General features: G+C 36.8%; 71 protein-coding genes and 1 riboswitch (1 of these 72 running past the window's edge). Of the genes, 51 read left to right on the forward strand and 20 right to left on the reverse strand.

The window, feature by feature from the left end; translation table 11 throughout:
• The 6 genes from ABH955_RS22255 to ABH955_RS22280 form a co-directional block, all read left to right on the forward strand.
• On the forward strand, nt 1–87 hold the final stretch of the coding sequence (locus ABH955_RS22255; protein WP_001206343.1) for an acetyl-CoA C-acetyltransferase. Its footprint begins 1,086 nt before the window's first position; only the last 87 of its 1,173 coding nucleotides appear in the window; its start codon lies off the left edge, out of view; it ends in the stop codon at nt 85–87.
• Between the two features lie 385 nt (nt 88–472).
• Entirely contained in the window at nt 473–2,257 is a 1,785-nt protein-coding gene (locus ABH955_RS22260) for an acyl-CoA dehydrogenase family protein (RefSeq protein WP_016102228.1), read from the forward strand.
• A 138-nt stretch (nt 2,258–2,395) separates the two neighbouring features.
• Entirely contained in the window at nt 2,396–3,118 is a 723-nt protein-coding gene (locus tag ABH955_RS22265; RefSeq protein ID WP_404454463.1) for an MBL fold metallo-hydrolase, read from the forward strand.
• Nucleotides 3,119–3,121: 3 nt separating this feature from the next.
• A complete protein-coding gene (locus ABH955_RS22270; protein ID WP_404441929.1) occupies nt 3,122–3,679 on the forward strand; it encodes a TetR/AcrR family transcriptional regulator in 558 nt (185 codons plus the stop codon).
• Between the two features lie 183 nt (nt 3,680–3,862).
• The gene (locus tag ABH955_RS22275) at nt 3,863–4,090 is read left to right on the forward strand and encodes a helix-turn-helix transcriptional regulator (protein ID WP_404442592.1); all 228 of its coding nucleotides are present in this window, start codon (nt 3,863–3,865) and stop codon (nt 4,088–4,090) included.
• Complete coding sequence (locus tag ABH955_RS22280) at nt 4,087–4,374, forward strand: DUF2178 domain-containing protein (protein WP_404454460.1); 288 nt, start codon at nt 4,087–4,089, stop codon at nt 4,372–4,374. Before ABH955_RS22275 ends, ABH955_RS22280 begins: the two co-directional genes overlap by 4 nt.
• Nucleotides 4,375–4,432: 58 nt before the next feature.
• Here the strand turns inward: ABH955_RS22280 and ABH955_RS22285 are convergent, their stop codons facing one another.
• Nucleotides 4,433–4,561: a hypothetical protein gene (locus ABH955_RS22285; protein ID WP_404454457.1), complete on the reverse strand. Its 129-nt coding sequence runs from the start codon at nt 4,559–4,561 to the stop codon at nt 4,433–4,435.
• 40 nt (nt 4,562–4,601) lie between these two features.
• Nucleotides 4,602–4,844 (reverse strand): hypothetical protein, encoded by a 243-nt coding sequence (locus tag ABH955_RS22290; protein WP_219301032.1) that lies wholly within the window; start codon nt 4,842–4,844, stop codon nt 4,602–4,604.
• A gap of 215 nt (nt 4,845–5,059) precedes the next feature.
• Between ABH955_RS22290 and ABH955_RS22295 the strand changes: the two genes are divergently transcribed.
• The 4 genes from ABH955_RS22295 to ABH955_RS22310 all read left to right on the forward strand — a co-directional run bounded on the left by ABH955_RS22295 (nt 5,060) and on the right by ABH955_RS22310 (nt 7,740).
• On the forward strand, nt 5,060–5,245 hold the full coding sequence (locus tag ABH955_RS22295) for a hypothetical protein (RefSeq protein WP_201034464.1): 186 nt from the start codon (nt 5,060–5,062) through the stop codon (nt 5,243–5,245).
• A 13-nt stretch (nt 5,246–5,258) separates the two neighbouring features.
• Nucleotides 5,259–5,507 (forward strand): spore coat protein, encoded by a 249-nt coding sequence (locus tag ABH955_RS22300; protein WP_002015950.1) that lies wholly within the window; start codon nt 5,259–5,261, stop codon nt 5,505–5,507.
• Between the two features lie 246 nt (nt 5,508–5,753).
• Nucleotides 5,754–6,704, forward strand: coding sequence for an L-lactate dehydrogenase (locus ABH955_RS22305; RefSeq protein WP_431182324.1), 951 nt, complete (start codon nt 5,754–5,756; stop codon nt 6,702–6,704).
• 22 nt (nt 6,705–6,726) lie between these two features.
• Complete coding sequence (locus ABH955_RS22310; RefSeq protein WP_404441922.1) at nt 6,727–7,740, forward strand: PTS sugar transporter subunit IIC; 1,014 nt, start codon at nt 6,727–6,729, stop codon at nt 7,738–7,740.
• 53 nt (nt 7,741–7,793) lie between these two features.
• Here the strand turns inward: ABH955_RS22310 and ABH955_RS22315 are convergent, their stop codons facing one another.
• On the reverse strand, nt 7,794–8,441 hold the full coding sequence (locus ABH955_RS22315) for a phosphatase PAP2 family protein (protein WP_002129758.1): 648 nt from the start codon (nt 8,439–8,441) through the stop codon (nt 7,794–7,796).
• 144 nt (nt 8,442–8,585) lie between these two features.
• Between ABH955_RS22315 and ABH955_RS22320 the strand changes: the two genes are divergently transcribed.
• The 18 genes from ABH955_RS22320 (at nt 8,586) to yunB (ending at nt 24,861) form a co-directional block, all read left to right on the forward strand.
• Nucleotides 8,586–9,113 carry a hypothetical protein gene (locus tag ABH955_RS22320; protein ID WP_404491680.1) on the forward strand — a complete coding sequence of 176 codons (528 nt, stop codon included), beginning with the start codon at nt 8,586–8,588 and terminating at the stop codon, nt 9,111–9,113.
• 632 nt (nt 9,114–9,745) lie between these two features.
• Entirely contained in the window at nt 9,746–10,111 is a 366-nt protein-coding gene (locus tag ABH955_RS22325; RefSeq protein WP_002129756.1) for an arsenate reductase family protein, read from the forward strand.
• Between the two features lie 41 nt (nt 10,112–10,152).
• The gene (gene gcvH / locus ABH955_RS22330) at nt 10,153–10,536 is read left to right on the forward strand and encodes a glycine cleavage system protein GcvH (RefSeq protein WP_000026895.1); all 384 of its coding nucleotides are present in this window, start codon (nt 10,153–10,155) and stop codon (nt 10,534–10,536) included.
• A 492-nt stretch (nt 10,537–11,028) separates the two neighbouring features.
• Nucleotides 11,029–11,373 carry a toprim domain-containing protein gene (locus ABH955_RS22335; protein ID WP_000640865.1) on the forward strand — a complete coding sequence of 115 codons (345 nt, stop codon included), beginning with the start codon at nt 11,029–11,031 and terminating at the stop codon, nt 11,371–11,373.
• 3 nt (nt 11,374–11,376) lie between these two features.
• A complete protein-coding gene (locus ABH955_RS22340) occupies nt 11,377–11,685 on the forward strand; it encodes a thioredoxin family protein (RefSeq protein WP_002015940.1) in 309 nt (102 codons plus the stop codon).
• Between the two features lie 152 nt (nt 11,686–11,837).
• Nucleotides 11,838–12,182, forward strand: coding sequence for a hypothetical protein (locus ABH955_RS22345; RefSeq protein WP_002015939.1), 345 nt, complete (start codon nt 11,838–11,840; stop codon nt 12,180–12,182).
• Nucleotides 12,183–12,307: 125 nt separating this feature from the next.
• Nucleotides 12,308–12,415, forward strand: a riboswitch (SAM riboswitch).
• Between the two features lie 308 nt (nt 12,416–12,723).
• A complete protein-coding gene (locus ABH955_RS22350) occupies nt 12,724–13,749 on the forward strand; it encodes a methionine ABC transporter ATP-binding protein (protein ID WP_002089382.1) in 1,026 nt (341 codons plus the stop codon).
• Nucleotides 13,742–14,407 carry a methionine ABC transporter permease gene (locus ABH955_RS22355; RefSeq protein ID WP_002129754.1) on the forward strand — a complete coding sequence of 222 codons (666 nt, stop codon included), beginning with the start codon at nt 13,742–13,744 and terminating at the stop codon, nt 14,405–14,407. Before ABH955_RS22350 ends, ABH955_RS22355 begins: the two co-directional genes overlap by 8 nt.
• A 22-nt stretch (nt 14,408–14,429) precedes the next feature.
• Nucleotides 14,430–15,242, forward strand: coding sequence for a methionine ABC transporter substrate-binding lipoprotein MetQ (metQ, locus tag ABH955_RS22360; RefSeq protein WP_002015935.1), 813 nt, complete (start codon nt 14,430–14,432; stop codon nt 15,240–15,242).
• Between the two features lie 71 nt (nt 15,243–15,313).
• Entirely contained in the window at nt 15,314–16,120 is an 807-nt protein-coding gene (gene metQ / locus ABH955_RS22365) for a methionine ABC transporter substrate-binding lipoprotein MetQ (RefSeq protein ID WP_113938385.1), read from the forward strand.
• 237 nt (nt 16,121–16,357) lie between these two features.
• Nucleotides 16,358–17,143 (forward strand): Fe-S cluster assembly ATPase SufC, encoded by a 786-nt coding sequence (gene sufC / locus ABH955_RS22370; RefSeq protein WP_002015933.1) that lies wholly within the window; start codon nt 16,358–16,360, stop codon nt 17,141–17,143.
• A gap of 15 nt (nt 17,144–17,158) precedes the next feature.
• Nucleotides 17,159–18,451: a Fe-S cluster assembly protein SufD gene (gene sufD, locus ABH955_RS22375; protein WP_002015931.1), complete on the forward strand. Its 1,293-nt coding sequence runs from the start codon at nt 17,159–17,161 to the stop codon at nt 18,449–18,451.
• The gene (gene sufS, locus ABH955_RS22380) at nt 18,451–19,671 is read left to right on the forward strand and encodes a cysteine desulfurase SufS (protein ID WP_002015930.1); all 1,221 of its coding nucleotides are present in this window, start codon (nt 18,451–18,453) and stop codon (nt 19,669–19,671) included. Before sufD ends, sufS begins: the two co-directional genes overlap by 1 nt.
• Nucleotides 19,661–20,092, forward strand: coding sequence for a Fe-S cluster assembly sulfur transfer protein SufU (gene sufU / locus ABH955_RS22385; RefSeq protein ID WP_002089369.1), 432 nt, complete (start codon nt 19,661–19,663; stop codon nt 20,090–20,092). Before sufS ends, sufU begins: the two co-directional genes overlap by 11 nt.
• Before the next feature lie 48 nt (nt 20,093–20,140).
• A complete protein-coding gene (gene sufB / locus ABH955_RS22390) occupies nt 20,141–21,538 on the forward strand; it encodes a Fe-S cluster assembly protein SufB (protein WP_002015928.1) in 1,398 nt (465 codons plus the stop codon).
• A 776-nt stretch (nt 21,539–22,314) separates the two neighbouring features.
• Nucleotides 22,315–23,706 carry a bifunctional metallophosphatase/5'-nucleotidase gene (locus ABH955_RS22395; RefSeq protein WP_404491700.1) on the forward strand — a complete coding sequence of 464 codons (1,392 nt, stop codon included), beginning with the start codon at nt 22,315–22,317 and terminating at the stop codon, nt 23,704–23,706.
• A 65-nt stretch (nt 23,707–23,771) separates the two neighbouring features.
• Nucleotides 23,772–24,074, forward strand: a complete 303-nt coding sequence (locus tag ABH955_RS22400; RefSeq protein WP_002015926.1) for a YunC family protein — start codon at nt 23,772–23,774, stop codon at nt 24,072–24,074.
• A gap of 55 nt (nt 24,075–24,129) precedes the next feature.
• Nucleotides 24,130–24,861, forward strand: coding sequence for a sporulation protein YunB (gene yunB / locus ABH955_RS22405; protein WP_219301041.1), 732 nt, complete (start codon nt 24,130–24,132; stop codon nt 24,859–24,861).
• Nucleotides 24,862–24,917: 56 nt separating this feature from the next.
• Here yunB and ABH955_RS22410 read toward each other — a convergent pair whose 3' ends face one another.
• Nucleotides 24,918–25,901, reverse strand: a complete 984-nt coding sequence (locus tag ABH955_RS22410; protein ID WP_002034579.1) for a M23 family metallopeptidase — start codon at nt 25,899–25,901, stop codon at nt 24,918–24,920.
• A gap of 189 nt (nt 25,902–26,090) precedes the next feature.
• Between ABH955_RS22410 and lipA the strand changes: the two genes are divergently transcribed.
• The gene (gene lipA, locus ABH955_RS22415; RefSeq protein WP_002015922.1) at nt 26,091–26,987 is read left to right on the forward strand and encodes a lipoyl synthase; all 897 of its coding nucleotides are present in this window, start codon (nt 26,091–26,093) and stop codon (nt 26,985–26,987) included.
• Nucleotides 26,988–27,007: 20 nt separating this feature from the next.
• Here lipA and ABH955_RS22420 read toward each other — a convergent pair whose 3' ends face one another.
• Together ABH955_RS22420 and ABH955_RS22425 are read right to left on the reverse strand one after the other, a co-directional pair.
• On the reverse strand, nt 27,008–27,487 hold the full coding sequence (locus ABH955_RS22420) for a YbaK/EbsC family protein (RefSeq protein WP_002034581.1): 480 nt from the start codon (nt 27,485–27,487) through the stop codon (nt 27,008–27,010).
• Nucleotides 27,488–27,561: 74 nt separating this feature from the next.
• A complete protein-coding gene (locus ABH955_RS22425) occupies nt 27,562–28,116 on the reverse strand; it encodes a histidine phosphatase family protein (RefSeq protein WP_404491681.1) in 555 nt (184 codons plus the stop codon).
• A 133-nt stretch (nt 28,117–28,249) separates the two neighbouring features.
• Here ABH955_RS22425 and ABH955_RS22430 point away from each other — a divergent pair, with 133 nt between their 5' ends.
• Nucleotides 28,250–28,693: a hypothetical protein gene (locus ABH955_RS22430; RefSeq protein WP_061690077.1), complete on the forward strand. Its 444-nt coding sequence runs from the start codon at nt 28,250–28,252 to the stop codon at nt 28,691–28,693.
• Between the two features lie 23 nt (nt 28,694–28,716).
• Here the strand turns inward: ABH955_RS22430 and ABH955_RS22435 are convergent, their stop codons facing one another.
• Nucleotides 28,717–29,532 (reverse strand): YhfC family intramembrane metalloprotease, encoded by an 816-nt coding sequence (locus ABH955_RS22435; protein ID WP_404491682.1) that lies wholly within the window; start codon nt 29,530–29,532, stop codon nt 28,717–28,719.
• A gap of 99 nt (nt 29,533–29,631) precedes the next feature.
• Here ABH955_RS22435 and ABH955_RS22440 point away from each other — a divergent pair, with 99 nt between their 5' ends.
• Nucleotides 29,632–30,363 (forward strand): MerR family transcriptional regulator, encoded by a 732-nt coding sequence (locus tag ABH955_RS22440; protein ID WP_404441906.1) that lies wholly within the window; start codon nt 29,632–29,634, stop codon nt 30,361–30,363.
• Nucleotides 30,364–30,391: 28 nt separating this feature from the next.
• Here ABH955_RS22440 and ABH955_RS22445 read toward each other — a convergent pair whose 3' ends face one another.
• Complete coding sequence (locus ABH955_RS22445; RefSeq protein ID WP_002015915.1) at nt 30,392–30,970, reverse strand: YhcN/YlaJ family sporulation lipoprotein; 579 nt, start codon at nt 30,968–30,970, stop codon at nt 30,392–30,394.
• 118 nt (nt 30,971–31,088) lie between these two features.
• On the opposite strand from ABH955_RS22445, the gene ABH955_RS22450 reads away from it, so the two are divergent.
• Nucleotides 31,089–31,391, forward strand: a complete 303-nt coding sequence (locus ABH955_RS22450; protein ID WP_002015914.1) for a YutD family protein — start codon at nt 31,089–31,091, stop codon at nt 31,389–31,391.
• 10 nt (nt 31,392–31,401) lie between these two features.
• Here the strand turns inward: ABH955_RS22450 and ABH955_RS22455 are convergent, their stop codons facing one another.
• The 4 genes from ABH955_RS22455 to glpX all read right to left on the reverse strand — a co-directional run bounded on the left by ABH955_RS22455 (nt 31,402) and on the right by glpX (nt 34,060).
• Nucleotides 31,402–31,923 (reverse strand): GNAT family N-acetyltransferase, encoded by a 522-nt coding sequence (locus ABH955_RS22455; protein ID WP_404441903.1) that lies wholly within the window; start codon nt 31,921–31,923, stop codon nt 31,402–31,404.
• Between the two features lie 11 nt (nt 31,924–31,934).
• On the reverse strand, nt 31,935–32,432 hold the full coding sequence (locus tag ABH955_RS22460; protein ID WP_404454445.1) for a S4 domain-containing protein: 498 nt from the start codon (nt 32,430–32,432) through the stop codon (nt 31,935–31,937).
• Between the two features lie 373 nt (nt 32,433–32,805).
• A complete protein-coding gene (locus ABH955_RS22465) occupies nt 32,806–33,072 on the reverse strand; it encodes a DUF3055 domain-containing protein (RefSeq protein ID WP_002034592.1) in 267 nt (88 codons plus the stop codon).
• Nucleotides 33,073–33,088: 16 nt separating this feature from the next.
• Nucleotides 33,089–34,060 carry a class II fructose-bisphosphatase gene (glpX, locus tag ABH955_RS22470; protein ID WP_002068074.1) on the reverse strand — a complete coding sequence of 324 codons (972 nt, stop codon included), beginning with the start codon at nt 34,058–34,060 and terminating at the stop codon, nt 33,089–33,091.
• 147 nt (nt 34,061–34,207) lie between these two features.
• Between glpX and ABH955_RS22475 the strand changes: the two genes are divergently transcribed.
• The 4 genes from ABH955_RS22475 to ABH955_RS22490 all read left to right on the forward strand — a co-directional run bounded on the left by ABH955_RS22475 (nt 34,208) and on the right by ABH955_RS22490 (nt 36,876).
• The gene (locus ABH955_RS22475; RefSeq protein ID WP_002015910.1) at nt 34,208–34,648 is read left to right on the forward strand and encodes a DUF86 domain-containing protein; all 441 of its coding nucleotides are present in this window, start codon (nt 34,208–34,210) and stop codon (nt 34,646–34,648) included.
• 78 nt (nt 34,649–34,726) lie between these two features.
• Nucleotides 34,727–35,359, forward strand: a complete 633-nt coding sequence (locus ABH955_RS22480; RefSeq protein WP_002139296.1) for a helix-turn-helix transcriptional regulator — start codon at nt 34,727–34,729, stop codon at nt 35,357–35,359.
• 107 nt (nt 35,360–35,466) lie between these two features.
• Nucleotides 35,467–36,231 carry a TIGR01457 family HAD-type hydrolase gene (locus ABH955_RS22485; protein WP_002034595.1) on the forward strand — a complete coding sequence of 255 codons (765 nt, stop codon included), beginning with the start codon at nt 35,467–35,469 and terminating at the stop codon, nt 36,229–36,231.
• Between the two features lie 114 nt (nt 36,232–36,345).
• On the forward strand, nt 36,346–36,876 hold the full coding sequence (locus ABH955_RS22490; protein ID WP_016102217.1) for a hypothetical protein: 531 nt from the start codon (nt 36,346–36,348) through the stop codon (nt 36,874–36,876).
• A 32-nt stretch (nt 36,877–36,908) separates the two neighbouring features.
• Here the strand turns inward: ABH955_RS22490 and ABH955_RS22495 are convergent, their stop codons facing one another.
• Nucleotides 36,909–37,490, reverse strand: coding sequence for an NAD(P)H-dependent oxidoreductase (locus tag ABH955_RS22495; protein ID WP_404454442.1), 582 nt, complete (start codon nt 37,488–37,490; stop codon nt 36,909–36,911).
• A 286-nt stretch (nt 37,491–37,776) separates the two neighbouring features.
• Between ABH955_RS22495 and ABH955_RS22500 the strand changes: the two genes are divergently transcribed.
• The 3 genes from ABH955_RS22500 to ABH955_RS22510 all read left to right on the forward strand — a co-directional run bounded on the left by ABH955_RS22500 (nt 37,777) and on the right by ABH955_RS22510 (nt 42,123).
• Nucleotides 37,777–38,565: an ABC transporter ATP-binding protein gene (locus ABH955_RS22500; protein WP_404454439.1), complete on the forward strand. Its 789-nt coding sequence runs from the start codon at nt 37,777–37,779 to the stop codon at nt 38,563–38,565.
• Nucleotides 38,549–41,122, forward strand: a complete 2,574-nt coding sequence (locus tag ABH955_RS22505) for an FtsX-like permease family protein (RefSeq protein WP_404491683.1) — start codon at nt 38,549–38,551, stop codon at nt 41,120–41,122. The genes ABH955_RS22500 and ABH955_RS22505 overlap by 17 nt, the downstream gene beginning before the upstream one ends.
• A 521-nt stretch (nt 41,123–41,643) precedes the next feature.
• On the forward strand, nt 41,644–42,123 hold the full coding sequence (locus ABH955_RS22510; protein ID WP_002015903.1) for a GNAT family N-acetyltransferase: 480 nt from the start codon (nt 41,644–41,646) through the stop codon (nt 42,121–42,123).
• Between the two features lie 19 nt (nt 42,124–42,142).
• Here the strand turns inward: ABH955_RS22510 and ABH955_RS22515 are convergent, their stop codons facing one another.
• Nucleotides 42,143–42,634: a phosphatidylglycerophosphatase A family protein gene (locus ABH955_RS22515; RefSeq protein ID WP_002015902.1), complete on the reverse strand. Its 492-nt coding sequence runs from the start codon at nt 42,632–42,634 to the stop codon at nt 42,143–42,145.
• Between the two features lie 120 nt (nt 42,635–42,754).
• On the opposite strand from ABH955_RS22515, the gene yutH reads away from it, so the two are divergent.
• Nucleotides 42,755–43,756 (forward strand): spore coat putative kinase YutH, encoded by a 1,002-nt coding sequence (gene yutH, locus ABH955_RS22520; protein ID WP_002089339.1) that lies wholly within the window; start codon nt 42,755–42,757, stop codon nt 43,754–43,756.
• Between the two features lie 59 nt (nt 43,757–43,815).
• On the opposite strand, the gene ABH955_RS22525 is transcribed toward yutH, so the two are convergent.
• On the reverse strand, nt 43,816–44,031 hold the full coding sequence (locus ABH955_RS22525; RefSeq protein WP_001137788.1) for a hypothetical protein: 216 nt from the start codon (nt 44,029–44,031) through the stop codon (nt 43,816–43,818).
• A gap of 435 nt (nt 44,032–44,466) precedes the next feature.
• Nucleotides 44,467–44,703 (reverse strand): NifU family protein, encoded by a 237-nt coding sequence (locus ABH955_RS22530; RefSeq protein ID WP_000431159.1) that lies wholly within the window; start codon nt 44,701–44,703, stop codon nt 44,467–44,469.
• A 206-nt stretch (nt 44,704–44,909) separates the two neighbouring features.
• Here ABH955_RS22530 and ABH955_RS22535 point away from each other — a divergent pair, with 206 nt between their 5' ends.
• Entirely contained in the window at nt 44,910–45,218 is a 309-nt protein-coding gene (locus tag ABH955_RS22535; protein ID WP_000248590.1) for a YuzD family protein, read from the forward strand.
• 52 nt (nt 45,219–45,270) lie between these two features.
• Complete coding sequence (locus ABH955_RS22540; protein ID WP_002015900.1) at nt 45,271–46,065, forward strand: nucleotidyltransferase domain-containing protein; 795 nt, start codon at nt 45,271–45,273, stop codon at nt 46,063–46,065.
• A 350-nt stretch (nt 46,066–46,415) separates the two neighbouring features.
• Here the strand turns inward: ABH955_RS22540 and ABH955_RS22545 are convergent, their stop codons facing one another.
• Entirely contained in the window at nt 46,416–46,892 is a 477-nt protein-coding gene (locus ABH955_RS22545) for an SMI1/KNR4 family protein (RefSeq protein ID WP_404454430.1), read from the reverse strand.
• Nucleotides 46,893–46,981: 89 nt separating this feature from the next.
• On the opposite strand from ABH955_RS22545, the gene ABH955_RS22550 reads away from it, so the two are divergent.
• The 4 genes from ABH955_RS22550 to phnA all read left to right on the forward strand — a co-directional run bounded on the left by ABH955_RS22550 (nt 46,982) and on the right by phnA (nt 49,397).
• A complete protein-coding gene (locus tag ABH955_RS22550) occupies nt 46,982–47,236 on the forward strand; it encodes a DUF7660 family protein (RefSeq protein WP_404491684.1) in 255 nt (84 codons plus the stop codon).
• A gap of 36 nt (nt 47,237–47,272) precedes the next feature.
• Entirely contained in the window at nt 47,273–47,647 is a 375-nt protein-coding gene (locus ABH955_RS22555) for a hypothetical protein (protein ID WP_002167451.1), read from the forward strand.
• Nucleotides 47,648–48,000: 353 nt separating this feature from the next.
• A complete protein-coding gene (locus ABH955_RS22560; RefSeq protein ID WP_404441881.1) occupies nt 48,001–48,774 on the forward strand; it encodes a DUF2628 domain-containing protein in 774 nt (257 codons plus the stop codon).
• 281 nt (nt 48,775–49,055) lie between these two features.
• Complete coding sequence (gene phnA, locus ABH955_RS22565) at nt 49,056–49,397, forward strand: alkylphosphonate utilization operon protein PhnA (RefSeq protein ID WP_404441879.1); 342 nt, start codon at nt 49,056–49,058, stop codon at nt 49,395–49,397.
• Nucleotides 49,398–49,447: 50 nt separating this feature from the next.
• On the opposite strand, the gene ABH955_RS22570 is transcribed toward phnA, so the two are convergent.
• The 3 genes from ABH955_RS22570 to ABH955_RS22580 all read right to left on the reverse strand — a co-directional run bounded on the left by ABH955_RS22570 (nt 49,448) and on the right by ABH955_RS22580 (nt 52,219).
• Nucleotides 49,448–50,242 carry an ABC transporter permease gene (locus ABH955_RS22570; RefSeq protein WP_002191065.1) on the reverse strand — a complete coding sequence of 265 codons (795 nt, stop codon included), beginning with the start codon at nt 50,240–50,242 and terminating at the stop codon, nt 49,448–49,450.
• Nucleotides 50,226–50,885, reverse strand: coding sequence for an ABC transporter ATP-binding protein (locus tag ABH955_RS22575; protein ID WP_404491685.1), 660 nt, complete (start codon nt 50,883–50,885; stop codon nt 50,226–50,228). The genes ABH955_RS22570 and ABH955_RS22575 overlap by 17 nt, the downstream gene beginning before the upstream one ends.
• A 263-nt stretch (nt 50,886–51,148) precedes the next feature.
• Complete coding sequence (locus ABH955_RS22580; RefSeq protein WP_002015890.1) at nt 51,149–52,219, reverse strand: NAD(P)/FAD-dependent oxidoreductase; 1,071 nt, start codon at nt 52,217–52,219, stop codon at nt 51,149–51,151.
• Between the two features lie 428 nt (nt 52,220–52,647).
• On the opposite strand from ABH955_RS22580, the gene ABH955_RS22585 reads away from it, so the two are divergent.
• From ABH955_RS22585 to ABH955_RS22605, 5 genes are all read left to right on the forward strand, one after another.
• The gene (locus ABH955_RS22585; RefSeq protein WP_002015892.1) at nt 52,648–52,887 is read left to right on the forward strand and encodes a YuzB family protein; all 240 of its coding nucleotides are present in this window, start codon (nt 52,648–52,650) and stop codon (nt 52,885–52,887) included.
• A 328-nt stretch (nt 52,888–53,215) separates the two neighbouring features.
• A complete protein-coding gene (gene dapF / locus ABH955_RS22590; protein ID WP_002015893.1) occupies nt 53,216–54,082 on the forward strand; it encodes a diaminopimelate epimerase in 867 nt (288 codons plus the stop codon).
• Between the two features lie 41 nt (nt 54,083–54,123).
• The gene (locus tag ABH955_RS22595; RefSeq protein ID WP_002034566.1) at nt 54,124–54,477 is read left to right on the forward strand and encodes a HesB/IscA family protein; all 354 of its coding nucleotides are present in this window, start codon (nt 54,124–54,126) and stop codon (nt 54,475–54,477) included.
• 164 nt (nt 54,478–54,641) lie between these two features.
• Complete coding sequence (locus ABH955_RS22600; protein WP_404442586.1) at nt 54,642–54,827, forward strand: hypothetical protein; 186 nt, start codon at nt 54,642–54,644, stop codon at nt 54,825–54,827.
• A 177-nt stretch (nt 54,828–55,004) separates the two neighbouring features.
• Nucleotides 55,005–55,358: a YxeA family protein gene (locus ABH955_RS22605; RefSeq protein ID WP_078203758.1), complete on the forward strand. Its 354-nt coding sequence runs from the start codon at nt 55,005–55,007 to the stop codon at nt 55,356–55,358.
• Nucleotides 55,359–55,378 lie beyond the last annotated feature (20 nt).

A 55,378-nucleotide genomic window follows, 5' to 3' on the forward strand; every position in this document is an offset into this window, starting at 1 on the left:
ATGAAACGTCGCAACCAACAATTCGGTATCGTAACAATGTGTATCGGTGGCGGAATGGGAGCAGCGGGAGTATTTGAATTACTATAAAAAAAGTGGAAGCGGCTCGCTCAGAATGTGAGGGGGATGGAGCTTCAGACGAAGAGGCGCTGTTTGCCTCGTAGGAAGAAGCGAAGCCACCGAACATTCTAGCCGCTGGAACTGGATTATAAAAAAAGTGCAGGTGGCTCGTTCAGAACAGGAGGGCGTTGGAAGCCCTGACGAAGAGGCGTTTTTTGCCTCACAGGAAGGGGTGAAACGACCGACTGTTTTAGCCACCGGAACTAGATTAAAAAAGTGGAAGCGGCTCGCTCAGAACAAGAGGGCGCTAAAGCAAAGAATGGAAGCAACAAAGGTTTATAAAAAATAAAAATGAGAGCCAGCTTCTTTCAAAATGAGAGAAGCGGCTTATGAAAATATGAAGGAGGAAATTTTCATGGAAAAAACAGTAGGAAATGCGGTTAAAGGCGGTAGCTTTTTAGTAGAGGAAATTACAATTGATCAAGTGTTTACGCCAGAAGATTTTTCATCTGAGCATAAAATGATTGCAAAAACGACAGAGGACTTTATCGTAAATGAAGTTCTTCCGGAGCTTGAATATTTAGAGCAACACGAATTTGATCGTTCTGTGCGTCTTTTAAAAGAAGCTGGTGAACTTGGTTTACTAGGCGCTGACGTACCAGAAGAGTACGGCGGAATTGGTCTTGATAAAGTAAGCTCAGCGTTAATCGCAGAGAAATTCTCGCGCGCTGGTGGTTTTGCAATCACTCACGGTGCTCACGTTGGTATCGGATCTTTACCAATCGTATTATTCGGTAACGAAGAGCAAAAGAAAAAGTATTTACCATTACTTGCAACTGGTGAAAAATTAGCGGCATACGCATTAACAGAGCCAGGTTCAGGGTCTGACGCATTAGGTGCAAAAACAACGGCACGTTTAAATGCAGAAGGTACGCATTACGTATTAAATGGTGAAAAACAATGGATTACAAACTCTGCATTTGCTGACGTATTTATCGTATACGCAAAAATAGACGGTGAGCACTTCTCAGCATTTATCGTAGAGAAAGAATATGCTGGTGTATCTACAAGCCCAGAAGAAAAGAAAATGGGTATTAAATGTTCTTCAACTCGTACGTTAATTTTAGAAGATGCATTAGTACCGAAAGAAAACTTACTTGGTGAAATCGGTAAAGGCCATATTATCGCGTTCAACATTTTAAATATCGGCCGTTATAAATTAGGTGTTGGTACAGTTGGATCTGCGAAACGTGCAGTAGAAATTTCAGCACAATATGCAAATCAACGTCAACAATTCAAACAACCAATCGCTCGCTTCCCATTAATTCAAGAGAAACTTGCGAATATGGCAGCGAAAACATATGCAGCTGAAAGCTCTGTATATCGTACAGTAGGTTTATTCGAAAGCCGCATGAGCACATTATCTGAAGAAGAAGTAAAAGACGGTAAAGCAGTAGCAGCTTCTATCGCTGAATATGCAATCGAGTGCTCTTTAAATAAAGTATTCGGTTCTGAAGTGCTAGATTATACAGTAGATGAAGGTGTTCAAATCCACGGTGGTTACGGATTTATGGCAGAGTACGAGATTGAAAGAATGTACCGCGATTCTCGTATTAACCGTATTTTCGAAGGAACGAACGAAATTAACCGCCTAATCGTACCAGGTACGTTCTTACGTAAAGCGATGAAAGGTGAATTACCACTTCTTCAAAAAGCACAAAAATTACAAGAAGAGTTAATGATGATGATGCCAGAAGAAGTAGGCGATGAGCCATTAGCGCTTCAAAAATATTTAGTAACTAACGCGAAGAAAATTGGCTTAATGGTAGCTGGATTAGCTGCTCAAAAATACGGTAAAGCATTAGATAAAGAGCAAGAAATTCTTGTGAATATCGCTGATATCGTAAGTAACCTTTACGCAATGGAGTCAGCTGTTCTTCGTACAGAAAAAGCAATTAAAACAACTGGTCTTGAAAAGAATAAACAAAAAGTGTTATACACTGAAGTATTCTGCCAAGAAGCATTCAACGAAATCGAAGCAGATGCGAAAGAAACACTTATCGCAGTTGAAAACGGCGACATGCTGCGCATGATGTTATCATCATTACGTAAATTAACTCGCCACACACCACTTAACGTAATTCCGAAGAAGCGTGAAATTGCTGCAAAAATTTTAGAAGATGAGCGTTATACAGTTTAATACCTTTAAATAACAGTAGTCGTTTATACGACTACTGTTATTTTTTTTGAAAAAATGAAATTTTTAGTGACATAAAACTAATGCCATTAGTATAATGAAACTAATAGCATTAGTTTTTTCGGAAAGGGAGCTGAAAATATGAGAATGATACATGAGAAAACGGTATATCAATTGTCATTTTTACCAAGAGTGTTTCCTGTGAATTGTTACTTTGTGGAGGAAGAAGATAGTTTAACTTTAATTGATGCCGCTTTGCCATATAGCGCAAAAGGTATTTTACAGGCGGCTGAGAACATAGGAAAACCCATTACTAAGATTGTATTAACACATGCGCATGATGATCATATCGGTGCACTAGACGCATTAAATGAAGTACTTCCTAATGTTCCAGTCTATATTTCTAAGCGGGACGCAAAGCTGTTAGAGGGAGATACGACGTTACAAGAGGATGAACCGAATATACCGATAAAAGGCGGTGTACCTAAAAAGGTAAAAACGGTACCTGATGTTTTATTGGAAGATGGCGACCGAGTTGGATCGCTTCTTGCGATTATGACACCGGGACATACGCCAGGATCCATGTCGTTTCTTGATGTACGAAATAAAGCTCTTATTGTCGGGGATGCATTCCAAACAAGAGGAGGTATGGCTGTTTCGGGTCAAATGAAATTTTGGTTTCCGTTCCCTGCGATGGCAACGTGGAGCAAAGAAATATCATTACAAAGTGCAGAGAAGTTAAGCGAATATGAGCCTTCCTTGCTTGCGGCAGGACATGGGAAAATGATAAAGGATCCAGGCACTGTCATAAAACTTGCTATTAAGGAAGCTAAGCGGAATATAGAAAGTATGAAAGAAGGTTAATTTATGTCACCGAGAATCGGACTTACATTACAGAAAATTGTAGAAACAGCGGCCGAAATTGCAGATACAAATGGAATACAAGAAGTAACGTTAGCTTCATTAGCACAAAGGTTAGGGATACGTTCTCCCTCGCTATACAATCATGTGAAAGGTTTACAAGATGTACGGAAAAATCTTGGTATTTACGGAATAAAACAGCTGCATAACAGACTGGAAGAAGCGGCTGAGGGTAAACGTATGGATGAAGCAGTTCATGCTTTAGGAGAAGCGTATGTAGCATTCGTACGCAAACATCCTGGATTGTATGAAGCAACTTTTTTACGAGATGAAGAAGTAAGAAAAGCAGGTGACGGAATTGTAAAGCTTTGTCTTCATGTTTTACAACAATACGGCTTAGAAGGAGAGAATGCACTTCATGCGACACGTGGATTCAGAAGTATTTGTCATGGGTTTGCGTCGATTGAACAGCAGGGTGGATTTGGTTTGCCGCTAGATTTAGATACAAGTTTACATGTGTTATTGGAAACGTTTATTAAAGGATTACATGTAATGAGAGATTGAATAGGAAGCGAGACACCCGGAAACCTTAGAATCGATTCTAAGGTTTTTTAATGCATATGATTTTAAAAGAACGGTAGGTGGGAGGATTAAAGTTTTACTTTACTAATGTTAAAAATAGTTTACATGATGTTAAAAATAAATTACAATAAAAATATAGAAAATAATGTAAAACGAGGAGAGGTTATGAAACAGAGTGGGAATTTACAAAATAATCTCATTGTACTTAGAGCAGAAAAACGCTGGTCACAAACGGATTTAGCGAACAAAGCTGGGGTAAGTAGACAAACGATCGCCTCAATTGAAGCGAATCGTTACAATCCATCTTTAATTTTAGCTTTTGAAATTGCGCATATTTTAGGTAAGGAGTTTCATGAAGTTTTTCAATATAAGATAGAGGGGGAAACGGAATGAGTATTGTAATAGGGATAATAATCTCAGTAGCAGGACTAATAGGTGTTTTATATTCAACACGTTTTCAGAAGAATGAAGGGGAAGATGAAAGAGGCGAGCATATTACAGGGAATGCAGCTAAAATTTCATTGTTTGTATTTTTATTTCTATATTTAGTTATCTTTTTAATTGGGAATCTATATTCATTGACAGGCGAACAGTATAAGTTAGCAAATGTATTTTTATTAGCTGGAGTACTTTGTTCGTATGCTTTAACTATCGTAGTTTTGAAAAGAAAATATTAGCTGGAAAAGAGCTGTTTTACATATGTATTTGTAAACGGCTCTTTTTAGTTAAATGATATTATTTTGCAGGCTTTAGAAATGTATATATTGCTAATAAGAAGTTGAAAAACATAAATACGAAAGGGTCTTGGTTTGGATTCGGATCATAATTTTTTTGAGTGTTTGTAAGGAAGTTATGGATTTTCATAGTCATTGCTCCTTTGTATGTAGATAAATTGGTAAGAGGTTTATAAAATCGTGATTTTAATTAAACTAACACTTACTAATAGAGTCGCACTAATAAATATTAGGAAAAATGTATTGTTACGATTTTTATAATTGTTAAGTGCTATAAATAAGAAACAAATGAGAAATAACATATGTAACGGTATAGAAGTGAGTAATGGCTTTGAAGTTAATATATCAATTAATAATTTCATATATAGGATTGCATAAACAATAAAGAAGATAACTTTAAACTTTTTTTGCATAAGCACACCTTCTTAATATGGTTTATTTGTTAGCAGATGTTACAATTCCTATTTTAAACATTCGTATTATTCTGTTATTATAACAAAAATTCATTTAAATAAATAGATGTAGTTGGTTGGAGTATGAAAGGGATTTAAAAAAGTTTTTAATGAATATGATTTAAAAAGAATCAAATAATAAATGATGAATGAACAAAGAAAGGCGGGTATGTTCTATGCAAAACTTAACAGAGCTTGAAGTAGAAAACTTACGTCATTTAATTGGTGGACATGCGACGATTATTAACAAATTGGACCAGTATGCACAGGCTTGTACAGATCCACAGCTAAAGCAAATGCTACAAAAGGATGCACAAGATGCACGAAATACGAAACAGCAATTAATGAATTTTCTAGGATAGGAGGAAGAGGGAAATGAATGAAAAAGATATGGTAAATGATTATTTAGCAGGGTTAAATTCAAGTTTAACAAGTTATGCAAATTATATTTCTCAGTCTGATAATGAACAGTTACATCAAACGTTAATTCAAATTCGTAATCAAGATGAGATGCGTCAACGTAATATGTATGAATACGCAAAGCAAAAGAGTTATTACAAACCGGCAGCACCTGCTAATCCAATGATTGTACAGCAATTAAAAAGTCAATTAAGTGCGGAATAGTGTGATGAATGAAACGAGCGAATGGATTCGCTCGTTTTTTTGTTTGGTATATGTCAATAAATACATAAAAAATATTTTTTCAGTTGTAACAAATATGACGAAAATCGAATATAACAATTCACAAAAAGGACAAAAGTTTGTTCAATGTTTCACAAAGTATCCATGGTTTCTATCGTGGGAATCTTTATAATTAGGAGTGTAAAGAACAAAAGAAATAGATTACATGATCGATTAGGAGAGATTGCTATGAATAGAAACACAAGAAAAATTGCAATTATTGGTACTGGATTAGTTGGATCGAGCTGTGCGTATTCAATTGTGAATCAAGGCATATGTGAAGAATTATTATTAATTGATATAAATCATGAACGAGCAGTTGGAGAAGCGATGGATTTATCACATTGCATTAACTTTACAAATACAAGAACAAAAGTATATGCAGGAAGTTATGAAGACTGCAAAGATATGGACATTGTAATTATTACAGCAGGACCAGCGCCAAAACCTGGACAAAGCCGTTTAGACACTTTAGGAGCAAGTGCAAAGATTATGGAAAGCATTGTTGGCGGCGTAATGGAAAGTGGATTTGATGGCATTTTCTTACTCGCATCGAACCCAGTTGACATTATTACATATCAAGTGTGGAAGTTATCTGGATTACCTAGAAATCGTGTGATTGGTACAGGTACATCACTAGATTCTTCTCGCTTAAGAACAATTTTATCTGAAATGTTACATGTAGATCCTCGTAGTATTCATGGGTATTCATTAGGAGAACATGGTGATTCTCAAATGGTTGCTTGGTCTCACGTAACTGTTGGTGGAAAGTCGATTTTACAAATTTTAGAAGAGAAAAAAGACCAATTTGGTGAAATAGATTTAGATGAAATTGTTGAGAAGACTGCAAAAGCTGGATGGGAAATTTATAAGCGCAAAGGAACTACTTATTACGGAATCGGAAATTCTTTAGCTTATATTGCTCGCTCAATTTTCAATGATGATCACCGTGTTATCGCTGTTTCAGCCATTTTAGATGGTGAATATGGCGAATACGATATTTGTACAGGAGTACCAGCAATTATTACTAGAGATGGTATAAGAGAAGTGGTAGAACTAAACTTATCAGAAGATGAAGAAAGTCGCTTTGCAAAATCAAACGATGTTTTACGCGATTATATGAAAACAATTGGTTACTAAATTATAGGAGAAGGTGAAACAAATGAAGGAATATATAATGTCTCGTGTGTTTAAAGCTTCAGCCGGAATCGCACAGGGTATTTTCGTATCCCTTGGAATTGGTTTACTGATCGAAAATATAGGAAGAATTGTTGATCTCCCATTACTTATTACAATCGGAGTTGTTGCAAAATCACTTATGGCACCAGCAATTGGAGCCGGGATTGCCTTTATGCTCGGTGCAAACGGACTCGTAATTTTCTCAGCGATGGTAGCTGGAGCAATTGGAGCTGGTTCAATTTCAATTACTGAAGCTGGTCTCATCATTAAAACAGGTGAACCAATCGGTGCATTATTAACAGCGACTTTAGCAGTTTATATTGGTAAACGATTAAGTGGAAAAACTGCTTTAGATATGATGCTCGTTCCATTTGCAGCAATATTAGGTTCTGGTTTAGTCGGTATTTGGTTAGCTCAAAATATTAGCCCAGTTTTAAATACAGTTGGAGCATTCATTAAAGATAGTTCAGCTGGTAGCCCGTTTATCGCTTCTATCGTGATTGCTGTAGTTTGGGGATTGTTACTTATCTCTCCAGCTTCATCAGCTGCGTTAGCAATAGCACTTAGTTTAGACGGCGTTGCAGGCGGTGCAGCACTTGCAGGATGTGTTGCTCAATTTATCGGATTCTCTGTTATTTCAGCGAAAGAAAATAACTTAGGTGGCATATTAGCCCAGGCACTTTGTACTCCAAAAGTGCAGTTACCGAACATTACTAAAAATCCAATGATTCTCGTCCCAACTGTCGTCGCCAGTGCAATAGTTGGCCCAGTATCGGCACTAATTTTCCAACTGGAAGCAGGAAAAGAAATTGCAGGTCTTGGATTAAGCTCTCTTATAGCACCAATTAATTTAATTTCCAGCCAAGGGTGGGAAGTTGTCCCAGCGATGGTAATCACTTATATCATCATTCCAGTAGCTGTTTCTTATATACTTTACATTGCTCTTAAAAAAGCAGGTCGTATTCATTCTGGTGACATGACTGTACCACAATCTTAATTTGAAAATCTCCTTAATATAGAGAAAAGCAGACTGAAGCCACAGTCTGCTTTTTACATTTTTTGATTTTGTTTTACTGGAACACGTACTGTTTCTTTTGCTAATAATAGCTGAACACCAAAGTATAGTACGCTTGCAAGCGTCATTCCAGAAATAGCGTCTACAAATGCATGCTGCTTCGTAAATAATGTTGATAAAATAATAAGCGTACCGAAGAAAGTAAGGATGTAATATTCCAAAGTATGCTGTTCTCTACGCTTAAAGGCAGCTAACATAATTACAAATGTCGTAAGGACATGAATGCTTGGGAAGCAGTTTACTGGATGATCAATACTATAAATATAGCGGACTAGTTCGGAAAATACATCTGTTCCAACGACGGTTGGGCGTGGTACAGTTGTCTGCCAAAAAAAATAAATCGAAAAACAAGCAAGTTTTCCAAGAATTACACTACTTAAAGTGACATAATATTGCTTTCGATCAGCAAAACAGTAATAAATAAGTGCACCGTATAAGTATGGAAACCAAAGTAAGTAAGGAATAATAAATGCTTTGACAAATGGAATCCAATCATCTACTACAGTTGTGACATCTACTGCGTGAACAGTAGATTTATTTAATACATCGTAAAGGGGACTTACGAGTACGAGTAGAAGTATATAACTTAACGGAAGAAGAGATGAAAGTTTAAATTTCTTCATGATAATCTCCTATGTTTTAGTAATGTAAATAAATTCAATTGATTATAATATAGAAAATCCAATTGGGCTATCGATTTTACTTACATTTTCTTGAATTCACCTTACATTTTTGTCACTTGACTTAAAAGAGGGGGAGGGTGCTATATGAAGCGTTCACTGTATTTCTTAGTTTTTATATTGTTATGCCTGGTGAGTACTGGGTGTGCAAAAGATAAAGAAGGAGAGAATTTAGAATATAACGGGAGAGCACTCGTCATTGGAGTTGTTGGTGAAAAGCCGAAAGATACATTTAGAAATATAAAGTTTGAAAAAGTGACGTTAGAAGAACTGAAAAAGGAATCTGGAGCAGTAGATGGTTTTCTAATAATGAAAGAGCACTTTCAAGAAGCTTCGAAAGAGCAGTATAAAGATGTATTTTCATCGCTAAAGAAACCAGTGTTTTTTATTGGTTTACAAGATAAATCATATTCAACTTTTATTACAAAAGGGATAGAGTATAACAGTGCACGAAAAGATGTAAATGCTATGTACGTGCAAGGTTTTGCAAATATTGGAAGTGGCGAAGGGCAACAATGGGGAGTAGGTTTATCGAATGGTGGAAATACAGAAGAAAGTATTCATAATATGTATATAGTAGTATTTCAAACCATTTCGGACTATTTAAGTCGATGATGAAGGAGCCTGTAAAAGGGCTTCTTATTTTTTAAATAAAGTGAAACTTTAATCAGTGGGGGTTTTGTCCAGCCCCCCACTGATTATTAGCCCGCACCAATCGGGCTCTTACGGGCAGTTATCTCCCACCTCCCATTTGCCGAAATTCGAGGTGGGAGTCTTACTGCCCGCAAATAGCGGGATAAACGTTTGTTTAAGATATATGTTCGGTATAGAAAATCATGTATTCCAAAGGTGATATAGAAAAACATGAAATTAATCAAACGTTTGTTTAAGAGGTATGTTCGGTATGGAAGAATTCATGTATTCCAAAGGTTGTGGTAGAAAAACATGAAATTAATCAAACGTTTGTTTAAGGTATATGTTCGGTATAAAAGAATCTACGTATTCCGAAGGGTGAGGTAGAAAAATATGAAATTAATCAAACGTTTGTTTAAGATATATGTTCGGCGTGGGATGAGAAAAAATTATATATTTAATTTTTCTTAATAAATGGCGGAAAAATAAGAAAAATTAGCAGGATTATTAAAAATTATCACGAAATAAGTAAAAGTTTAGCGAATAATCGTTTGAAATAATAAAATGTTTTCTATATGATAAAGGTAAAGGTTAGTAAAAAAGTAGGTGAATTTATGACAGTAACATTTTATTCATATCCAAAATGTGGCACATGTCAAAAAGCAAAGAAATGGTTTGAGGCAAACGATGTAGCATATGAGATGATTCATATTGTTGAAAATCCACCGTCAAAAGAAGATTTACGTAATTTACATGAGAAAAGTGAATTACCATTAAAAAAATTCTTTAATACAAGTGGAATGCGTTACCGCGAACTTGGTTTAAAAGATAAGTTAAAGGATGCAAGCGAAGACGAAATGTACGAGCTTTTAGCATCTGATGGCATGTTAATTAAACGTCCAATTGTAACAGATGGAACGAGTGTAACACTTGGTTTTAACGAAGAGCAGTTTGAAAGTGTGTGGAAAAAGTACCAATAAGGTATTTTTACATAATTAATACATTCACTGGAGGTACAGTCATGAGCATTCCAAATAATTTACGTTACTCTGAAGAACACGAATGGGTAAAAACAGAAGGTAATGCGGTTGTTATCGGTATTACTCATTTTGCGCAAGGTGAGTTAGGCGATATCGTATTCGTTGAACTTCCTGAAGTAGGTGCAACAATCCAAGCTGACGAGCCATTCGGAAGCGTAGAATCTGTTAAAACAGTTTCTGAATTATACGCACCTGTAAGTGGTAAAGTTGTAGCAGTAAACGAAGAATTAAGTGACCAACCAGAACTAGTTAACGAATCTCCATACGAGGGTGCATGGATGGTTAAAGTTGAACTTTCTGATGCAAGCCAAGTTGAGAAGTTATTAACTGCAGAAAAATATGCAGAAATGACAAACCAAGACTAATTATAGTCGAAGAAAAAGGACAGCCTTTGTGCTGTCCTTTTTTATGTTGTGTACATAATGAATTTAAAAACATATATATTAATTATTATGTAGGAGAACGTTTTTGAAAAACTTTTTTCATGGAGGCTTCATGCTGAGCGAGCGGCTTGCGCTTTTCGTTGTCTAGCTCCAGCGGCTAGAACAGTCGGTCATTGCACTCCTTCACTTGAGGCAAAAAGCGCCTCTAGTTCAGGGGTGCGGGTGCCCTCCTGTTCTGAACGAGCCGCTTGCGCTTTTCTTTGTCCAGCTCCACCTCCTAGCCCTTCATGTCTAAGAACCTTCCGCACGAGAAGACAAAAAGCGTCTTCTGTACGAAAGAACCTTAGCCAACAGGGCTAAACAGTCGGTTCCGCTTTTCTTTTGCAAAAATAAACAGGAAACAACATGAAAATAACGAATATACTATATACTAAGTTAAAGGTTGTATAGTATATGGTGATCGGGTGATGACATATGATTTATGTGGAAAAAGTCATTATTGTAGAAGGTAAATCGGATAGAAGAAAGATTGAATCTATTATTCGTGAACCAGTGGAAATTGTTTGTACAAATGGTACAATTGGTTTGTCGAAAATGGATGAGCTCATTGATCAATTTTTTGATAAGGACGTATATGTGCTAGTGGATGCTGATGATGCAGGAGAAAAGTTAAGGAAACAATTCCGAAAAGAATTTCCGCAAGCAGAGCATATTTATATTGATCGCTCGTATCGCGAGGTGGCGACTGCACCTTCTTCACATTTAGCAAATGTATTATGGGGAGCAGACATTGACGTTTATACAGAATATTTACGGTAAGGAATGATAGAAGTGATTGATTGGACAGGTGCCGAAGCTACAGCCCTAATAGGAAATGAAGAAAAAACAGTGTTATATGTGTATACACCAATGTGTGGAACATGCCAATTGGCAAAGAAGATGTTAACGGTCGTTGAGATGACGATTGAAGATTTAAAAATTGGAATGTTAGATTTAAATTATGCCCCACATTTAGCGAAAGAGTATGGGATAGAAAGTGTACCGTGTTTACTTATTTTTGAAAATGGGACACTGATGAAGAAAATATATGCATTTCATTCGGTTGAATATTTATATACGGAATTAAAGTAGGCGGCAAAGTTTTTGCCGCCTCGACATATTTCTTGGGAAATATGTCGACATGCATGATAGATACAGTATTTGTCGAGCGAAAATAACAGGATTGCCCTTTAATAAGAGGGAATGGTATGTAATAGAAAGTGATATGAGGGATGTGGTTTAGGATGAAATTATATTCTTTGCTTCAATCATTTGTAAATTACGCTAATGGTCAATATCATTTAGAACCGCTTTTAAGGCAAGGAGAAAGAACTGTTAATTTTCGTTTTGGAGATGAATGCTGTTCGTTACAAATTTCAAGAGATTATATAGAACTTTTGAAAGAGGCGAGAGGAACGGAACAAATCGTTTGTTTAGAGGAAGAGGATGTACAAAAATTAGTGACTGGAAATATGAGGTTGCAAAAGTTAATGAGTGATGGACGGGTACAATATTCTGGAACGTATCGAACGATGTTATTAGTTGAATCGATGTTTCATATATGTAAACCGATGTCAGTCGGAGCTTAAAATTCTGAAGTTTCTTTTTTTACGAAAATTTCTGTTGACAGAGCGTGTGGATATTGATACAATTCAATTCATAAAATATAGACAATTTCATAAATTTTAAATCAGACGAAAATTTAATCTGATTTCTCTTATTAAGAGAGGTGGAGGGACTGTGCCCTGTGAAGCCCGGCAACCGTCAACTTATGTTGAAATGGTGCCAATTCCTGCAAAGCAAATGCTTTGAGAGATGAGAGAGAGGGATAATGTTGTTATATACGCATATAAACCTTTCTGCTTCTCTAGAAGCGGAAAGGTTTTTTGTCGTTTGAATGCGGAGGACATTCAAATAATAAGAGGAGCTATAACGATGGACTACACGCATGAAAAATAAAAAAATGCGGAGTCTATCCAAAGTTTTATGAAATCCAGCTCCAGCGGCTAGAACAGTCGGTCGTTTCATCCCTTCCTATGAGGCAAAAAGCGCCTCTACGTCTGGGATTCCAACGCCCTCTTGTTCTAAACGAGCCGCTTACGCTTTTTAAACAAAAAAGGGGTGAACATCATGATTTTATTAGAAAATGTAAAGAAAATATATAAGGCAAAAAGCGGTGATGTCACTGCTGTAGATAACGCCAACTTACAAATAGAGAAAGGCGAAATATTTGGTGTTATCGGATATAGTGGCGCTGGGAAAAGTTCTTTAATTAGATTGTTTAATCAGTTAGAGAAACCAACTTCTGGTCAAATTACAATCGCAAATCGTGTGATTTCAGCAATTACAGGAAGTGAACTTCGTAAGGCAAGACAAGAAATCGGAATGATTTTTCAGCACTTCAACTTACTTTGGTCACGAACTGTACGCGAAAATATCGAATTCCCACTTGAAATTTCGGGTGTGGATAAGGCGAAGAGAAGAAAACGTGTTGATGAGTTAATTCATCTCGTTGGATTAGAAGGAAAAGGAGACGCATATCCATCTCAGTTAAGTGGTGGACAAAAGCAGCGCGTTGGGATTGCAAGAGCGTTAGCAAATAATCCACAAGTACTTTTATGTGATGAAGCAACGTCAGCTCTTGATCCGGAAACGACAGATCAAATTTTAGATTTATTGTTAGATATTAATAAGCGTCTCGGCTTAACAATTGTATTGATTACGCATGAGATGCACGTTATTCGCAAAATTTGTAATCGAGTTGCTGTAATGGAGAAAGGGAAAATCGTAGAAACGGGTCCAGTACTTGACGTATTCCGTAATCCACAGCAAGACATTACAAAACGATTTGTACAGCAGTTAACTGATTCTGAAGATACGAATGAAACGATTGAAAGTTTAATAGAAAAGTACCCAGATGGAAAAGTAATTCGTTTGCAGTTTGTCGGTGAAGCGGTAGAAAGACCGGTACTTCAAAGGTTAATGCAGCGCGGTGATATAGAAGTTAGCATTTTGCAAGGAAATATCGCGCAAACGAATAACGGCTCTTATGGAAGTTTAGTCGTTCATTTAAATGGTGAAGAAACAGCGATCCAGCAAGCAATAGAAGGGATTCATCAAGATCAAGTAGAGCTGGAGGTGATTGCACATGGATAAGTTAATCGCAAATATTGATTGGAATCAAATGTTAGAAGCAACTGGTGAAACGTTATATATGACGGCAATCGCAGCGCTTGCCACATTTGTTTTAGGACTTATTTTAGGATTATTACTCTTTATGACAGCGAAAGATAATTTATGGGAAAATAAAGCGATTAATACGGTGATTGGAGCGTTCGTAAACATTTTCCGTTCTATACCGTTCATCATTTTAATTATTTTATTAATCCCGTTCACAAAGATTCTTCTTGGAACAATACTCGGAGCGAGTGCAGCGCTGCCAGCTTTAATTATTGGTGCAGCACCGTTTTACGCGAGAATGGTTGAAATCGCGCTTCGTGAAATTGATAAAGGTGTAATTGAAGCTTCAAAAGCGATGGGAGCAAAAACAAGCACAATTATTTTGAAGGTGTTAATTCCAGAATCGTTACCAGCGTTAGTATCTGGTATTACGGTTACGACTATTGCTTTAGTAGGCTATACAGCAATGGCAGGTGTTGTTGGTGCTGGTGGTCTTGGAACACTTGCTTACTTAGAGGGATTCCAGCGTGGAAATAACGATGTAACAATCGTTGCGACAATTTGTGTATTACTCGTTGTATTTTTAATTCAGTGGATTGGTGATAGTTTAACGACTCGAATAGATAAAAGATAATGAAAACAGGGGGATATTTCAAATGAAAAAATTATTACTTACAGCACTTATTTCAACTTCAATTTTTGGGTTAGCTGCTTGTGGCGGGAAAGATAAAGATGAAAAGAAACTTGTTGTTGGTGCTTCTAACGTACCGCACGCTGAAATTTTAGAAAAGGCAAAACCGTTACTTGAGAAAAAAGGAATTGAGTTAGAAATTAAAAAATTCCAAGACTACGTGTTACCGAATAAATCGTTAGCAGATAAAGAATTAGATGCAAACTACTTTCAGCACATTCCGTATTTAGAAAAAGAGATCAAAGATAAGAAATATGATTTTGAAATAGCAGGAAAAATTCATTTAGAACCGATTGGTGTGTATTCTCAAAAATATAAGAGCTTAAAAGAACTTCCAAACGGGGCGACAATTATTATGAGTAATTCTGTTACTGATCATGGTCGTGGTTTAGCAATTTTACAAAAAGAAGGCATTTTAAAAATTAAAGACGGAGTAGAGCCAGTTAAAGCAACTCCAAAAGATATTGCGGATAATCCGAAAAACTTAAAGTTCAAAACAGATATCGAGCCTGGGTTATTGCCACAAGTGTATAACAATAAAGAAGGCGATGCGGTTCTAATTAATTCTAACTATGCAATTGATGCGAAATTAAACCCAGAAAAAGACGCGATTGCAATTGAAGGAAATGATTCTCCATACGCAAACGTAGTAGCTGTTCGTAAAGGCGATAAAGATAAAAAAGAGATTAAAGCTCTTATAGAAGTACTGCATTCTAAAGAAATTGAAGACTTTATTACTAAAGAATATAAAGGGGCAGTTGTTCCTGTAAAAGAATAATTGCGGAAAAAGGGCTGGTGTATGCCGGTCCTTTTTTTACTACATAACTATAGGGGAGAAGGGGACATCATATGAAAAAGATTCTATTGTCAGTTGTTACAGCACTGTCTGTATTTACATTAGCTGCTTGCGGGGGAAAAGATGAGAATAAGCTTGTCGTTGGCGCTTCTAATATACCGCACGCTGTTATTTTAGAAAAGGCACAGCCAATATTAGAGAAAAAGGGCATTAAGTTAGAGGTAAAAAAATTCCAGGATTATGTTTTACCAAATAAGGCATTAGCTGATAAAGAAATCGATGCAAATTATTTTCAACATATCCCTTATTTAGATAAAGAGATTCAAGAAAAAGGATACAAAATTGTAAATGCAGGAAAAATTCATTTAGAGCCAATGGGCATTTATTCTAAGAAATATAAAAGCTTAAAAGAACTTCCAGATGGCGGAACAGTTATTATGAGTAATAACGTAGCGGAGCGTGGCCGTATGCTCGCATTGTTACAAAAAGGCGGCGCTATTAAATTAAAAGACGGTGTAGATGTTGTTAAAGCAACAGTAAAAGATGTTGTAGAAAATCCGAAAAATTTAAAGTTTAAAACAGATGTAGAACCTGGACTTTCACCGAAGCTGTACGAAAACAATGAAGGTGATGCTTTATTTATTAATTCAAACTACGCAATTGATGCGAAATTAAATCCAACAAAGGATGCAATTGCAATTGAAGGATCAGACTCTCCTTATGCAAATATTATCGCAGTTCGTAAAGGTGACGAGAAGAAAAAAGAAATTAAAGAGTTAGTAGATGTATTGCATTCAAAAGAAATTCAAGACTTTATCAATAAAGAATATAAAGGTGCTGTACTTCCAGTAAATGAATAAGTGCAGGAAAGGATTGGGAAATTCCCAGTCCTTTTTTCTTTATATATATAAGAAGAAAAGTGTATCATATAAGGATGCAAGGGAAATACTTATATACATTTGTGAAAAAATTGTTACTTTTTTTCGTCGTTTGCGATATCATTTTATTTGCTATAAGATTAGAATGAGAATAAAATGAGAATATGAACGTTTTAGGAATTTTTAAAATGTATATAGAGGATTAATGGAGGTATTGAGATGGCTGGTTCTACATTAACGGTTAAAGACTTACACGTATCAATCGACGGTAAAGAAATTTTAAAAGGTGTAAACCTTGAAGTAAAAGGTGGAGAAATCCACGCAATTATGGGACCTAACGGAACAGGTAAATCAACTTTATCTTCTGCGATTATGGGTCACCCAAAGTATGAAGTAACAGAAGGTAGCATCATCATCGACGGTGAAGATGTATTAGAAATGGAAGTAGACGAGCGCGCACTAGCAGGTCTATTCTTAGCAATGCAATATCCAAGTGAAATTAGCGGAGTAACAAACGCTGACTTCTTACGTTCTGCAATTAATGCACGTCGTGAAGAAGGCGAAGAAATTTCTCTTATGAAATTTATCCGTACATTAGATAAAAACATGGAATTCCTAGAAATGGATCCAGAAATGGCACAACGTTACTTAAACGAAGGTTTCTCTGGCGGTGAGAAAAAACGTAATGAGATTCTTCAATTAATGATGATCGAGCCAAAAATTGCAATCTTAGATGAAATCGACTCAGGTCTTGATATCGATGCATTAAAAGTTGTATCTAAAGGTATTAACCAAATGCGCGGCGAAGAGTTCGGCTGCCTAATGATTACGCATTACCAACGTTTATTAAACTACATCACTCCAGACTTCGTTCACGTTATGATGAACGGTCGTATCGTTAAATCTGGTGGCCCTGAGCTTGCTCAACGTCTAGAAGCTGAAGGTTACGACTGGATTAAAAAAGAATTAGGTATTGAAGACGAAACAGCAGAGCAAGAAGCGTAAGAGAGGAGCATAAACATGACAATCGGTACATTACCTTTCGATCAAGAAACAATCCGTCAGCGCGCAAGCGAAGTAAACGAAGCTGCTTGGTTGACTGAGTTCCGCTTACAAGCTCTTGCACAAGCAACTGAACTTCCAATGCCAACGCCTGATAAAACGAAAATTGAAAAATGGGACTTTATCGGAAAAGGCGACGCTGCTAAGCAAGAGCCTGTAAGTTCTTTAACAGAGCTTCCAGAAGCAGTGAAAAACTTAATCGATGAAAATAACAGCGTATTAGTACAACGTACTGGTACAACTGCTTTCGTTTCTTTAGCAGACGAAGCGAAAGAAAAAGGTGTTATTTTTACAGACATCGTAACAGCTGCAACAGAGCATGCTGAACTAGTACAAAAGTACTTAATGAAAGACGGCGTGAAAGTAGACGAGCATCGTCTAACTGCACTTCATGCTGCATTAATCAACGGCGGTGCATTCGTATATGTTCCGAAAAACGTTGTTCTTGAAACTCCACTTCAAGCTGTATTCTTAGTAGACGGCGAAGAAGCTAACGTATATAACCATGTATTATTCGTAGCTGATGCGAACAGTACTGCAACATATGTAGAAAACTACGTTGCAAATGAAAATGCTAAAGGTATTGCAAATATCGTAGCAGAAGTAATCGTGGAACAAGGCGCACAAGTGAAATTCGGTGCGGTTGATCTATTAGCAAAAGACGTAACAACTTACGTTAACCGCCGCGGCATTGTTGGACGCGACGGCCGTATTGATTGGGCTCTAGGCCTTATGAATGACGGAAATACAATCTCAGAGAACGTTACGAACTTAATGGGCGACGGATCATTTGCTGATACAAAAACAGTAACAATTGGCCGTGGTAACCAAACACAAAACTTTACAACTAAAGTTGTTCACTTCGGTAAACACTCTGAAGGTTGGATTTTAAAACACGGAGTACAAAAAGATAGTGCAACATCTATCTTTAATGGAATTGGTAAGATTGAACATGGTGCATCTAAATCAAATGCACAACAATCTTCTCGCGTTCTTATGTTAGATGAGAAAGCTCGCGGTGATGCAAACCCAATTCTTTTAATCGATGAAGATGATGTAATGGCAGGTCACGCAGCTTCAGTAGGCCGCGTAGATCCATACCAATTATACTACTTGATGAGCCGTGGGATTCCAAAACGCGAAGCAGAACGTTTAGTCATCCATGGATTCTTAGCACCTGTAGTAAATGAGCTTCCAATTGAAGGAGTAAAGGCACAGCTTGTTGAGGTAATTGAAAGGAAAGTTCGCTAATGAATATTCATGAAATACGCAAACAGTTTCCAATTCTTGATCAAAAAGTGAACGGCAAACAACTTGTTTATTTCGATAGTGCAGCAACTTCTCAAAAACCAATTCAAGTCATTGAAACGTTAGAACGTTATTATAAAGAATATAATTCTAACGTGCATCGCGGTGTTCATACGCTCGGTACGAAAGCTACCGACGCGTATGAAGGTGCACGTGAGAAAGTTCGCAAGTTTATTAATGCGAAATCAATGGAAGAGATTATTTTCACGCGCGGAACGACAACTGCATTAAATACAGTAGCAGCTAGCTATGGTCTTGATAATGTAAAAGAAGGCGATGAAATCGTCATCTCTTACATGGAGCACCATAGTAACATCATTCCGTGGCAACAAGTTGCGAAGAAAACTGGTGCAACTTTAAAATACCTTCCGCTTCAACTAGACGGTACAATTTCTTTAGAAGATGTTCGTCAAACAGTTACACCGAATACAAAAATCGTTTCTATCATGCACGTTTCTAACGTACTTGGAACGATTAACCCTGTAAAAGAAATCGGAGCAATCGCACATGAAAACGGTGCAATCATGATCGTTGATGGAGCACAAAGTGCACCTCATATGAAAGTGGATGTACAAGATTTAAACTGTGATTTCTACGCATTATCTGCTCATAAGATGTGCGGACCAACAGGTGTCGGCGTATTATATGGTAAGAAAGAATTGCTAAACAATATGGAACCAATTGAATTTGGTGGTGAAATGATTGATTTCGTAGACTTACAAGAGTCTACTTGGAAAGAGCTTCCGTGGAAGTTCGAAGCAGGTACACCGATTATCGGTAATGCAATCGGACTTGGTGCGGCAATTGATTTCCTAGAAGAAATCGGTCTTCATAATATTGAAAAGCATGAACATGAATTAGCGCAATACGCTTTAGAGAGACTATCAGAAGTAGATGGCGTTACAATTTATGGTCCAAAGCATCGCGCTGGTCTAGTTACATTTAATATTGAAGACGTACATCCTCACGATGTAGCAACTGTATTAGATGTAGAAGGCATTGCGGTTCGCGCAGGACATCACTGTGCACAACCACTTATGAAGTGGCTAAAAGCTTCTTCTACAGCACGTGCGAGCTTCTATTTATATAATACAAAAGAAGAAATTGATACATTTGTTGAATCGCTAATCAAGACAAAGGAGTATTTCACAAATGTCATTTAATAATTTAGATACGTTATATCGTCAAGTTATTATGGATCATTATAAAAATCCTCGTAACCATGGCGTGTTAGAAGATAGTGTTACCGTTAACTTGAACAATCCAACTTGTGGCGATCGTATTCAACTTACGATGAAAGTAGAAGAGGGTATTGTACAAGAAGCGAAGTTTGAAGGCGAAGGATGTTCAATTTCAATGTCTTCAGCTTCAATGATGACACAAGCAGTAAAAGGAAAGAAAATCGAAGAGGCTCTTAAGCTTTCTAAAATTTTCTCTGACATGATGCTAGGAAAAGAGTATGATGACAGCATTGATTTAGGAGATATTGAAGCATTACAAGGCGTATGCAAGTTCCCGGCACGTATTAAATGTGCAACATTAGCGTGGAAAGCGTTAGAAAAGGGCTTAAACGAAGATAAGTAATGTTAAAGGTTCCTAAAAACGAGGTTATATAAGGAGGGACACACCAACATGGCGAAGCAACTGCCAGATATCGGCGATTATAAATATGGTTTCAAGGATAAAGACGTTTCGATTTTCCGTGCTGGACGCGGTTTAACAAAAGAAATCGTTGAAGAGATTTCACGTATGAAAGAAGAACCACAGTGGATGTTAGACTTCCGTTTAAAATCACTGGATAAGTTCTATGAAATGCCAATGCCACAATGGGGCGGCGACTTAAACGACTTAGATTTCGATGAAATTACGTACTACGTAAAACCATCTGAGAAATCTGAGAAGTCTTGGGATGAAGTACCTGAGGAAATTAAAGCGACATTTGATAAATTAGGTATTCCTGAAGCTGAGCAAAAATATTTAGCTGGTGTATCTGCACAGTACGAATCTGAAGTTGTATACCACAACATGAAAGAAGACCTAGAAGATCTAGGAGTCGTCTTCAAAGATACAGATAGCGCATTAAAAGAGAACGAAGATATTTTCCGTGAGCATTTCGGAAAAGTAATCCCACCAACAGACAACAAATTCTCTGCATTAAACTCTGCAGTTTGGTCTGGTGGATCATTCATCTACGTTCCAAAAGGTATTAAAGTTGATACACCACTTCAAGCGTATTTCCGTATTAACTCTGAAAATATGGGACAATTCGAGCGTACGCTTATCATCGTAGACGAAGGCGCACACGTACACTACGTAGAAGGTTGTACAGCACCTGTTTACACTACTAACTCACTTCATAGTGCGGTAGTAGAAATCATCATTAAAAAAGATGCATATTGCCGTTATACAACAATCCAAAACTGGGCGAACAACGTATACAACCTAGTTACAAAACGTGCGGTTTGTGAAGAAAACGCAACGATGGAATGGATTGACGGTAACATCGGATCTAAATTAACGATGAAATACCCAGCAGTTATCTTAAAAGGCGAAGGCGCTCGTGGTTTAACATTATCTATCGCGATTGCTGGTAAAGGCCAACACCAAGATGCTGGTGCGAAAATGATTCACTTAGCACCAAACACGTCTTCAACAATCGTTTCTAAATCGATTGCGAAGCATGGTGGTAAAGTAACTTACCGTGGTATCGTACAATTCGGACCAAAAGCGAAAAACTCTCGCTCTAACATCGAGTGTGACACGTTAATCATGGATAACCAATCTACATCTGATACAATTCCTTACAACGAAATCAAAAACGATTACGTTTCACTTGAGCACGAAGCGAAAGTATCTAAAGTATCAGAAGAACAATTATTCTACCTAATGAGCCGCGGTATTTCTGAGCAAGAAGCTACAGAAATGATCGTAATGGGCTTCATCGAGCCATTCACTCGCGAACTTCCAATGGAATACGCAGTTGAAATGAACCGCCTAATCAAGTTTGAGATGGAAGGTTCTATTGGCTAAATAGAAATGCGGAGCCGACTGTCCAGACCCGTTGGCTAAGGTTCTTTCGTACAGAAGATGCTTTTTATCTTCTGGTGCGGAAGGTTCTTAGACATGAGGGTCTAGGAGGCGAAGCTGGACAATATATGAAAGTGGAAGCGGCTCGTTCAGAATGTGAGGGGGATGGAGCTTCTGACGTAGAGGCGCTTTTTGCCTCATAGGAAGAAGTGAAGCCACCGAACATTCTAGCCGCTGGAACTGGATAATATATGTATGAAGAAAGCGCCCTGCATAGCAGGGCGCTTTTTTATGTTGTATATTCGGGTTCGGCTGTAAGATACCCGTGTGGGTGTTCGGTAAAATATATCAGCGATTATTCAAATATATCGACCACAACTCGGAATATATCGGCGATTATTTCAATATATCAGCGGTTCGACAAGGAATATCGATTTGTCGACAAAATAAGACAAAAGAAATCCCAAACATACCCCCGCAACATTTTATACGAAAAGAGAACGACCAGAGGTAAGACAAAGATACTGACAAATCCGCCGCATTGCTCGCTAAACCTCTCGAAAAATTCCCGCCCAAAACTAATCAACACACTAGAAAAAGTAATATAAAGTTTTCCATATTAAAAGGGCAATCTTTGGCTTTTTCTTATAATGCGAGTACAATGTAGAATAGCAAGAAAAGACGAAAAGTATTTACAGGATTATTGCGTACGTATAGCGTAAATGGCAGTAAGGAACTGAGAGGAGGTTTTTTCTCTGAATATAAATAAAGAAATAATCATCCACCTTTATCATACAAACGATATACATAGTCATTTTGAAAATTGGCCGCAAATTTCTCGGTTTGTACGAGGGGAGAAAAAGCGAAGACAGGAAGCGGGAGAGACTGTTTTAACTGTGGATATTGGCGATCATGTGGATCGTTTTCATAGTATTTCGGAAGCGACAAATGGACTTGGGAATACAAAATTATTAAATGAGGCGTTATATGATTATGTAACGATCGGAAATAATGAAGGAATTACGTTAGCGAAAGAGCATTTGAATCGTCTATATGATGATGCTGGGTTTGAGGTGCTTGTAGCGAATTTATTTGAAAAAGAAGGTGTACGTCCGGCGTGGGCGCAGCCTTATAAATTACATACAACGACAGATGGGATTACGATTGCCTTTATTGGATTAACGGTAGCTTATCCAGAGTTTTATCATATGTTAGACTGGCATATTGAAGATCCAATCATCCATTTAGAGTCTATTTTAGAAGAAGTTAAGGATACAGCTCATATTACTGTTGTGCTTTCTCATCTTGGAAAAAGTATGGATGAGTATATGGCGGAGCATTATGATATAGATGTTATTTTAGGGGCACATACGCATCATTTATTTGAGCGCGGTGTTCTTGTGGATAATACTTTGCTTTGCTGTTGTGAAAAGTGGGGACATTACGTTGGTCATGTTCAGCTTACTGTGGATAAAGAGACGAAGAGACTGTTGAAAAAAGACGGTAGAGCGATTAAGACAGAACGGTTAGGTGCTTATAGCGAGCCGTTATCCACAATTGAAATGCTAAAGGAAGAAAGTAAGCAGATAATGGCTGAGCCTGTCGTTCATTTAAAAGAATCATTGCCGGTTGATTGGTTTAAGGAGACGACGTTTTCTCATATGTTGGCAAGTGCACTTAAAGAGTGGTGTAATGCGGATGTTGGGATGGTGAATGCTGGTGTACTTCTTGAGGGATTAAATGAAGGTGTTGTGACGCGCGGAGATATTCATGGGATTTGTCCACATCCCATTAATCCATGTCTATTAAAAGTACCAGGGAAAACGTTAAGAGAAGTTATTTTGAAAGCGCGCCGCCCGAATATGGAGAATCTTGAGGTGAAAGGATTCGGATTTCGTGGAAAAGTAATGGGGAAAATGATTTACGATGGTTTGGAAGTGATTCCAGATACGATTCCAGGGAATAAAATTTTACTAGAAGATGTATTGATTAACGGCGAATCGCTGGAATTAGACCGGATATATACGGTAGGAACGATTGATATGTTTACATTCGGATACTTATACCCAGAGCTATCCACACTTTCTGACAAACAATATTATATGCCGGAATTGCTTAGAGATGTACTAACAGACATGTTGATAACTTATACATCTTCAGTCAAACTATAGGCTAGTTAACTTGTAACACTCATTTTTCTCTTGTCATAAAGATAAGAAAGAGAGGAGTGTGAACTATGGTTAATGTAGAGCCAATTATAATTGATAACTATACGTTCATTGCTGTTAGCGTAAAACTTCCAAAGACAAATTTGCTAGCTGTAATGAGCGATAAAGGATATATTATGTGCGGTGCTTTAGATGTAGGTCTTCTAAATGAGAAGTTAGGTGATCGAGGAATTATTGCTGGCCGTGCGGTTGGTGTAAGAACGATTGAACAACTTCTTGAAGCACCGCTGGAATCAGTAACGACTGGAGCAGAAGCTTTAGGTATTCCGGTAGGCACAATCGGAAAAGATGCACTATTAAAAATGAGATAAGCATATATCGTCCCTCTTTCTTGCATAGAAATAATATAAGAAGGAGGGTTTTCTTATGGGCATATTTCGTTCGAAAAATTCGCGGTTTCGAAGGGGACCGATTTCCTTTCGGTATATACTGCTTATTTCATTTATTATTTTTATCGTAATGGTAGTTCAAGGTTTATGGATTGTAAATAAAAGTATTCAGCCAACGTTAATTAAGTATGGGGAAACAGAGACTCATAAAATGGCAACAGCAGTTATGACGAAAGCGGTAAAAGACCGAATTAATGAAGGGTTTGATGTAGATTCATTAATGAAAGTGCAAACGGATAGGAACGGGAAAGTATCTACAATTGATTTAAATACAAAACAAGTAAATGAAATATTAACATCGACTACTGCATACATAGAAAAATATTTACAACAAGTAGAAAAAGGGGATACGAAAGCACTTGGTATTTTTGAAGAGAATGGGGTATCTATGTCAGTTCCTTTTGGGCGCATAACTGATAATGCGCTTCTTGGTAATATAGGACCAGATATTCCGATTAATTTTACGCCAATTGGTCATGTGAATACGGATATTAAACAATTAGTTGAGCCGCAAGGAATTAATAATACGGCGATCAAAATTATTATGGAAGTGGAAGTGACGTTACAAGTTATGATTCCGTTACGCACGAAAGAAATTAAGGTGAAGCAAAACATTCCGATTGCGACGCGCATCGTTCAAGGTGAAGTGCCTACTTATTACGGAAGTGGCGGAGTTACTGTACCAGATAAAAAGAAAACGGATAATTAGTCAGTAGTGTTCTATTGATTTATATTTATAAAAATAACCGTAGCAATTTGCTACGGTTATCGTTTTGTATTTGCTCGTTCTTTTCGTTCCCAAAGGCTTAAATGCATGTATGGATCGAAAGCCCATTCTGTATAGCCATTGTCTTTATACATGCCGAAATGTAAGTGGGGCGGGAATTTTCCAGCTGTACCAGGAGGACCGTAGCCGGTACTACCGACAAATCCGATTACTTTTCCTGGTTCGACAATTTGTCCGAGCTGTATTTCTTTAGAGAACCCGCCTAAATGAGCGTAATAGTGGTAATTATTATGAAGGTCACGAATACCAATGCGCCATCCACCAAGACGATTCCATCCTTTTGTTTCAATAACGCCATAGCAAGTTGATCGTACTGGTACGCCATATCCAGCAAAAATATCGGTTCCTTCATGAATCCTCCTGCCGCCAAAGCTTCTACCAGCACCGAAAGTACTACGATAGCTATGGTCACTGCGAATCGGGAGAGGGAAAGCATTACCTTCTAAATTAATGCGTCCATAATGTTTATAAATTCGGGCGTATTCTGTAATTAATTCAACTGTTTTTGCACGTCTATAATATTCCCAAAGCATAATGTTAATACGGTCTTCCGACGTTCCTTGTTTCTTTAAAATAGTTGCTGCTGTATGCAGAAGATCACGGTCGTTATTTGCATTTGCAAATCCATCTTTGTCACCATCTAAACCCATTCCGCCAAATAGAGAAATTGTATGGGGGAGAGTATCATTACTATTAACAGGCCCAGCCCATATTTCAGGTTTGAAATAAAGGGAAATGATGGCATCTGGTTTTTTCGGAATATCTTTTCTTACGCTCCGTATGTTTCTTTCGTATTGATCCATTGCGGCTAAGTAATACCACGGAATACCGGAAGATTGCTCAGTTTCTTTATATAGTGCCATGCGCTTTTCATATATGCTTTGCTGATTATCTTCACCGTAAGCGATGTTTTGGTGGAGAAGAAAGCAAATCGAAAGCAAAAGAGAAATTTTTCGAAGCATGAAATAGACTCCTTTCACAACATCACTCTTTTTAGTGTGGGATATACGGAGTATTTCATTATAGGGAACGATTGGAAAAAATCTTAGAATCTTCATTTGAGCAAATCGCTTTCATACGTTAGAATAGATATGTTACATTGAAAGAAGCGAACACGGTAAACTATTTCATATTGTGCGGAGTTGATAACCATGACAAAACAAACAGAGTATAAGCGCAAGCCCGAATGGTTGAAAATTAAGTTAAACACGAATGAAAACTATACAGGCTTAAAGAAAATGATGCGTTCTAAGAATCTTCATACAGTTTGTGAAGAGGCGAAATGTCCGAATATTCATGAATGCTGGGCTGTAAGGAAAACAGCAACATTTATGATCTTAGGTGCGGTTTGTACACGTGCTTGTCGTTTTTGTGCGGTTAAAACAGGCTTACCAACTGAGCTTGATTTACAAGAACCAGAACGCGTAGCAGATTCTGTAGTACAAATGGGCTTAAAGCACGTTGTTATAACAGCGGTTGCACGTGATGATTTAAAGGACGGCGGAGCAGCTGTTTTTGCTGAAACAGTACGCGCTGTACGTCGTGAGAATCCATTCACGTCTATCGAAGTATTACCATCTGATATGGGTGGGGTAGAAGAAAACTTAAAAATGTTAATGGATGCAAAACCAGATATTTTGAACCATAACATTGAAACAGTACGTCGATTATCTAACCGAGTTCGCGCTAGAGCAAAATATGACCGTTCATTAGAGTTTTTACGTCGAGCAAAAGAAATGCAGCCTGATATTCCAACTAAATCGAGCATTATGCTGGGCTTAGGTGAAACGAGAGAAGATTTAATTGAAGCAATGGATGACTTACGTGCAAACAATGTGGATATTTTAACTCTTGGACAATACCTACAACCATCTAAGAAGCATTTACCAGTTATTAAATATTACCCACCAGCAGAATTTGCAGAGCTTAAAGAAATTGCACTTAGCAAAGGATTTAGCCACTGTGAAGCTGGCCCACTTGTACGTTCTTCTTATCATGCGGACGAGCAAGTACGTTCTGCAAAAGAAAAAGTAGCAGAAGCGAAATAATGAAAAAAGAGAGCTAATCATTAGCTCTCTTTTTTCTTATACTCTAAAACTTTATTTTGACATGTGGATAAAATCTTTTTTAATTCCTCTGTGGATAATTCAATTGTAAATTCAGGTACACCAGGTGTAATTAAAATTTTATCGTAAGTATAAATTGAACTGTCCACAATAATCGTTACATCTTGTGAATAACCGAAAGGAGCTACACATCCTGGCGTGCAACCAGTCTCTTCTCTTAGCTCATTAGGAGAACAGAGAGATAAGCTCTCTCCTGTTATTTCCTTCATCTCTCCTCGGTTGAGGCGAGTGCCTTCTAACGTAAAGAATACGTAATGCTCCCCGGATTTTGATTTTAAAAATAAGCTTTTACTTGGAGTGCCTTGCAAACCAAGTCTTTCACGAACGATACGATCTGTTTCATAGTCAAGTACTGGTTCGTGTTCAAATTTTTCATAAGAAGCATTTGTTTTATGTAGTAAAGAAAGTACGTCTTCGTACATATTGAATGATACCCCTCTCTATTGTTAATACAGTCTCTTCTCGTGGCGTCAACTGAGTGTTTTGGAAAGGGATACTATTTGGACGATGCTTCCCATAATCGTTTTATGAAACTTTGTTCATCGATTGTAATTTCGTAAACATCAGGATTCGTTAAAGTTCTCCATTCACTAAAGCCGATCGTACGATCAAAGTGCTTTAAAATGAGCGTAAGTAAGTTTCCATGTGTAACGAGTAGTGTTATAGTATGGTTTAACTTTAAAACGTCTTGGATAAGCGATATAGCACGGTCCGTTGCTTGTTTTGTTGACTCTCCGCCTGAAAAGGCAATATCTATGTTTGTAAAAGTAGATTCTAGTTTTTGCATCCAATCATCCATCGGAACGTTGCTTAATATACGTTCAGCTAATCGTTCATCCTCTTCGATAGATAGGTTAGCTTTGAGCGCATAGGGCCGAATGGAATCGATAGCTCGGACAAATGGGCTCGAAATAATATGATCTATTTGTAGCTGATTTTCTAAGAGGAATGCAGCAAGGGTGTTAGCTTGATCTTTTCCGGCAAACGTTAATTCGGCATCACGTTTTTGTCCAGTTGCGGAACAATGTCGTATTACAATAATTTTCTTCATAATTCATCCCCATCTTTCAAGTTGACGCTATATACTTCGACAAATGTGGAAATAATTCCTTTTTATTGGAAACGGAATAGTGATCTAAGTATGTGGAAAAGTAATGTGGATAATGAAAATTTGAGGTGCAATTATGAAAAAAATGATATGCATTGTATTCAGTATTTGTTTTCTCGCGCAATTGTCCACAACATATGCACAATCAAATCAAAAATTAGACTATCCAAGCAATCGAAATAAATCGTTTGTGAATGAAAATCTATTTTATGAACAGTTAGATAAGAAGGTCTATAAGGAATACAAAAATGCTTCGTATAGTGTTCGAAAGAAAATTTTATGGAAAGAAGTACAAGATGCAGAATTTACCTTCCGACAAAAAACAGCTGTCGGCTGTCGTAGTAGAGTGGTGATTCAGGATTCGTTTGTTCATCCAGATCGCCAAGTTTATTTTTTTGGTTCCTTTTCTCAAGATGAAGTAGATGAGTTTCATAAGTACATCGTTATAGATGCAGAAACAAAGAGGGAGCTGCGAGGGGGGAAAAGTTATCATCACTACGAAAATCCATATAAAAAATAACCCACCAACTGGTGGGTTATTTTTTACTCTGGCACACTTACTAATTTCTCTTTCATTTTACGAATAAGAATGAAACCACCAATCGCGAAGAGAAGAGTAATTCCTTCTGCTACAAAGATGTTAATCATTTTTGTTTGGTAAAGTGCTGCGAAAAAGTCTACAAGTGCGTGGAATAGTATAGCGTATACGAGGAAGATGTATTTCTTTTGTTTTACCGCGTATACGACAAGCATTGTGAAGGCAATTTGCAGAACGAGTGCCATAATTCTTTCTAAGCTACCAAGTAAGTATAAGTAGGCAGGTTGCTGAATTAACATGTCCTGTAAACGACTGAGCTCAGGCATTTTTTCAACCATTTGAGCGAAACTTCCGTTGTTAATGGAATTAGCAAAGATTAATGCTTGTAGGGCAGAGAATCCGCCAACTAAAATGGATTCAATCCCGCCATGACCAATTCCATAAGCGAAGCCATCTTTATATTCTAGATATTTTTTTAGTAGGAAGAAGAAGGCAACGAAGCGTCCTAATTCTTCAAAAATACCAGCAGTTAGTCCGCCATAAATTGCAAAGACATACGGATTTTCTAAAAATGGAGCGATTGCTGGATTACCACGCATAAATAGGTGGAACGGTGTTTCGAGAATTTGGGTAAATCCAATAAAGATAAGAACACCAACGCCGACCAATTTCCAATTAATATTATATTTTTTACGGAAATAAACGAGTACAATAATTGGGACCAGAACCGAAACAACGAGTTGAAATATGATGCTGGCAATTACAGTATTTGAAACCATACTTTCACCGCTTTCTAATATATGTACATATCTATTATGCATGAAATATGGGAGAGATGAAACTTTTAGAGATAAATGAATTTACTTATTGACTCTAACGTTGCGTCATACTTTATCGTATGTATTAAGGGGGAGATACGCATGACAATGAGGGTAAAAGAAGTAGCTAATTTAGTTGGGATTAGTGTGCGCACACTGCATCATTACGATGAAATTGGGTTGTTAACCCCAGATGAGACGACAGAGTCTGGATATCGTCTGTATTCCAATGGAAATTTAGAAACGTTGCAGCAAATTTTGTTTTTTAAAGAGCTAGGCTTCCCTTTGAAGAAGATTAAAGAAATTATCAAGAGTCCGTCATTTGACCACAAAGAAGCACTACAGCTTCATAAGAAAATGCTTCTTGAAAAGCGAGCTAGGTTGGATAAAGTGATAGCGACGATTGATAAAACAATTAAGCATACAAAAGGAGACATTGAGATGACAAATAAAGAGAAATTTGAAGGATTTGATTTTAGTCATAACCCGTACGAAGAAGAAGCACGTGAACGATGGGGAGATGAGGCTGTAGATAAAGCGAATAAAACAGCGAAGGGTATGTCTACAGAGAAACAGGAGGAGTTTAATACTATTTACAGAAATCTAGCGACACTTCGAAATGGAGCACCGGATTCTAAAGAGGCACAAGAAGCAATCGGGGTATGGTACGATTACTTGCAAAACTTCGGTGAATATTCATTAGAGGCATTTAAGGGACTAGGTCAAATGTATGTTGCTGATGAGCGCTTTACGAAAAATATTGATAAGTTTGGCGTGGGATTAGCGCAGTTTATGTGTGATGCGATGGAGGTTTATGCAAACCGTAAGAAATAGTAAAAAGGTGGAGGTTTTCTCCACCTTTTTATTTTTTTATCATATCATTTAAAGTTTGATCCCCCGTATTGTTCAAATGAGGATTATCGCTCATTTCACGTTTTAACATATCAAGACTTTGTTCATATTCTTTATCGTTTAAGCTACCAGATTGAAGACCTTGAATTTGAGAAATCAACTTTTGGTTTGTTGATACATATGCTTTATAATAGCGAGGGACGATGGACAAAGCAGTTTTATATACTTGATCTGTTACGAGTTTCGGATCCGTTGTGTTTGCACGGTATACAACGAACACTTCGTCGTCGGTAACGAGTGTAGCGGCATTGGTGACGTCAGGAAGTTTGACTGTCATGCTCGTAATCATTTCGGCGACTTTCTCACGGTTAATGGCTCCTACTTGTTTGTTAGATACTTCATGTTTTTGTTTAGATGAATAGCCCACCCTTGTGAGCCGTGTATTTGTATTTTCCGTATGATACATGTCGTTTTTGTTGGAAACAAGAACACGACTTCCTTCTTCACGCTCCATTTCGGCTTTATTAGTTGATTGGCAGCCTGCAAATAAGGAAAGAGTGAGAAGAGAGAGTATAATTTGTTTTTTCACGATGTAGCACCTCCTTCTCCATAGCATGCACTAATTTTCAATTTTTTGTATTTGAAATTGTTGGTTGTTATGCTTTGTGATACGATAAAAAGAAGAATTCTTAGAGAGGAAGTTCATAATGGAGCAAAAGCAAGAGATTCATACTACGGTGAGCGTTAATAATGTTCAGTACGAAGTGATTAAAAACTTTCGTGACGGTTTTAGTGAAGAAGCACTTAAAGAGCGCTATGCAGAAATTTTAAATAAATATGATTATATCGTTGGAGACTGGGGTTATGAGCAACTTAGATTGCGCGGATTCTTTGATGATAGTAATCAACGTTCGACATATGATACGAAAATTAGTACTTTATCAGAGTATTTATACGAGTACTGTAACTTCGGTTGTGCACACTTTGTATTACGAAAAGTGAAGAAATGAAAAAATCCTCTTACGATTGTAAGAGGATTTTTTCATAGCAATTATACCAATTATGAGGAGGCTGTTTACTTGCAAAGTAAACAGCACCTCGACAAATATAATTATTTTTTTCATATAAGCTTAATGAAACGGGATTACCTGTAAAGCAATCTAGGCGTATTCCTTTGTAGCCCATCTGTCTTGCTTCGCTTTCCCAAAAGGATAAAAGTACTTTACTATATCCTTTGCCTTGCGCGAGCGGATGGATGACAAAAGAGTGGACGATAAGAAAGCGTCCGTCTATTTCTGACCAGTCAATTAGTTTGTATTCTGGAGACTCTGCTTCGTTTAAGACAACAGCACCGACAAGTACTTGATCTTGGAATAGACAATACAATTCGGCCTGTTCTAGATGATAGGAAATGTGTTCTCGCGTCGGATAAGAATCATCCCATTGGTAAATTTGGTTCTGTAAGAGTAATTCTTTGCATGCTGTATACATTACATCTAAGTCATTCAATAAATCAATCGTACCTTTTTTCACCTTTAACATGCGAGTCCTCCTTACAAACAAATTGAAATGTAATCACCTTCAGAAAGAGTTTTGTTTGGTTTTATTTGTTGTCCGTTCAATTGGATATGCCCATTTTTAATTTTATCCACAATGAGTGCACGGCTCCAATCTGAAATATATGTGGATAACACTTTATCAATCCGGTGGGAACCGAAAACTATGTCTAATACGATCGTTATTTCGGCTATACCACTTTCTTTGTATTGTCTAATGGAAATGGTAGTACTTGTTTCCGTTTGTTCTTGCTGAGTCATCTCGACAGTTTCGACGTGATCAGTAAATGATTTATAAATATGAAGTTTTTGATTCCACGTATGATCTTTCGGACATTTATAAATTGCAAATCGGTATATGTTCTTTCCGTTTGCGTTATGCCTGCGAATGTTCGTGTCGGTAAAAAGGGTAGTACGCCTGCAATTTTTACAATATTTTTCGATTGTTGCTAGTTCGTTTTCATATAAACTCCAAGAAAGTTGTACTTTCTGCATTTTCCTTCACCTCTTATATTAGTGGCAAAGGAACGTAATACAGCTATTTGGATGTCTTGTAGTATGAAGACATAAGAAGTAGACAAAAATAAAAAGAGGTTCCCCCAAGAGGAACCTCCGTAAACATCATACTACAGATGCGTTACGTTCCTTCGTAATGGGAATGGGCAGACTACTCCCTTGAAAAAGCACGGTGCTTTTTTGAGAGTAATGCTATCCAATTGCTGATCCATTACAAAGTAAATGTTGGCATACGCAGATAACGTCCTTTCTATCCAAATAGATTTGTTCATAAGTATAACACGTAAGATTGAAAATTCAAAATATTAATTGTAAAAAAGCACCAGCTAACATAGCTGGTGCTCCAGATAAATTATATAAGTTCAAATAAAAATGAGCGTAATTCTTCTGCATTTTCTTCAGACATCGAAAATGCATGCTCTAAGTAGCCTTGTTCGTTTAAATCGTCAGGACCGATGATAGCAAATTTGTTGCTTTGCATATCAAGGACTATCGTTTTACCGTAATGACGATCGGAGTATAAAAGCGCTAAATCATGACGCTCATTTTCCCCCAAAAAGCTAACGAAACGAGTTTTTGTAGCGACTGTATCGTCGTACAGAAAGAAACGTTCTTCCATACACATGGCTCCTTTATTAAATATCTAAGTTTAAGTGTGGTTTATGATCTAAATGGTGATGCGTTTTAATGAATCGTACCGTTCTTGTTTTGTAACGCATAACGATAGAATATGTTTCAGCTAAATCTCCGCCAAGGAATTTCACGCCGTCTAATAATTCACCAGCAGATACACCTGTTGCTGAGAAGATTGCGTCATCACCAGCTACTAAGTCATCTAACATAAGAAGTTGACGAGGATCTTCTAATCCCATTTCACGACAACGAGCTTCTTCTTCTTCGTTCATTGGAACTAAGCGAGCTTGCATTTCACCTTCAAGGCATTTTAATGCTGCTGCAGAAATAACGCCTTCTGGAGCTCCGCCTACACCTACGAATAAGTCGATACCCGTTCCAGGTAAAGCTGTAGCGATTGATGCACCAACATCTCCATCACCAAATAGTTTTACGCGTGCACCTTTTGCACGAACACGGTCAATAATATCTTGATGACGTTCACGTTCTTGGATGATAACCGTTAGGTCACGAATTTTTTTATTGTTTGCTTCTGCTACAATTTCAATTGTTTTTTCAATTGGATCATCTAAGCTAATTTTACCAGCTGCTTTTGGACCAACCGCGATTTTTTCCATGTACATATCCGGAGCATGAAGAAGGTTTCCTTTATCTGCGATTGCGATAACTGCCATTGCATTTGCAAGGCCTTTCGCAACGATGTTTGTACCTTCTAATGGGTCAACAGCGATATCTACTTCTGGACCGTTACCTGTTCCTAGTTCTTCACCAATATACAACATCGGTGCTTCATCAAGTTCTCCTTCACCGATTACAACTGTACCTGCCATGTTTACTGAATCGAACATATCACGCATAGCTGTAGTTGCTGCATCATCTGCTTCATTTTTCTTTCCGCGGCCCATCCACTGTGCGGATGCTAAGGCTGCTGCTTCTGTTACACGGACAATTTCTAGTGCGAGTTCACGTTCCAAGGTTGCATTCCTCCAATTTCAAAAATCATACAAATATAACTATAACAAATAACGAGGAAAAGGTGAATTCGAAAAATTGTCGATTTTTTCAGAAGAAAGCGTTACAATTAAAATGTAAATGCTTTAATTTCCAGGTAGGTGACATTCATGTACTTCGTAGACAGAAAAAAAATAGAACAAATGCTAGTATGTTTAGAACGAGCAACAAATACATTTCAAGAGAAAAAGACATATGAAACCGAGTTTGAATTTTACGCATTAGAGCGCATGGCGCATCTTATTATCGATTGTATATTAGATGTAGGGAATGCGATGATTGATGGATTTATTATGCGCGATCCAGGAAGTTACGAAGATATTATTGATATTTTAATGGACGAGAGAGTTATAAGTGGAGAAGAGGGAGCGCATATTAAAGAAATTATTCTTCTTCGAAAAATGCTTACGCAAGATTATATTCAAATGAATCATGATGAATTATATAAGACGATTCAAAAACATATCGCCGTGGTAGAGAAATACCCAGCGAATATTCACAGTTATTTAGAAAAGGAATTAGGACCTGTATCTGCATTTGTACCAGAATAATTGTGCTTATAAGATCCCCGGGAATTCCTTTGGGGATCTTATATTGTATAGGAGAAAGAAAAGGGAGAAGGGTGAGCTATGGGGGAAGCACGTACTACGAGAGAAGAGATTGTACAATTACTGAAGATAAAAGGAGAGCATACTGTAGCAGAATTAGCCGAAGCTTTAGAAATTACAGAGATGGCGATTCGTCGACATTTAAGTAAACTAGAAAATGATGAGCTAATCTATTCAAAGATGGTAAGACAGCATGTCGGACGACCAACATATTTGTATGGATTAAGTCAAAAGGGAGAAGATACATTCCCGAAAGAATATAAGCAATTTGCTATTGATATGCTAGAAGATTTGGCTCGAATGGGCGATGAAAAAATGTTGCGTCACGTCTTGCAAGCGAGAACGAAACGAATGGAAGAACAGTTGCAAAAGAGGATAAGTAATCAAAGCAATTTAGCGTATAAAGTTCAAGAAGTAGCTGCTATGCAAGAGAGAAACGGTTATATGGTTCAAATAAAGCGAGATGGGGAGCATTCTTTCATATTTGAAAAGCAAAACTGTCCGTTAAAGGAAATTGCAGAGAGATTCCCGCAAGTGTGTGAAGATGAAAAAGATATGTATAAGCGGTTATTTGCAGATGCAAATGTGAAGACGTTAGCAAACATGTGCGTGGGCGATTGTAATTGTTCGTACCAAATAAAAGAGAAAAAATGAACGTTATGGGACGCTTTAAGGTAAAGCGTTTTTTTCTTTTGAAAAAGGGGTTAATATAAGAGTGGTATGATAGATATGAACGTTAGCATAGAAGGAGAGACAAACAGATGTATAAAGGCTATTTAATTGACTTAGACGGTACAATGTATCGCGGTGAAGAGCAAATTGAAGAAGCAAGCGACTTCGTAAAAGCGTTAGGAGAGCGCGGTATTCCATATTTATTCGTTACAAATAACTCAACTCGTAAACCAGAACAAGTTGCAGAAAAGCTTGTTCGTTTCGATATTCCAGCGAAAGCGGAGCAAATATTCACAACGAGTATGGCTACAGCGAACTTTATTTATGAGCGCAAACAAGATGCAACTGTATATATGATTGGTGAAGAGGGATTACACGCTGCTCTTGTGGAAAAAGGATTTGAAATTGTGGATGAAAATCCTGATTTCGTCGTTGTTGGTTTAGATCGTGATATCACATATGAAAAATTAGCGAAAGCGTGCCTTGCTGTGCGTAACGGTGCAACGTTTATTTCAACAAATGGGGATATTGCAATTCCAACTGAGCGCGGATTATTACCAGGTAACGGTTCATTAACATCAGTTGTTGCAGTATCAACAGGTGTGGACCCAATCTTTATTGGTAAACCAGAATCAATCATTATGGAACAAGCGTTAAAAGTGCTTGGCATAGGAAAAGAAGAAGCTTTAATGGTTGGGGATAACTACGATACAGATATTTTAGCGGGGATAAATGCTAGTATGCATACCCTTCTTGTCCACACTGGAGTAACAACTGTGGACAAGTTAACAGAATATGAAGTACAACCGACGCAAGTTGTGCACAACTTGACGGAGTGGATTGAGAAGATGTAATGAAAGGCAGGTAACCGGAAGAGGTTGCCTGTTTTTTTATGCACAATTGCATATGTACTATAGGGATTTAAAATGTAAAATTTACATGTAATGATGTAAAGGGGGAAAATAAGAGTGTACTGGATGTCATGTATTATGTTTGTTTTTACATTATGTGTTTTGTTCTTTGTTCTATGGAAGATATATAAAATAAATGAAATGAAAAAAAGCGCGGGAAAACTTATTGCAACATATCCTCGGGTGAAACGACGTTGGATTGCCTTACTTGGACCGGTGTATTTCATCGGGCAATGTATGTATATATATGCTCAGTACGTAAGTGGCGATATTGATACAGTTGAACAGTTTCTCGTTCAGTCAGGTAGTTATGCTGTAGCAAGTTGTTTTATGATTTTAATAGCGATTAATCTTATTAAAAGTGTACAAATATATGAAAAAGGTGTAATAGACGGATTGAACTATTATTCATACGAAGAATTAAAAGGCTATAAAACATCAACATGGGAAAATCCAAAAGGAAATATATTTTTATATCGCGGGCGAGAAAAAATGAATGATAATGTGAATTTACTTATTAGACAGGAAGATATGAATGAATTAGAAAGCATTCTTCAAAGATATATTCCGAAATTGATGATGAAATAAAAACTCCGGTTGTTATAACCGGAGTTTTTTTATTAAAACGCACGATTCACTACGTCTTTAACTTCTTCAAGATATTGTTTACGCACAGCATTATCCACAGAAGGAACACTTGTATAGAATGTATGCTCAAATGTTTCAATGCCTGTAAATTCAAAAATACCAACATCAGTTGTTTTTTTCATTGCATCAAACATACCGCCTGCTGTGTATACTTCTTTCGAATTTCCCATCGTAGATAATAACAATCCTTTTTTACTGCTTAATAACTTTTCAATACCATTTTCACCGTAAGCATAAGCGAAGCCATGGCTAAATACACGGTCAACGTATCCTTTTAAAATAGCAGGAAGACCCGCCCACCAAACTGGGTAAATGAATGTAATACTATCAGCCCAAGAGATATGCTTTTGTTCTTCTTTAATATCTTCTGGTGTGTTTCCTTGGGAAAATGAGATGAAATCGGAAGCACCTAATACTGGATTGAAGTTTAATTCGTATAAATCACGAACGCGTACTTCATGACCTTTTCCTTCTAATTCACTTTTTACAATTTCTAAAATTGCATGGTTGAAGCTTTCTGTATTCGGGTGTGCATAAACGATTACATGTTTCATTGTTCTTCCTCCTACTTGTGGATATGTGAATAGTTTTTATATATTCGTGTAACTATTATGGTTACTTTTTTTAAGAGAGTCAATTTTTCTGACGTGAGAAATAAATTGAAATTTTAATCGGTGGGGGCTGTCGATCCCGCACTGATTATTTGCTCACACTAATAGGGAGCTTACTGCTGGTTAATATAAATGTTAGTATGTGACAAAAAAATACAAAATAGTAGAAATTTTGCATTTTCGAATAGAATATATAGATTGGTAAATAGAGAGAGAAGGGGATATCGGGATGAATATTATTGAAATTGAAGGGTTAGAAAAATCGTTTGATATTGGGGATAGTAAAGTAAAGATCTTAAAAGATATTAATCTTCAAATTCAAAAAGGAGATTTTGTTTGTATTATGGGGGCAAGTGGATCGGGTAAAACGACCTTACTTCAGTTGTTAGGTGGATTAGATATTCCATCGGTAGGTAGTATTCGAGTTGACGGTACAGAGATTTCAACATTAAAAGAAAAAGAGCTCGCTTTATTTAGAAGGCATAAAATTGGTTTTATTTTTCAGCAGTTTAATTTAATTCCAGTGTTTAATGCGGAGGAAAATGTAGGGTTGCCTTTATTATTAGATAATGTTTCGCAAAAGAAGGCAACGGTGACAGCAAATCGTTTATTAGAGCTCGTTGGATTGAAAGGAAAAGAAAAGCATTTACCAGCACAGTTATCAGGTGGGCAACAGCAAAGGGTTGCGATAGCAAGAGCTTTTGCAAATGAGCCGGCTATTATATTAGCTGATGAACCAACAGGGGCGTTAGATTCAGAAAACAGCAAAAATATTATTGCGGTACTTCGCAATGCATGTGATGAATTAGGACAAACAGCTGTCATTGTAACGCACGATCCATTCGTAGCGGCTCATGCTGATAAAGTCGTTTTCTTATTAGATGGTGAGGTGATTCATGAGCATGCTGAAAGTAAAGGATGGAAATTTCGAAATATCCCGCAACAAGTTACTCAAATTCAAGAGATTATGAATCGTCACTTTAAAGTAGGAGGTAAAGGTGATGCGATGGGTAATTAAGTATGCGGTAAAATCGATGAAACAAAATTGGTTGCGAAATATGTTGATTGCTCTCGGTGCAGCATTAGGTGTTATGTTAGCGACGATGTTATTGCTAGGCAATCAATCAGTAGAGCAAAGTGTGAAGGAACAAGTAGTAAGTCGGTATGGAGATTATAATTTACAATTTGGCTATATAAAAAATGATATGTATTTAAATAATGAGAGTTTAAAAGGAATAGATGGCTTAGAAAATGCTGAAAAAATATCAAAAGCACTTATACCGTATCCTTTTCCACATTATAAAGAATTATCGGGAAAGCCATCTTATTGGGGTGTTGAGCAAGATTCTCCAGAAATGCATTCTTATAAAATATTAGAAGGACGATATCCGAAAGAAGGTGCTGAAGTAGCACTGACAAAGGGGTATACAGATCGTGAAAATATACGGGTAGGAGATACGATTAAACTGCCATTCCCGCAGCATGGTGAAAAGGCTGTGAAAGTTGTCGGTATTTTAAATCCACCGTTAATGGCGTCAATGGGTCATAGTGCTTATTTTCCAATCCATTGGCTTCAAAAAGAATTAAATTTACCAAATCAATTCAATCTCGTTCAAGTGAAAGTACAAGATGTAAATGTGAAAAAAGCAATTGCTTTTGATGTACATAAAAAGATTGAAAATATAAAGGTGGACCAACGTACTTATGTAGATAAGGCATTTGAACGACTAAATGTAATGAAGCCATTAATTTTTAGTTTAGGTGGTATTGCCTTATTTGTTGTAGCCCTTTTAATAATGGGAAGTTTTTTCTTATCTGTCAGAAGTCGATTTAAGCAATGGGCATTATTACGTGCACTTGGTAGTAATCCAAATCAAATTATATTAGTCGTTTTATTAGAGGCTTTATGTATTGGGGCAATCGGATCACTAGCAGGAGTTATTCTTGGAGCAGGTACGCAAACACTCGCAGCATCATTTATTAATAAATGGGTGAATATTGAGGGTGCAGGGAAAGAATCATTCTCGATTTCAGGCGAGATTTTACTCATTACGTTTTTACTAGGAATTGTTATGTCTATTATAGGGGCTATTATACCAGCCTTCATGGTTAGAAAGATTCCACCAGTTCAAGCGCTTAGGCCAGGTCTTCCTAGTGATGAGAAAAAAGAAAAGAGATGGAGTGCTTTTAGTGGTAGCATTCTAATCATTGGTACTGTTATTGGACTAACGGGTAACGTATTAGAGCGGTATATCGGTTTTAATCCAAGTGCGATAGGTGCGCTGTTATTTGCGGTCGGTTTGTTATTTGCGATTCCGTTGTTTATTCGGATGATAGCACCAGTGATTGCAAAACCACTTCAAATGATATTACGAATTGAAACGACGATTAGTAGTCGAAATGTAATTCGTTATCGAAATAAGGCAGCTGTATCGGTTGCTATACTAGCATTTGGTTTTATGTTAGCACTTGTTGGAACGATGTATATAAACTCTATGTATGAGGGTATGAAAGATGGAGTGCAAAAACATTTACCAGCTGATTTAGTAATAAGAATTCCAATAGAGTCGCAAAGTACTGAAGCATTACCATTTAGTTGGATGGAGAAGATTAAAAAAATTGATGGTGTAGAAGAGAGCGTAGCAAATGTTACTGACTTTACAGCGAAGCTTATAAACTACGACTTTAAAAAAGCGGATCAAGAATGGTATGAAAATGTGAGGAAAGATGATTTTGAATATGATGTGATAGAAGTTGTGGGGAATGATATTGTTGCTTATCAAAAAATAACAAAAGCGAAAGTGATTACAGGACAAGATTTAAATAAGCCATTACAAGATGGTGAGGGAGTCGTTACGAAGAGAACTGCTAAAACATTAGGGATTCAGTTGCATGATACGATTGAAGTACAAGGAAAAGGGAAAGAAAAACAAACGATTAAAGTCGTTTCGATTATTGAGCAAGGATTAAGGGGAAGAGGATTAGACATTTTCGTAAATGAACAATGGGTTCGTGATAAGTTTCACGTGCAAGGATATGAAGCAATTCAAGTTATGACAAATTCTAATCAATCATTTGAAGAGATTAAGAAGCAAGTAAAACAAATTACAAATAATAAAGAGAACGTAGAAGTTATTAATAGCCATGATTTATTAAAAGAACAGGAGCAGTTATTATCGCAAATGATGATGTTAATTCGCTTGTTAGTTGTAATTGTTTTCATTATTTCTGGTATAGGGTTAATGAATGCGATTGTCTCAAGTTTACATGAAAGACGTGCTGAAATTAGTATGATTCGTGCGGTAGGAGCTATTCCGAAGCAAATGAGACGGATTGTTTTATTAGAGGGCACTTTACTTGGAGCGATAGCTGGTTGTATTGGGGTTTTAGGTGGAATTGTATTTAGTTATATTGTGTTATCAAGCTTAGAGTTAACGGTTATTATCATTCCGTATAATCAAGTTTTAATATTGGCACTAGCTAGCATTATACTCGGAGCAGGAGCAGCAATGATTGCTTCATTACAATTAAGAAAGTTTAAATTGAGTGATACTTTAAAGGAGTTATCAGCATAAAAGATTATTATATCCCGCTCATACAAAGTACAAAGAAGACGAATAAAATGATAACAATACCGATACCAAAGTTAAATACAAGAGTACTATCCATATATGTAACCTCCTTGTTTGAAAGTAAAAAGCACTCTGGCTGGAGTGCTTTTTATTATCCGAATATGTCGCAACGAACGCCGCAACATATAGAAAGGGAATAATGCGTTTAAAGAGTTATATTAATTTATGCATTAATTTTGTAAATGAGCAGGTCCTGCTCAGGTATAGAAAAAAGACACTCTTTCGAGTGTCTTTCATGATGACAAAACGTGCCAATTGCTTGAGTTTGATAAGACGTTAATTTTCCGGTTAACAGTCTTTCTTAATCAAGAAGTGTAACAACAGCGATTCAAATAAATTTTAGCATTTTTTAAAGGGGTGTGCGTATGTAACTATGCATATTACGATTAGAGGAGAATCAAGTTTGGAAAATGAATGAGTAAATACATATAGATTAGTAGAGTATTTGATAAGGAGCGAGATGAATGGATATACATAAGTTAACAGAAGAAGAAGCGAAAGAAATAAATACGTGGAAGTATGAAAATCCCTATACGTTATATAGCTTTTCGGGAGATGCTGAAGTAATAGAAGAGTTGCTAGATGGAACGTATTACGGTTGTTGCGGAGAGAATGGAGAATTCATCGGCTATTTTTGTTTTGGAGAAAATGCACAAGTGCCAGGGGGAAGAGATGCTAATTTATATAGGGGAGAAGATGTAGTAGATATTGGGCTTGGAATGAAGCCAGAGTTAACAGGGAAAGGGATGGGAGAAATATTTTTTCAAGCGGGAATAGCATTTGCTACTGAGGAATTGAATTCGAAAATGTTTCGACTGAGTGTAGCGACATTCAATAAGAGAGCGATTAGGCTATATAAAAACATTGGATTTCAAGTAGGACCTCTTTTTTTGAGCCGTGGAAGAGAGTTCATGCTTATGGAATATGAAAGGCCGTCAGTATGAAACTGACGGCCTAGACCCCTTATTCCGAATGCTCAGCACGGTGCGCTAAACGACTTGAAGCAGCGGCAGCGATTCCGCCAACGATATCATCAAGGAATGTATGCACCTTTCCAGTTGATTTATCATTTAAGTATTCTAAAATACCTGGTTTTAATTTATCGATATATCCAAAGTTCGTGAAGCCAATTGACCCGTACACGTTAACGATTGAAAGTGCGATGACTTCATCAATTCCATATAGTCCTTCATCGCGTTTTACGATATCTTGTAACGGCTGACTTAACATTCCTTTTTCAGCAAGGACATCAAGTTCAATGCCTGTAATAAGAGCGTTTTGTACTTCTCGTTTTGATAGTACACGCTCAACGTTATAGCGACATTCTGACATCTCTAAATTTGCATGGTATTTCTTTTGAAGAAAATGAACAAGATCAGCAATATCGTCAATTGTTACACCGCGCTCTTGTAATAGTTGTAATGCTCTTTCTTGTAGTTGATTTGAGTCTTTCATGTTTATCACCTTTTTTTCTTTTTAGTATTTGTATACGTTTCGTTGCTTTATCATGTGCATAGGAATGAAAGGCGAGCACAAGCTCATATATATAAAGAAAAACCATAGGTGGCGACTGCGATGATTCAGCATATTTATGAGCATTATCACATGCATGTTAAAGAATTAATCCCCCTTGGCCCCTATAAAAGCTTTTGGATTCGCAACAAAATTTATGTACTTGTTCCAATTGGAGAAATGGAGGAAGAAGTACTTGTAGAGATGAAAAAGCTCAGTGATTATATGAACCAGCAAGGGGATATAACTGTTTCGACTTTCGTTCCGACTATACACGGCTACTATGTAAGTGAGATAGAAGAAAAAAATTACTGCTTATTAAAAGGTATGCGTATGTTAGAGCGACATGCTACATCATTAGGAAGTGAGCTTTCTATATTCCATAAACGTGGCGCATTCTTTCCAGAAGAAGTTGAGCAATTAAGCCGCATTGGTGAATGGAAAGCATTATGGGAAAAAAGGCTCGACCAATTAGAAAGGTTTTGGCAATCGCAAGTGATGAACCATCCTTCAGACGTATTCGATCAATTGTTTATTGAATCCTTCCCGTATTACTTAGGAGTTGCAGAAAATGCAATTCAATATGTTGTCGATACAGAAATGGACGATACACCACAAATAACTGACGCAGCAACAATTTGCCAAGAACGATTTACACCTTTATTATGGCAGCAAACGAAGCGTTTAAAACTTCCTTTTGATTGGGTATATGATCACCCAAGTAGAGATATAGCAGAATGTATTCGCTATATGATGATAGAAAAAAAGAAAGATTGGGAGCAAACGGTAGTTCAATTCATTACAGATTATGAACGTAATTATTCGCTCTCTTCATTTGGTTGGCGCTTATTATTCGCAAGGCTTCTGTTCCCGCTTCACTACTTTGAAACGATTGAACGATATTATCAAACAGGAAACGAAGAACAAAAAGGCATATATAGAGCCCGTTTAGAAATCATTTTACATGATGTGAAGCGCACTGAGCAATTTATGAATCATTTTTACGAGTCATTTCGTTTACCTGTTGATAAGTTAGGCATTAGGAAATTAGATTGGCTGTCTTAAAATGAAAAAAGAGACCGGGTGAGGTCTCTTTTTTATATATCACAATTGTATGTAATACATTATGCCCCTACCTGTTGATCTGCACATATATTTAAAATGAATTGATGTCTTTCGATTTTTTCATTTACTTTACTCAATAATTCTTGCTGGATTTCTTTAAATAAAAATTGATAACTTGCATTCCATGTTGGTATAACGGATGAAAGGTCTAATAAATACTCTTTTTTCTTTTCTAGTTCTTGAATTGTTAAGAAAGTGTTCCCCATTCTTGGCATGTGTCGTCCCCCTATGTTTTTTTCTGTATATGTGTGAACGATTCTATAGTATTAATTATCGCACTTTTTGAGAAGGATTTCCAATTTTGTTTTATGATGTTAAAGGGGAAGTGTTATTTGAATAAAAAAAGAGACCCATTTGGGTCTCTTTCTAGGAAGCGATTCTGAACGAGCCGCTTCCGCTTTTAGATAATGTCTAGCTCCAGCGGCTAGAACAGTCGGCCATTTCGCGCCTTCCTGTGAGGCAAAAAGCGCCTCTTCGTCAGGAGCTCCAATGACCTTCTGTTCTGAACGAGCCGCTTCCGCTTTTAGATATTATCTAGCTCCAGCGGCTAAAATGTTCGGTGGCTTCGCTTCTTCCGCCGAGGCAAAAAGCGCCTCTATGTCAGAAGCTCCATCCTCCTCACATTTTGGACGAGCCGCTTCCGCTTTTAATTAAAATACTTGTTCTACTTCAATAACGCCTGGTACTTCTTCAAGTAGTGCGCGTTCGATACCAGCTTTTAGTGTGATTGTAGAACTTGGGCAGCTTCCGCATGCACCCATAAGGCGTAATTTTACGATACCTTCTTCAATGTCTACTAATTCAACGTCTCCGCCATCGCGAAGTAAGAATGGACGTAATTTATCTAATACCTCTAGTACTTGTTCTTGCATATGTGGGTTTTCCATTTTTATCGACTCCTTTCATCAGTTTTATTATAATCAAGATAGAGGGGAAAATCTATTTTTTCTCTTCTTGTTTTATTGTCAAAATATTATATCGTGTGTACAACGTGTTTTTTCAGTATAGGGGTATGGAATAAGTTTGTAAAATGATGTGCTTATGTACTAAGACATCTGAATATACTGTTAGGGCAAGAAGTGGGGGAGAAGAAATGGTTAATGTGCAAGTGTATGGGACGAAAGTGATTTGTGCGAGTTGCGTCGGAATGCCATCTTCAACAGAAACGTTTGAGTGGTTACAAGCGGCGATTGGTCGTAAATATGAAGGACAAGAAAATAAATTTAATTTCGAGTATATTGATTTTCAAGAAGAACAAGAAGATGAAGATAAAAAAGCATTCGCAGAGCGCGTAGTGGAAGAAGATCTATTTTATCCGGTCGTTCTTGTAAATGGAGAAATTGTGGGAGAAGGAAATCCTCGTTTGAAGGATGTTTACGAAGAAATCGAGAAATATTTATAAAGCAGGAAGCCTTTGCGAATTTGCGAAGGCTTTTTTTATTGGAGGGATAGATGTGGAGAATGGAATAAAACATGCTTTACCAGAAGAAGTAAAGCAATTAATGGAGCAGTACATAGTAGAATTAAAAGAAATTTTTTCGGATGAAAAAATAGTCGGGGTATATATTTACGGATCAATCGCGCTAGGAGCATTTCATATAGAAACGAGCGATGTTGACTTTGTTACGGTAATAAGTGATTCCGTGAATGAAGCTGAAAAACAACAAATTATAGAACTGCATAAAAAAAATAGTAAAAGTACGTTAGGTAAAAGAATGGATGGTATGTATATTCCGCTTGCTGATTTAGGGAAATACAATGATGAAATGAATGAGTACGTGTATTGTGCAGATGGTAAGGCTGATATTGGTCATTGGGATATTAACGCGGTCACATGGTGGACATTGAAAAATCAAGGTATTACAGTTAGCGGGAAAGAAGTAGAAGACCTTTCCTTTCAAATAAAGTGGGACGATGTAGTAAATACAATGAAATACAACGTAGAACATTACTGGCTTGAAAAAGCGAAGCGTCCTTATTTATTTTTCATAGAAGAATGGGTAGAATCAGCTGTCGTTACGATGGGACGTATTTTATATACGTTAGATCATGAAACAATCGTTTCAAAAGATAGAGGATTACAATACTTATTAGAACGTTCAGCGAAAGAATGGGAGCCTTTATTAAAAGAGGTAGAGCGAATGCGAAATAATCCAAAGGGAAAGCGCAAGCTCTCTATTTGGAGGAGGGCTGATATGACGAAGAGGTATTTGCTGTGTTTGATTGAAGAGTGTAGGGGGAAGTGGTAGGTGAATAGTAAAAGCATCCTTCATATAAAGGATGCTTTTACTATTTTTATATAATGAAAAAGTACTTTGCAAGGAATGAGAAGTCGAAAGATAATCTAAAATATGGATAGTTTCATGTGAAACATTATGCAATAGACTGTTCTTTTTGATGTTTATCCCGCATTAACGGGCAGTAAGACTCTCACTTCAAAATTCGGCTGGAGCAAAGAAGTTAGATGGGAGATCAACTGCCCGTAAAAGCCCGATTGGTGAAGGCTAATAATCAGTGGTGGATGAACAAAACCCCCACTGATTAAAGTTTCACTTTATAATGAAATCTTGCACTATTGCGCACTCCTTTAGAGATAGGTTTACTCTTCATCTTCATCATAATTGTATGTAGTTAAATTTTGTAAGAAACTTTCAAAGTTAGGTGCTAATTCAATAATTTCCTCAAACTCATTATCGATAAATATAACTGGAGGATTTTCAGCTACGTTTCGATAGTCTAATGCAATCCACGTATGTCCGTCACCAGATAAAAGCACGATATTCTCAGGCATGTCCCATTCCTGAATTAAATAATGGCTCTCTAAAATACTAGATTCATTTTCATCAAAAGAAATGCCATATAATCCAGAAACATTAACGTGATCGTCTGCCCAAGAAGTTGGCTCTGAAGTAGGATGAGCATCTAATCGAAGAGTTCCTCCGTTTTGTTCTTTTAGAAGATTTATGTACGATTCTGGGAGATTTACGTTTAGTACTTCTTCTGCTTTTTTTATTAGTTCGTCGTTAATAGGTGCTAATTTTAAATAGTCATCTTCTGCCCAAAGTGTAGTCTTCATATTTGGTCACCTCAAATAATAGTTTTAAGAATCTTATTTCATATATTATAGTTAGTTTAAATGACGAGCAATAGAAAGGGGGAATAAATATGGATGTATTTGAATACCTTGATCATGTAAATTCTAAGGAAGACTTGTTGAAGTTTCTTGTATATCTTCAAAAGGATTTCAAAGTGAATCAAGATGAATGGGAGAATATAGAGGTAGAGACTTATTTAGAGGTATTACATGGTTGGTTAGGTGCTTATGAAGGTGTTTATATAAATCAAGGGGAGAAGCTTCCAGAAAATATTCCATGGAAGTTTATTGCCCAGACGTTGCTTGCAGCAGCTTATTATGAATAAAATTAAATTTTTAAAAGATCTAATGGAGAAGATATTATGATTAACCACAATAAAATTAAACAACTTTTAGCACATGTAGATCGCGCTGAGGATAATGAAATTGAGTTAGAGTGTGAATTTGAACCTATGACAATCGAATTATTTAATAGTGAAGAAATAGAAGAAGGACAACTTGGTTATAGCTTTGATGAGGGAGGGCAAAGCTTAGTCGGAAATGAAGAGGGAGATTGGAAAGACGGGTGGATTGTAATTGGGATAGATTCGTATCTCGGAGACCCGATCTTTGTAGATAGTAATGATGAGAATTGTCCGGTTTATACAGCTATGCATGGTGAGGGAGATTGGGAGCCAGAATGTATAGCTAAGCGTATAGAAGATGTTATTGAGAAAGTGAAGGGTAATGTGGGATAGTTGTGTAAGTGGAAATATGTTTGAAATAGTAGAGAGCTAATTTGTGAAGTCTCTTAAGTCGAGATTTTAGGCTAGGTCATATTACAATAGTAGTTTAATAGGAGAAGGGTGTGTCAAAATGATTTTGATACATCCTTTTTTACGAATATACAAGATGTTTAACATAGTGTATTAAATGTCTTATATATGAGTATTCTAATATATTTAATAGTAAAATGGAATATAGAATGGATAATTGTCGGAATGTATTCGATTTTTGTTCATTTTTATGAAATATAACTATTTTTTGTTAGATTCCTTCTTTTTATAGATATACAATAAAGTTATATAGAAATAAGAGAAGGATGATGTACGTGAAGGGCACTGTTTTACAGGAAGCGATAGCTCCTAAAGAGTTACATAAAGTTGTGAGAAATAATACTGCATATTACGACTTTAAGTGGGGGAAAGCAAAAGATCCCGAGACGGGAAATAGTTGGAACTGGATAGCCTTTTTCTTCCCATTATTGTGGTTAGCTTATCGCAAAATGTATAAATTATTTATTATTATTGCATTAGTAGGAGTTCCTACTTTAATTACCTCTGTTTTTATAGATATCCCGATGTGGATCGATTTTATTGTTTATTTCGGAACTATGCTATTTACTGGATGGCAAGGGAATCGTTTATATTACAAGCATACAGTTCGTGTTTTACATAAGGCAAAAGAGTTATCTGATGCACAACACAATTATTACTTCCAAACAAAGGGTGGCACTCATGTTGGGATTATGCTTGGATTAAATGCGTTATTATTTGTAGTATTTGGTGCAGCTGGTTATGGGTTATCGTATTTACCGACGGAACCAAATATAAAAGATGTAGTTCGTTTAAGTGATGAAGGGATTACATTGGAAGTTTTTACTGATGATCCAAAATGGACGTATGTAAAAAAAGAAGGACGTTTTGATATAGTAGAATTTACTGGTTATGATTATGAGGAAAAAAAGGATGTAAAGGTTAAGTTCGCTGTGTATTTAGATAAACAGAGATTTGAATGGAAAGAAATTTATTTAAACGATAAAAAGTTAAATGAAGAAGAAGCAGAAGAGTATCAATTTTATATTGAAGAAAATGCCTGGTATTAATATAAATAGATAATGATGTATCGCAAAAAGAAGAGTCTAATGAAGATTCTTCTTTTTATTTATGAGAAAGGATATGTAACAAGAAGAGAAAAACATTAGTAAACAAACGCCATACTAATTGAAATTTTGTAAAATACAATAAAAAATGAGAATTTGAGGTAGGCTTGTCAATAACGTGAGACTATGGCAGTATAAAGAAATGCTATACAAATTTTATTTATCGACATGTAAAAATTCGATTTGATTTTTACGTATAAATAATGAACGGAGGAAATGAATTTATGGCTACTTTACCAAATTGTCCAAAATGTAATTCAGAATATACGTATGAGGATGGCGCTCTTTTCGTATGTCCAGAATGTGCCCATGAGTGGGGTCAAGAAGCGGAAGCTGAAAGTAATGATGGTGCAAAAGTTGTAAAAGATGCGAACGGAAACGTTCTTCAAGATGGCGATGCTGTTACTGTAATTAAAGATTTAAAAGTAAAAGGAACTTCTTCAGTTGTAAAGATTGGTACGAAAGTAAAGAGTATCCGTCTAGTTGAGGGAGATCACGATATTGATTGTAAAATCGATGGTTTCGGAGCTATGAAGTTAAAATCACAGTTCGTTAAGAAAGTGTAAGATTAGCAAAGAAAAAAGACGCTCTGTAAGTAACTTGCAGAGCGTCTTTTTTATGATTGTACTTCAACTTCTTTCAACTGGCACCGCTTATTAAAGAACGTTTTATACCCAAGCTGTAAGAAGATAATAACAGAGAAAGCTGTACTTCCAGAAATGCCAAGTATAATCGCAATTTGATATTGGATAGCTGTAAATGGTGATACACCGGATAAAATTTGTCCTGTCATCATGCCTGGAAGACTTATAATTCCCATTCCGACCATGGAATTAATTGTTGGTAAAATAGCAGAATCGAAAGCGTCCCGTATGAGCGGAGCAGCTGCTTGTTTTGGAGTTGCGCCAAGCATAAGTGCACCTTCAATATGGTCTCTTTGTGATTTCATACTGTTTAAAAAGGTGTTTGCCCCGAGGCAAATACCTGTCATAGCGTTACCGATTAGCATGCCGGCAATAGGAACGATATACTGCGGAGCATACCAAGGATCGTGTCCGATAATGACAAAGATAAATAGTAGAAGAGGGCCAATTGATCCAGCGATCATGGAGAGGGCGGCTACTCGTTTTAATTCTTTTGACATAGGAAGGTTTATTCGTTTATAAATGTTGAAAATCGCAAATGTAGTAATAGAAGTAATGAGAGCTATTGTATAAAACGGATTACTATTTTCAAATATGTATGTAAGAACATATGCGACTAGTACGAGCTGAATTGTCATACGTAATGTAGCAATTGTAATTTGTTTCTCACGCGGTATTCCTTTTAATTTCACAAGCCCGATTAAAATAAGGATGAAAATATATGCAGCTGCAAGTTGCCAAATTTGTAGTTCAATAACGCCCTTCAATTGATAGCACTTCCTTTCTAGTTGCACCGTTTGTTTTACTAATTTCAATAATATCGTCTGCGATTTCTTCTGGAAGTTGTTGCGAGTGCGTGATGAAGATAACTGTTTTTTTCTTTTCTTTTGCCAGTAGAGTGAATTGTTTCATAACGCGGCGTTCTGTGTCACCATCTAGTGCCGAAGTTGGTTCATCTAATAAATAGACGGGCGGATCCATTAGTATAATACGAGCGAAAGCAAGTCTTTGTTTTTCGCCACCTGATAAAGAAGAGGAGTTATCTTCTAATTTTTTATCTAGGCTAACAGTCGTTAATGCGCCTTGCAGGGCATCGTCATTTGGAAATGGCTTTTCAGAAAATCGAAGTCCCATTAATAAATTATCTTTAATTGTTCCATCAAAAATAGGCGGAGTTTGTCCGAGCATGACAACTTCACGGCGTAATTGAATGGGAGGATAATCTAAAATAGATTTTCCGTTATATTCAATTGTGCCAGATGTGGGTGATTGTAAATCGTTTAACATGCGAAGTAATGTGCTTTTACCACTACCACTTTCACCGATAATACAAGTTGTTTTTTCTTTTTGAATCTGTAAATAAGGAATGTGTAGAATATCTTTATATGTGATGTCTTTTAATATAAACATAAATTGCTCCTTTCTGATTCTAGTTATATCGTATCAAAAAGAGAGAAAAATAGAAAAATAAAGTCTCTTTAGAAGGAACATCTTTTTTCTTTGTTTTAAAACTTTGCGCGTGGCAGGAAAAGGCACTGACTGATCCTATGCATAGCCAGTCCCTCTTGACCATTTAAAAAAATACTTTTCTGTCGGTTTTTCATAGAATGACTGAGTAGTTACAAAAAATGAATAGAAAAAGGCTGTCTACTATGTAGGCAGCCTTTAAAGTATTAACCGTTATGATATTTGTACATCCAAAGAAGACCGGATTTTAATAATCTCGGTACACGTCCCATTAAGGGTTGGTTTGCTAGTAAACCAAATCCGTGTTTTTTGCCGAGAGAACCGAGAACACCTTTTAATTTAATAACAGGCAGTTCATCAGGAAGGGGTTCATTATTCCAACGTTTTAATAATATTTGGACAATTTGTTCTCCTTGACCTTCAGCAAGTTGAGCAGATGGTGCGTGTGGAAGTGCTGCACAATCTCCTACGACATAAACGTGCTCATTGTTTGGAATATTGTGATATTTTGTTAAAACAACCCGTCCGCTACCATCTTGTTCAACTGGAAGGTTTCGAACAACTTCATTTGCTTGAATACCAGCTGTCCAGACGATTGCATCACATTCAAGTGGTTCATCATGGTTATATACAATGTTTGGTTCCACTTTTGTAATGTTAGAGTTTCGTATAATGGTAACTTTATGTTTTACAAACCATTCTTCTACGTATCTACTTAATTTCTCTGGATATGGGAATAAAATTCTATCTTTTCGATCAAATAAATAGATTTTTAAATCTGAACGGCTTTCGCGAAGTTCACTTGCCACTTCAACGCCGCTTAAGCCAGCCCCAACGACAGCTACTGTTGCATTTGGTTCTAAGCTATTTAATTGTTCATATGTCTTACGTGTTTGTTCAATTGATTGTAGGCTATGTGTATATTCCTTCGCCCCAGGAACGTTATGGTATTTATCTTCACAGCCAAGCCCGATAATTAAATCATCATATTGAATCGTTTCACCGCCATCGAGATGAACGGCCTTCGTTTCGAGGTCAATATTTGTTACTGTTCCGTATTGAATATTGAGACGTGGGTGCTCAGGAAACGGTATGCGAATATGCGTTTCTGAAATTGTACCCGCAACTAATGCATAATATTCAGTTTTAAAGCAATGATATGGTACTTTGTCGATTAATGTCACTTGTACATCATCTGGAAGTTGGTTGCTTGGAAGTAGCCGCTGCAGAATTCTCATTCCACCGTAGCCACCACCTAGTAGTACGAGGTGTTTCATGATGGATTACCCCTTTTCTGTTGAAATATCCCCTAATCATACAATTTTATATTAATAAAATATTTTGACTTTACACAATCAAATTATATCGAATTTGTGAACAAATAACAATGCATGAATGAATACTCTGTTGTACAATAAGAAGAAAAGTAAAGTAAGTGGTTTTCATTTTCTAGTTACTATTTACTATTTCATTATGAGTAGTATGTTATATAAAGAAGACCATCTATTATGAAGTGAAATAGTGAAGTAACTAAATAGTTTAGAATATATAACGAAAACAACAAGAAACAGCTTAGTTTTCTTCTTATAAATAAAGTGGAATGGTAACAAGTAGAGAGGGTTACTTATCCGTTTCGCAAATTAGGTATGCACATACCATATAAAGTAAATGGTAATTTGTTTAGAGATACAGGGGGGAGAGAGTTTTGATTAAACCATTAATCGAATTTTGTGTAGGTAACCTTGCAAGCGGTTCGCAAGCAGCTTTAGAAAAATTAGAAAAAGATCCTAATTTAGACGTAATGGAATATGGTTGTTTAGGATATTGTGGTATCTGTTTTGAAGGTCCATTTGCACTTGTAAATGGTGAAGTGGTACAAGGTGCAACAGTAGAAGAACTTGTAAATAATGTATATGATTATATGGATGAAAATCCAATGTTTTAAAGCGTTGCAAACAGGCAACGTTTTTCTTTTTTCATTTATCTCGCTATTTGCGGGCAGTAAAACTCCCACCTCAAAATTCAGCTGAAGCAAAGAAGTTAGGTTGAAGCCCTGTTGCCCGTCCCCCCACTGATTAAAGTTTCACTTTATTAGGAGTGTTTATTTCGAAAAAAAAAGCCCTTTTAGAAGGGCTTTTTTCTTACACGATTTGTGTAAGAACGGCTTATTGCCAAAACACTGTCAAATATGAGAAACGGGGGACATTCATATTGTGTTCTAAAAGCATGCATTTTATACTTGAAATAATAAATTATTTTTGGAGTGAATAAAAATGAGCCAATTTTCTTTTACAAAAATGCATGGTCTTGGAAATAGTTATATATATGTAAATATGTTTGAGGAACAAATTAGAGAAGAAGATTTAGCAATTGTAGCGGAAAAGGTTTCAAATATTAATACTGGTATTGGTGCAGATGGAATGATTTTAATTTGTCCTTCTGACGTGGCACCAGTAAAAATGCGCATGTTTAATAACGATGGCTCAGAAGGAAAGAGCTGTGGAAATGGTTTACGCTGCGTAGCGAAATATGCGTATGAGCATAAACTAGTAGAAGGTAAAGTTTTCACAATTGAAACGTTAGCGGGCATTGTTACGGCAGAAGTAACGGTAGAAGATGACAAAGTTACATTAGCGAAAATCGACATGGGAGCACCTCGTTTAACACGTGAAGAGATACCGATGCTTGGTGAAGGAGAAACACCATTTATTCGTGAAAACTTCTTATACAATAATCACCGTTATGCATTTACAGCTGTTTCGATGGGGAATCCACATGCGGTTATTTTTGTTGATGATGTAGAAAAAGCGCCTCTTACAACGTTAGGACCGGTTCTTGAGACGCATGAAATGTTCCCAGAGCGAGTGAATGTTGAATTCATCGAGATTTTGAATGATGAAGAGATGAATTTCCGCGTTTGGGAACGAGGATCTGGTGTAACACAAGCTTGCGGGACAGGAGCATGCGCAGCTGTCGTTGCGGCAATTTTAAATGGGAAAATGGAACACGGTAAAGAAATTACGGTTCACTTAGCAGGCGGCGACTTAATGATCGCATGGACAGAAGAAGGAAATGTATTAATGAAAGGACCTGCGGAAATAATTTGCCGCGGAGTGTATGAGTACAAGATAGAAGCGTAAAGATGTATAATAGAATGAGAACAGAAAGGATGGTGTATTTCATGATTGAAGTAACAGAACAAGCAGCTTTTCAAATTAAAGATATGTTAAAAGATGCTGAAGATGGAGAGAAGTACGTGCGCCTTGCTGTACATGGCGGCGGATGTAGTGGTCTTTCTTACGGCTTAGGATTTGAAGTAGAACCAAAAGAAGACGATACAGTTCTTGAGTTTTTCGGTGTTGAATTTGTTATCGATAAAGAAAGTGCTCCGATTGTAAAAGGAGTAAAAGTTGACTATAAACAATCTATGCTTGGCGGCGGATTCACAATCGACAATCCAAACGCGATCGCATCATGTGGATGCGGATCATCTTTCCGTACAGCGTCGAATGCTGGTAAGCCAGAAGATTGCTAAGTTTTTTCATCCCTTTATTCTAAGTGGAAATTGAATGGGTAGGTTGCATATAAAGACCTTCTTAGCGATGAAACCAAATCGTTAGGAAGGTCTTTTCTTTTGCGCTAAAAAGAAAAAGAGCATGACAAAGATAACGAATATATGCAAGAAGAAGGGGACGCAAGATCGACGATATTTTTGAATTCGTAAGGAGATATGTGATTAAACCTATAATTAGATTTGTAAGTTACATTGTAATAGATATCATAATAGAGTGCGTAATAGAAGGTGTAATAAGCGGTATAAGGAAATTACGTGATAAGATTCGTGACAAGTGGAAAAATTGGCGTGGAAGACGTTATTGGCGTTAATAGATTGTCATGACTAGGCTAGATGAGTGTCAATGACGTTTTCAATGAAAAAACACTGATTAAAGTTTTAATTTACTATCTTACAAAAGTGTAATGTTCATGTCATGTTTTTGAATTTCTTCTTTAAAGCTTAGGCTTTAAGATAACAATATAAGAAAAACACATGAGGTGAAGGAAATGAAAAGATATATTGCACTTTTTAGTATTTTAGTTGTATTTGCAAGTCTATTAGTTGGCTGTGATTTAAACCGTATGGGTAAAGATGAGTACTACGTTCAAATTACTACTGATGGAATCGAAAAGAATGAAAAAGCTGATAGTGGTCAGCCGCACAAATCATTCGAGTATAAGCTACCTGCATTTGATAAGGATGGTAAAGAAAAAGAAATGGAATTTACCGCTGCGAAAAATCTTCGTAAAGAAGCATTTTTGCGTGTATTCCACTCAGATGAAAAAGGTGTAACTGCTTGGGAAGAAGTGAAAAAGGACGAGCTTCCTGCGAAAGTGAAAGAAAAATTAGGTGTGAAATAAGACAGATGGAAAAGGAATTG

The sequence above is a fragment of the Bacillus sp. RC240 genome (assembly GCF_044907945.1).
Lineage (GTDB): Bacteria > Bacillota > Bacilli > Bacillales > Bacillaceae_G > Bacillus_A > Bacillus_A mycoides.

Coding starts and splice junctions, on each gene's coding strand:
- ABH955_RS22260 (WP_016102228.1), top strand. CDS start 473: ATGGAAAAAACAGTAGGAAATGCGGTTAAAGGCGGTAGCTTTTTAGTA.
- ABH955_RS22265 (WP_404454463.1), top strand. CDS start 2,396: ATGAGAATGATACATGAGAAAACGGTATATCAATTGTCATTTTTACCA.
- ABH955_RS22270 (WP_404441929.1), top strand. CDS start 3,122: ATGTCACCGAGAATCGGACTTACATTACAGAAAATTGTAGAAACAGCG.
- ABH955_RS22275 (WP_404442592.1), top strand. CDS start 3,863: ATGAAACAGAGTGGGAATTTACAAAATAATCTCATTGTACTTAGAGCA.
- ABH955_RS22280 (WP_404454460.1), top strand. CDS start 4,087: ATGAGTATTGTAATAGGGATAATAATCTCAGTAGCAGGACTAATAGGT.
- ABH955_RS22285 (WP_404454457.1), bottom strand. CDS start 4,561: ATGAAAATCCATAACTTCCTTACAAACACTCAAAAAAATTATGATCCG.
- ABH955_RS22290 (WP_219301032.1), bottom strand. CDS start 4,844: ATGCAAAAAAAGTTTAAAGTTATCTTCTTTATTGTTTATGCAATCCTA.
- ABH955_RS22295 (WP_201034464.1), top strand. CDS start 5,060: ATGCAAAACTTAACAGAGCTTGAAGTAGAAAACTTACGTCATTTAATT.
- ABH955_RS22300 (WP_002015950.1), top strand. CDS start 5,259: ATGAATGAAAAAGATATGGTAAATGATTATTTAGCAGGGTTAAATTCA.
- ABH955_RS22305 (WP_431182324.1), top strand. CDS start 5,754: ATGAATAGAAACACAAGAAAAATTGCAATTATTGGTACTGGATTAGTT.
- ABH955_RS22310 (WP_404441922.1), top strand. CDS start 6,727: ATGAAGGAATATATAATGTCTCGTGTGTTTAAAGCTTCAGCCGGAATC.
- ABH955_RS22315 (WP_002129758.1), bottom strand. CDS start 8,441: ATGAAGAAATTTAAACTTTCATCTCTTCTTCCGTTAAGTTATATACTT.
- ABH955_RS22320 (WP_404491680.1), top strand. CDS start 8,586: ATGAAGCGTTCACTGTATTTCTTAGTTTTTATATTGTTATGCCTGGTG.
- ABH955_RS22325 (WP_002129756.1), top strand. CDS start 9,746: ATGACAGTAACATTTTATTCATATCCAAAATGTGGCACATGTCAAAAA.
- gcvH (WP_000026895.1), top strand. CDS start 10,153: ATGAGCATTCCAAATAATTTACGTTACTCTGAAGAACACGAATGGGTA.
- ABH955_RS22335 (WP_000640865.1), top strand. CDS start 11,029: ATGATTTATGTGGAAAAAGTCATTATTGTAGAAGGTAAATCGGATAGA.
- ABH955_RS22340 (WP_002015940.1), top strand. CDS start 11,377: ATGATAGAAGTGATTGATTGGACAGGTGCCGAAGCTACAGCCCTAATA.
- ABH955_RS22345 (WP_002015939.1), top strand. CDS start 11,838: ATGAAATTATATTCTTTGCTTCAATCATTTGTAAATTACGCTAATGGT.
- ABH955_RS22350 (WP_002089382.1), top strand. CDS start 12,724: ATGATTTTATTAGAAAATGTAAAGAAAATATATAAGGCAAAAAGCGGT.
- ABH955_RS22355 (WP_002129754.1), top strand. CDS start 13,742: ATGGATAAGTTAATCGCAAATATTGATTGGAATCAAATGTTAGAAGCA.
- metQ (WP_002015935.1), top strand. CDS start 14,430: ATGAAAAAATTATTACTTACAGCACTTATTTCAACTTCAATTTTTGGG.
- metQ (WP_113938385.1), top strand. CDS start 15,314: ATGAAAAAGATTCTATTGTCAGTTGTTACAGCACTGTCTGTATTTACA.
- sufC (WP_002015933.1), top strand. CDS start 16,358: ATGGCTGGTTCTACATTAACGGTTAAAGACTTACACGTATCAATCGAC.
- sufD (WP_002015931.1), top strand. CDS start 17,159: ATGACAATCGGTACATTACCTTTCGATCAAGAAACAATCCGTCAGCGC.
- sufS (WP_002015930.1), top strand. CDS start 18,451: ATGAATATTCATGAAATACGCAAACAGTTTCCAATTCTTGATCAAAAA.
- sufU (WP_002089369.1), top strand. CDS start 19,661: ATGTCATTTAATAATTTAGATACGTTATATCGTCAAGTTATTATGGAT.
- sufB (WP_002015928.1), top strand. CDS start 20,141: ATGGCGAAGCAACTGCCAGATATCGGCGATTATAAATATGGTTTCAAG.
- ABH955_RS22400 (WP_002015926.1), top strand. CDS start 23,772: ATGGTTAATGTAGAGCCAATTATAATTGATAACTATACGTTCATTGCT.
- yunB (WP_219301041.1), top strand. CDS start 24,130: ATGGGCATATTTCGTTCGAAAAATTCGCGGTTTCGAAGGGGACCGATT.
- ABH955_RS22410 (WP_002034579.1), bottom strand. CDS start 25,901: ATGCTTCGAAAAATTTCTCTTTTGCTTTCGATTTGCTTTCTTCTCCAC.
- lipA (WP_002015922.1), top strand. CDS start 26,091: ATGACAAAACAAACAGAGTATAAGCGCAAGCCCGAATGGTTGAAAATT.
- ABH955_RS22420 (WP_002034581.1), bottom strand. CDS start 27,487: ATGTACGAAGACGTACTTTCTTTACTACATAAAACAAATGCTTCTTAT.
- ABH955_RS22425 (WP_404491681.1), bottom strand. CDS start 28,116: ATGAAGAAAATTATTGTAATACGACATTGTTCCGCAACTGGACAAAAA.
- ABH955_RS22430 (WP_061690077.1), top strand. CDS start 28,250: ATGAAAAAAATGATATGCATTGTATTCAGTATTTGTTTTCTCGCGCAA.
- ABH955_RS22435 (WP_404491682.1), bottom strand. CDS start 29,532: ATGCATAATAGATATGTACATATATTAGAAAGCGGTGAAAGTATGGTT.
- ABH955_RS22440 (WP_404441906.1), top strand. CDS start 29,632: ATGACAATGAGGGTAAAAGAAGTAGCTAATTTAGTTGGGATTAGTGTG.
- ABH955_RS22450 (WP_002015914.1), top strand. CDS start 31,089: ATGGAGCAAAAGCAAGAGATTCATACTACGGTGAGCGTTAATAATGTT.
- ABH955_RS22455 (WP_404441903.1), bottom strand. CDS start 31,923: ATGTTAAAGGTGAAAAAAGGTACGATTGATTTATTGAATGACTTAGAT.
- ABH955_RS22460 (WP_404454445.1), bottom strand. CDS start 32,432: ATGCAGAAAGTACAACTTTCTTGGAGTTTATATGAAAACGAACTAGCA.
- ABH955_RS22465 (WP_002034592.1), bottom strand. CDS start 33,072: ATGGAAGAACGTTTCTTTCTGTACGACGATACAGTCGCTACAAAAACT.
- ABH955_RS22475 (WP_002015910.1), top strand. CDS start 34,208: ATGTACTTCGTAGACAGAAAAAAAATAGAACAAATGCTAGTATGTTTA.
- ABH955_RS22480 (WP_002139296.1), top strand. CDS start 34,727: ATGGGGGAAGCACGTACTACGAGAGAAGAGATTGTACAATTACTGAAG.
- ABH955_RS22485 (WP_002034595.1), top strand. CDS start 35,467: ATGTATAAAGGCTATTTAATTGACTTAGACGGTACAATGTATCGCGGT.
- ABH955_RS22495 (WP_404454442.1), bottom strand. CDS start 37,490: ATGAAACATGTAATCGTTTATGCACACCCGAATACAGAAAGCTTCAAC.
- ABH955_RS22500 (WP_404454439.1), top strand. CDS start 37,777: ATGAATATTATTGAAATTGAAGGGTTAGAAAAATCGTTTGATATTGGG.
- ABH955_RS22505 (WP_404491683.1), top strand. CDS start 38,549: ATGCGATGGGTAATTAAGTATGCGGTAAAATCGATGAAACAAAATTGG.
- ABH955_RS22510 (WP_002015903.1), top strand. CDS start 41,644: ATGGATATACATAAGTTAACAGAAGAAGAAGCGAAAGAAATAAATACG.
- ABH955_RS22515 (WP_002015902.1), bottom strand. CDS start 42,634: ATGAAAGACTCAAATCAACTACAAGAAAGAGCATTACAACTATTACAA.
- yutH (WP_002089339.1), top strand. CDS start 42,755: ATGATTCAGCATATTTATGAGCATTATCACATGCATGTTAAAGAATTA.
- ABH955_RS22525 (WP_001137788.1), bottom strand. CDS start 44,031: ATGCCAAGAATGGGGAACACTTTCTTAACAATTCAAGAACTAGAAAAG.
- ABH955_RS22530 (WP_000431159.1), bottom strand. CDS start 44,703: ATGGAAAACCCACATATGCAAGAACAAGTACTAGAGGTATTAGATAAA.
- ABH955_RS22535 (WP_000248590.1), top strand. CDS start 44,910: ATGGTTAATGTGCAAGTGTATGGGACGAAAGTGATTTGTGCGAGTTGC.
- ABH955_RS22545 (WP_404454430.1), bottom strand. CDS start 46,892: ATGAAGACTACACTTTGGGCAGAAGATGACTATTTAAAATTAGCACCT.
- ABH955_RS22550 (WP_404491684.1), top strand. CDS start 46,982: ATGGATGTATTTGAATACCTTGATCATGTAAATTCTAAGGAAGACTTG.
- ABH955_RS22555 (WP_002167451.1), top strand. CDS start 47,273: ATGATTAACCACAATAAAATTAAACAACTTTTAGCACATGTAGATCGC.
- phnA (WP_404441879.1), top strand. CDS start 49,056: ATGGCTACTTTACCAAATTGTCCAAAATGTAATTCAGAATATACGTAT.
- ABH955_RS22575 (WP_404491685.1), bottom strand. CDS start 50,885: ATGTTTATATTAAAAGACATCACATATAAAGATATTCTACACATTCCT.
- ABH955_RS22580 (WP_002015890.1), bottom strand. CDS start 52,219: ATGAAACACCTCGTACTACTAGGTGGTGGCTACGGTGGAATGAGAATT.
- dapF (WP_002015893.1), top strand. CDS start 53,216: ATGAGCCAATTTTCTTTTACAAAAATGCATGGTCTTGGAAATAGTTAT.
- ABH955_RS22595 (WP_002034566.1), top strand. CDS start 54,124: ATGATTGAAGTAACAGAACAAGCAGCTTTTCAAATTAAAGATATGTTA.
- ABH955_RS22605 (WP_078203758.1), top strand. CDS start 55,005: ATGAAAAGATATATTGCACTTTTTAGTATTTTAGTTGTATTTGCAAGT.